Annotated in this window: 53 protein-coding genes and 1 tRNA gene (2 of these 54 cut by a window edge); 18 read left to right on the top strand and 36 right to left on the bottom strand. The window is 69.1% G+C overall.

The window, feature by feature from the left end; translation table 11 throughout:
- Positions 1-1,385: the 3' portion of an amidase gene (locus ABD156_RS35220; protein WP_344284153.1), read on the top strand. It extends 28 nt beyond the left edge of the window; 1,385 of the gene's 1,413 nt are visible here — the last part of the coding sequence; its start codon lies beyond the left edge, outside the window; the stop codon is at positions 1,383-1,385.
- A gap of 48 nt (positions 1,386-1,433) precedes the next feature.
- On the opposite strand, the gene ABD156_RS35215 is transcribed toward ABD156_RS35220, so the two are convergent.
- Positions 1,434-4,562 carry an AfsR/SARP family transcriptional regulator gene (locus tag ABD156_RS35215; RefSeq protein WP_344284151.1) on the bottom strand — a complete coding sequence of 1,043 codons (3,129 nt, stop codon included), beginning with the start codon at positions 4,560-4,562 and terminating at the stop codon, positions 1,434-1,436.
- A gap of 95 nt (positions 4,563-4,657) precedes the next feature.
- Here ABD156_RS35215 and ABD156_RS35210 point away from each other — a divergent pair, with 95 nt between their 5' ends.
- The 3 genes from ABD156_RS35210 (at position 4,658) to ABD156_RS35200 (ending at position 7,535) form a co-directional block, all read left to right on the top strand.
- Positions 4,658-5,524 carry an NAD(P)-dependent oxidoreductase gene (locus ABD156_RS35210; RefSeq protein WP_344284148.1) on the top strand — a complete coding sequence of 289 codons (867 nt, stop codon included), beginning with the start codon at positions 4,658-4,660 and terminating at the stop codon, positions 5,522-5,524.
- 40 nt (positions 5,525-5,564) lie between these two features.
- Positions 5,565-6,395 carry an NAD(P)-dependent oxidoreductase gene (locus ABD156_RS35205; protein ID WP_425546123.1) on the top strand — a complete coding sequence of 277 codons (831 nt, stop codon included), beginning with the start codon at positions 5,565-5,567 and terminating at the stop codon, positions 6,393-6,395.
- Positions 6,396-6,563: 168 nt separating this feature from the next.
- Complete coding sequence (locus tag ABD156_RS35200; protein WP_344284142.1) at positions 6,564-7,535, top strand: ArsR/SmtB family transcription factor; 972 nt, start codon at positions 6,564-6,566, stop codon at positions 7,533-7,535.
- Positions 7,536-7,647: 112 nt separating this feature from the next.
- Here ABD156_RS35200 and ABD156_RS35195 read toward each other — a convergent pair whose 3' ends face one another.
- The 11 genes from ABD156_RS35195 to ABD156_RS35145 form a co-directional block, all read right to left on the bottom strand.
- Complete coding sequence (locus ABD156_RS35195) at positions 7,648-7,941, bottom strand: gas vesicle protein K (protein WP_344284139.1); 294 nt, start codon at positions 7,939-7,941, stop codon at positions 7,648-7,650.
- 11 nt (positions 7,942-7,952) lie between these two features.
- Positions 7,953-8,165 (bottom strand): gas vesicle protein, encoded by a 213-nt coding sequence (locus ABD156_RS35190; protein ID WP_344284136.1) that lies wholly within the window; start codon positions 8,163-8,165, stop codon positions 7,953-7,955.
- Positions 8,132-8,872 (bottom strand): GvpL/GvpF family gas vesicle protein, encoded by a 741-nt coding sequence (locus ABD156_RS35185; RefSeq protein ID WP_344284133.1) that lies wholly within the window; start codon positions 8,870-8,872, stop codon positions 8,132-8,134. The genes ABD156_RS35190 and ABD156_RS35185 overlap by 34 nt, the downstream gene beginning before the upstream one ends.
- Positions 8,869-9,204 carry a gas vesicle protein gene (locus ABD156_RS35180; protein ID WP_344284130.1) on the bottom strand — a complete coding sequence of 112 codons (336 nt, stop codon included), beginning with the start codon at positions 9,202-9,204 and terminating at the stop codon, positions 8,869-8,871. Before ABD156_RS35180 ends, ABD156_RS35185 begins: the two co-directional genes overlap by 4 nt.
- Before the next feature lie 15 nt (positions 9,205-9,219).
- Positions 9,220-10,239: an SRPBCC family protein gene (locus tag ABD156_RS35175; RefSeq protein ID WP_344284127.1), complete on the bottom strand. Its 1,020-nt coding sequence runs from the start codon at positions 10,237-10,239 to the stop codon at positions 9,220-9,222.
- Positions 10,232-10,762 (bottom strand): hypothetical protein, encoded by a 531-nt coding sequence (locus tag ABD156_RS35170; RefSeq protein WP_344284124.1) that lies wholly within the window; start codon positions 10,760-10,762, stop codon positions 10,232-10,234. The genes ABD156_RS35175 and ABD156_RS35170 overlap by 8 nt, the downstream gene beginning before the upstream one ends.
- A 13-nt stretch (positions 10,763-10,775) precedes the next feature.
- Complete coding sequence (locus ABD156_RS35165; protein WP_344284121.1) at positions 10,776-11,012, bottom strand: gas vesicle protein GvpG; 237 nt, start codon at positions 11,010-11,012, stop codon at positions 10,776-10,778.
- A complete protein-coding gene (locus tag ABD156_RS35160; protein ID WP_344284118.1) occupies positions 11,012-11,740 on the bottom strand; it encodes a GvpL/GvpF family gas vesicle protein in 729 nt (242 codons plus the stop codon). Before ABD156_RS35160 ends, ABD156_RS35165 begins: the two co-directional genes overlap by 1 nt.
- Positions 11,737-12,174 carry a gas vesicle structural protein GvpA gene (locus tag ABD156_RS35155; RefSeq protein ID WP_344284115.1) on the bottom strand — a complete coding sequence of 146 codons (438 nt, stop codon included), beginning with the start codon at positions 12,172-12,174 and terminating at the stop codon, positions 11,737-11,739. The genes ABD156_RS35160 and ABD156_RS35155 overlap by 4 nt, the downstream gene beginning before the upstream one ends.
- A 19-nt stretch (positions 12,175-12,193) precedes the next feature.
- Complete coding sequence (locus tag ABD156_RS35150; RefSeq protein WP_344284112.1) at positions 12,194-12,460, bottom strand: gas vesicle protein GvpO; 267 nt, start codon at positions 12,458-12,460, stop codon at positions 12,194-12,196.
- A gap of 263 nt (positions 12,461-12,723) precedes the next feature.
- On the bottom strand, positions 12,724-13,638 hold the full coding sequence (locus ABD156_RS35145; protein WP_344284110.1) for a hypothetical protein: 915 nt from the start codon (positions 13,636-13,638) through the stop codon (positions 12,724-12,726).
- 184 nt (positions 13,639-13,822) lie between these two features.
- On the opposite strand from ABD156_RS35145, the gene ABD156_RS35140 reads away from it, so the two are divergent.
- Positions 13,823-14,566 (top strand): S1 family peptidase, encoded by a 744-nt coding sequence (locus ABD156_RS35140; RefSeq protein ID WP_344284108.1) that lies wholly within the window; start codon positions 13,823-13,825, stop codon positions 14,564-14,566.
- Between the two features lie 62 nt (positions 14,567-14,628).
- On the opposite strand, the gene ABD156_RS35135 is transcribed toward ABD156_RS35140, so the two are convergent.
- Positions 14,629-15,225, bottom strand: coding sequence for a bifunctional DNA primase/polymerase (locus ABD156_RS35135; RefSeq protein WP_344284105.1), 597 nt, complete (start codon positions 15,223-15,225; stop codon positions 14,629-14,631).
- Between the two features lie 465 nt (positions 15,226-15,690).
- Between ABD156_RS35135 and ABD156_RS35130 the strand changes: the two genes are divergently transcribed.
- On the top strand, positions 15,691-16,785 hold the full coding sequence (locus ABD156_RS35130; RefSeq protein WP_344284102.1) for a serine hydrolase domain-containing protein: 1,095 nt from the start codon (positions 15,691-15,693) through the stop codon (positions 16,783-16,785).
- Between the two features lie 44 nt (positions 16,786-16,829).
- Positions 16,830-17,615 carry a MerR family transcriptional regulator gene (locus ABD156_RS35125; RefSeq protein ID WP_344284100.1) on the top strand — a complete coding sequence of 262 codons (786 nt, stop codon included), beginning with the start codon at positions 16,830-16,832 and terminating at the stop codon, positions 17,613-17,615.
- 491 nt (positions 17,616-18,106) lie between these two features.
- On the opposite strand, the gene ABD156_RS35120 is transcribed toward ABD156_RS35125, so the two are convergent.
- Positions 18,107-18,664, bottom strand: coding sequence for a BP74-related protein (locus ABD156_RS35120; RefSeq protein ID WP_425546122.1), 558 nt, complete (start codon positions 18,662-18,664; stop codon positions 18,107-18,109).
- 204 nt (positions 18,665-18,868) lie between these two features.
- Between ABD156_RS35120 and ABD156_RS35115 the strand changes: the two genes are divergently transcribed.
- The 4 genes from ABD156_RS35115 to ABD156_RS35100 all read left to right on the top strand — a co-directional run bounded on the left by ABD156_RS35115 (position 18,869) and on the right by ABD156_RS35100 (position 24,608).
- The gene (locus ABD156_RS35115; protein WP_344284094.1) at positions 18,869-19,855 is read left to right on the top strand and encodes an aldo/keto reductase; all 987 of its coding nucleotides are present in this window, start codon (positions 18,869-18,871) and stop codon (positions 19,853-19,855) included.
- Positions 19,856-20,546: 691 nt separating this feature from the next.
- Entirely contained in the window at positions 20,547-23,099 is a 2,553-nt protein-coding gene (locus tag ABD156_RS35110) for a Pls/PosA family non-ribosomal peptide synthetase (RefSeq protein WP_344284091.1), read from the top strand.
- A gap of 299 nt (positions 23,100-23,398) precedes the next feature.
- Positions 23,399-23,968, top strand: coding sequence for a D-alanyl-D-alanine carboxypeptidase family protein (locus tag ABD156_RS35105; RefSeq protein WP_344285323.1), 570 nt, complete (start codon positions 23,399-23,401; stop codon positions 23,966-23,968).
- A gap of 4 nt (positions 23,969-23,972) precedes the next feature.
- Positions 23,973-24,608, top strand: a complete 636-nt coding sequence (locus ABD156_RS35100) for a TetR/AcrR family transcriptional regulator (RefSeq protein WP_344284088.1) — start codon at positions 23,973-23,975, stop codon at positions 24,606-24,608.
- Between the two features lie 42 nt (positions 24,609-24,650).
- Here ABD156_RS35100 and ABD156_RS35095 read toward each other — a convergent pair whose 3' ends face one another.
- Together ABD156_RS35095 and ABD156_RS35090 are read right to left on the bottom strand one after the other, a co-directional pair.
- On the bottom strand, positions 24,651-25,964 hold the full coding sequence (locus tag ABD156_RS35095) for an amidase family protein (RefSeq protein WP_344284085.1): 1,314 nt from the start codon (positions 25,962-25,964) through the stop codon (positions 24,651-24,653).
- Between the two features lie 68 nt (positions 25,965-26,032).
- Positions 26,033-26,725, bottom strand: coding sequence for a helix-turn-helix transcriptional regulator (locus tag ABD156_RS35090; protein ID WP_344284082.1), 693 nt, complete (start codon positions 26,723-26,725; stop codon positions 26,033-26,035).
- 285 nt (positions 26,726-27,010) lie between these two features.
- Here ABD156_RS35090 and ABD156_RS35085 point away from each other — a divergent pair, with 285 nt between their 5' ends.
- Positions 27,011-27,691, top strand: a complete 681-nt coding sequence (locus ABD156_RS35085; protein WP_344284079.1) for a response regulator transcription factor — start codon at positions 27,011-27,013, stop codon at positions 27,689-27,691.
- Between the two features lie 5 nt (positions 27,692-27,696).
- A complete protein-coding gene (locus ABD156_RS35080; protein WP_344285320.1) occupies positions 27,697-29,001 on the top strand; it encodes a sensor histidine kinase in 1,305 nt (434 codons plus the stop codon).
- Here ABD156_RS35080 and ABD156_RS35075 read toward each other — a convergent pair.
- From ABD156_RS35075 to ABD156_RS35065, 3 genes are all read right to left on the bottom strand, one after another.
- A complete protein-coding gene (locus tag ABD156_RS35075; protein ID WP_344284076.1) occupies positions 28,990-30,213 on the bottom strand; it encodes a DUF1501 domain-containing protein in 1,224 nt (407 codons plus the stop codon). The genes ABD156_RS35080 and ABD156_RS35075 overlap by 12 nt on opposite strands.
- Positions 30,214-30,219: 6 nt before the next feature.
- The gene (locus ABD156_RS35070) at positions 30,220-31,518 is read right to left on the bottom strand and encodes a DUF1800 domain-containing protein (protein ID WP_344284073.1); all 1,299 of its coding nucleotides are present in this window, start codon (positions 31,516-31,518) and stop codon (positions 30,220-30,222) included.
- Positions 31,519-31,960: 442 nt separating this feature from the next.
- Complete coding sequence (locus tag ABD156_RS35065) at positions 31,961-32,863, bottom strand: LysR family transcriptional regulator (protein ID WP_344284071.1); 903 nt, start codon at positions 32,861-32,863, stop codon at positions 31,961-31,963.
- Between the two features lie 372 nt (positions 32,864-33,235).
- On the opposite strand from ABD156_RS35065, the gene ABD156_RS35060 reads away from it, so the two are divergent.
- The gene (locus ABD156_RS35060) at positions 33,236-34,774 is read left to right on the top strand and encodes a flavin-containing monooxygenase (protein ID WP_344284069.1); all 1,539 of its coding nucleotides are present in this window, start codon (positions 33,236-33,238) and stop codon (positions 34,772-34,774) included.
- Between the two features lie 249 nt (positions 34,775-35,023).
- On the opposite strand, the gene ABD156_RS35055 is transcribed toward ABD156_RS35060, so the two are convergent.
- Together ABD156_RS35055 and ABD156_RS35050 are read right to left on the bottom strand one after the other, a co-directional pair.
- Entirely contained in the window at positions 35,024-36,622 is a 1,599-nt protein-coding gene (locus ABD156_RS35055; protein ID WP_344284066.1) for an FAD-dependent oxidoreductase, read from the bottom strand.
- 35 nt (positions 36,623-36,657) lie between these two features.
- Positions 36,658-37,131 carry a MarR family winged helix-turn-helix transcriptional regulator gene (locus ABD156_RS35050; RefSeq protein ID WP_344284063.1) on the bottom strand — a complete coding sequence of 158 codons (474 nt, stop codon included), beginning with the start codon at positions 37,129-37,131 and terminating at the stop codon, positions 36,658-36,660.
- Between the two features lie 927 nt (positions 37,132-38,058).
- Here ABD156_RS35050 and ABD156_RS35045 point away from each other — a divergent pair.
- A complete protein-coding gene (locus ABD156_RS35045) occupies positions 38,059-38,562 on the top strand; it encodes an acyl-CoA thioesterase (RefSeq protein ID WP_344284061.1) in 504 nt (167 codons plus the stop codon).
- A gap of 491 nt (positions 38,563-39,053) precedes the next feature.
- Entirely contained in the window at positions 39,054-40,673 is a 1,620-nt protein-coding gene (locus tag ABD156_RS35040) for an alpha/beta hydrolase (protein WP_344284058.1), read from the top strand.
- A gap of 987 nt (positions 40,674-41,660) precedes the next feature.
- Here ABD156_RS35040 and ABD156_RS35035 read toward each other — a convergent pair.
- The 3 genes from ABD156_RS35035 to ABD156_RS35025 all read right to left on the bottom strand — a co-directional run bounded on the left by ABD156_RS35035 (position 41,661) and on the right by ABD156_RS35025 (position 42,923).
- On the bottom strand, positions 41,661-41,921 hold the full coding sequence (locus tag ABD156_RS35035; RefSeq protein ID WP_344284055.1) for a hypothetical protein: 261 nt from the start codon (positions 41,919-41,921) through the stop codon (positions 41,661-41,663).
- Positions 41,922-41,923: 2 nt separating this feature from the next.
- Positions 41,924-42,610 (bottom strand): hypothetical protein, encoded by a 687-nt coding sequence (locus tag ABD156_RS35030; RefSeq protein ID WP_344284052.1) that lies wholly within the window; start codon positions 42,608-42,610, stop codon positions 41,924-41,926.
- A gap of 240 nt (positions 42,611-42,850) precedes the next feature.
- Positions 42,851-42,923, bottom strand: a tRNA-Asn gene (locus ABD156_RS35025).
- Positions 42,924-43,098: 175 nt separating this feature from the next.
- Here ABD156_RS35025 and ABD156_RS35020 point away from each other — a divergent pair.
- Positions 43,099-43,278, top strand: coding sequence for a hypothetical protein (locus ABD156_RS35020; protein WP_067586600.1), 180 nt, complete (start codon positions 43,099-43,101; stop codon positions 43,276-43,278).
- Positions 43,279-43,302: 24 nt separating this feature from the next.
- Here the strand turns inward: ABD156_RS35020 and ABD156_RS35015 are convergent, their stop codons facing one another.
- Genes ABD156_RS35015 through dnaG form a run of 4 tightly spaced genes read right to left on the bottom strand, consistent with a single transcriptional unit; the run spans position 43,303 to position 47,191 of the window.
- Positions 43,303-43,878 (bottom strand): class I SAM-dependent methyltransferase, encoded by a 576-nt coding sequence (locus ABD156_RS35015; protein ID WP_344284045.1) that lies wholly within the window; start codon positions 43,876-43,878, stop codon positions 43,303-43,305.
- Positions 43,878-44,645, bottom strand: a complete 768-nt coding sequence (locus tag ABD156_RS35010; RefSeq protein ID WP_344284042.1) for a trans-aconitate 2-methyltransferase — start codon at positions 44,643-44,645, stop codon at positions 43,878-43,880. The genes ABD156_RS35015 and ABD156_RS35010 overlap by 1 nt, the downstream gene beginning before the upstream one ends.
- A 52-nt stretch (positions 44,646-44,697) precedes the next feature.
- Positions 44,698-45,222 (bottom strand): hypothetical protein, encoded by a 525-nt coding sequence (locus tag ABD156_RS35005; RefSeq protein WP_344284039.1) that lies wholly within the window; start codon positions 45,220-45,222, stop codon positions 44,698-44,700.
- 1 nt (position 45,223) lies between these two features.
- Positions 45,224-47,191 (bottom strand): DNA primase, encoded by a 1,968-nt coding sequence (gene dnaG / locus ABD156_RS35000; protein ID WP_425546121.1) that lies wholly within the window; start codon positions 47,189-47,191, stop codon positions 45,224-45,226.
- On the opposite strand from dnaG, the gene ABD156_RS34995 reads away from it, so the two are divergent.
- Positions 47,190-48,131 (top strand): sigma-70 family RNA polymerase sigma factor, encoded by a 942-nt coding sequence (locus tag ABD156_RS34995; RefSeq protein ID WP_344284033.1) that lies wholly within the window; start codon positions 47,190-47,192, stop codon positions 48,129-48,131. The genes dnaG and ABD156_RS34995 overlap by 2 nt on opposite strands.
- 63 nt (positions 48,132-48,194) lie before the next feature.
- Here ABD156_RS34995 and ABD156_RS34990 read toward each other — a convergent pair whose 3' ends face one another.
- The 8 genes from ABD156_RS34990 to ABD156_RS34955 form a co-directional block, all read right to left on the bottom strand.
- Positions 48,195-48,761 carry a carboxymuconolactone decarboxylase family protein gene (locus tag ABD156_RS34990; RefSeq protein WP_344284030.1) on the bottom strand — a complete coding sequence of 189 codons (567 nt, stop codon included), beginning with the start codon at positions 48,759-48,761 and terminating at the stop codon, positions 48,195-48,197.
- Positions 48,762-48,824: 63 nt separating this feature from the next.
- On the bottom strand, positions 48,825-50,558 hold the full coding sequence (locus tag ABD156_RS34985) for a glycosyl transferase (protein WP_344285317.1): 1,734 nt from the start codon (positions 50,556-50,558) through the stop codon (positions 48,825-48,827).
- Between the two features lie 92 nt (positions 50,559-50,650).
- Entirely contained in the window at positions 50,651-51,724 is a 1,074-nt protein-coding gene (locus tag ABD156_RS34980) for a serpin family protein (protein ID WP_344284028.1), read from the bottom strand.
- 34 nt (positions 51,725-51,758) lie between these two features.
- Positions 51,759-53,057: a deoxyguanosinetriphosphate triphosphohydrolase gene (locus ABD156_RS34975; protein WP_344284025.1), complete on the bottom strand. Its 1,299-nt coding sequence runs from the start codon at positions 53,055-53,057 to the stop codon at positions 51,759-51,761.
- A gap of 30 nt (positions 53,058-53,087) precedes the next feature.
- Positions 53,088-53,735: a YdcF family protein gene (locus ABD156_RS34970; RefSeq protein ID WP_377927146.1), complete on the bottom strand. Its 648-nt coding sequence runs from the start codon at positions 53,733-53,735 to the stop codon at positions 53,088-53,090.
- A gap of 269 nt (positions 53,736-54,004) precedes the next feature.
- Positions 54,005-54,610, bottom strand: a complete 606-nt coding sequence (locus tag ABD156_RS34965; protein WP_344284019.1) for a response regulator — start codon at positions 54,608-54,610, stop codon at positions 54,005-54,007.
- A complete protein-coding gene (locus ABD156_RS34960; protein ID WP_344284016.1) occupies positions 54,607-55,836 on the bottom strand; it encodes a sensor histidine kinase in 1,230 nt (409 codons plus the stop codon). Before ABD156_RS34960 ends, ABD156_RS34965 begins: the two co-directional genes overlap by 4 nt.
- A gap of 23 nt (positions 55,837-55,859) precedes the next feature.
- Positions 55,860-55,943, bottom strand: the 3' end of a protein-coding gene (locus ABD156_RS34955) for an ABC transporter permease (RefSeq protein ID WP_344284013.1). It continues 657 nt past the right edge of the window; the window shows 84 of its 741 coding nt (coding positions 658-741); its start codon lies beyond the right edge, outside the window; it ends in the stop codon at positions 55,860-55,862.

The following is a 55,943-nucleotide window of genomic DNA, read 5'->3' as shown; positions in this document are numbered from 1 at the left end:
CCGCCCGCGAACTGGCCCGGCGGCTGCGCACCCGCGACCTGTCCGCCCGCGAGGTGCTGCAAGCCCATCTGGACCGGATCGAGCAGGTCAACCCCCAGATCAACGCGATCGTCACGCTCACCGCCGAGCGCGCGCTGTCCGAAGCCGCGGCCGCCGACGAACGTCTCGCGCGTGGAGAAGAGGTCGGTCCGCTGCACGGGATCCCGGTGGCGCACAAGGAAACGCACGACGTCGCCGGTGTCCGCACCACCTACGGCTCCCCCATTTTCGCCGACCACGTGCCCGACGGCGACACGCTCGTCGTCGAGCGGATCCGCAACGCGGGCGCGATCACGCTCGGCAAGACGAACGCGCCGGAGTTCGGGGCCGGTTCGCACACGATGAACCCGGTCTTCGGAGCCACGCGCAACCCGTATCGGCGGGATCTGTCCGCCGGCGGCAGCAGCGGTGGCGCGGCGGCGGCGCTGGCCGCGGGCCTGCAGCCGCTCGCCGAGGGCAGCGACATGGGCGGTTCGCTGCGGAATCCGGCGTCGTTCTGCAACGTCGTCGGCCTGCGTCCGTCGCCGGGACGCGTCCCGACCTGGCCGGCGACGCTGCCGTGGGAGGTGCTGGGCGTGCAGGGGCCGATGGGCCGGACGGTCGCGGACGTCGCGCTGCTGCTGTCGGTGATCGCCGGGCACGACGAGCGCAACCCGATCTCGCTCGACCAGCCCGCCGCGCCGTTCGCCGGATCGCTCGACGCCGACCTCGCGGGGCTGCGCGTGGCGTGGTCGCCGGATCTGGGCGGGCTGCCGGTCGACCCCGCGGTCAGCGCCGTGCTCGAACCGGCGGTGAAGGCGTTCGCCGATCTCGGCTGTCGCGTCGAACCGGCCTGCCCGGATCTGGCCGCAGCCGACGAGGTGTTCCGCACCCTGCGCGGCTGGCTTTTCCACGCCGGTTTCAGCGGCCTGCTCGAAGAACATCCCGACAAAATGAAGCAGACCCTCAAGGACAACATCGCTTTCGGCGCCACCCTTTCCGGTGCCGACATCGCGAGCGCGCAGACGCGGCAACTGCAGCTCATCACCGGGATGCGGGAGTTCTTCAGCCAGTACGACCTGCTGCTCGCGCCGGTGAGTCAGGTGCCGCCGTTCCCGGTGGAGTGGGAGTACCCGGAAACCGTTGCCGGGCAACCGATGCACGATTACCTGGAGTGGATGCGCTCGGCGTATTCGATCTCGGCGACCGGCTGCCCGGCGCTGTCGGTGCCTGCGGGGTTCACCGAGGACGGACGGCCGGTCGGGCTGCAGATCATCGCGCCGATGCGGGGCGAGCTAGGGCTGTTGCGCGCCGCGCACGCTTTCGAGCAGGCCACCGGGTACGGGAGCCAGCGGCCGGTCTTCTGAGACGCCTTGCCGCACGGAACAAGGTCCGTGAAGGGCTCCTTGAGGGAATCAGATTCCCTCAAGGAGCCCTTCACGGACCGTCAGCGACGCTCCCAGTTCGCCGCCTGCGCGGAACTCAGCCGCGAACTCCTCCGCGCCGAGAACGCTGCTAGCGCGGGCGGTGATCCGGTCCACGTCGCCCCGCTCCGCGGCGGGCAGCGGTGCGCCAACCCCAGCCCGGGAAGCCGCGGCTGCGCCCAGCAACCGCGCGGCTTCGCGAGCCGCGCCGGCCAATGCGTGCGCGCCCGCCAACCCCTCCAACGCCAACGCGATCGCTCGCGGATCCCCGGCCCGGCGGGCGATCTCGTGACCTTCCTGCTGCCGTCGCAACGCAGTGTCCGGATCTCCGCGCAATTCGGCGACGAAACCGAGTTCCGCGAGGATCAACGTGTTCCCCGGTTCGAAATCGACCTGTTTGTTCCACTCGAGCAGCGTCCGCAAATGCCGCTCGGCGAGATCGAGGTCGCCCTCGCGCCGGGCACCGAGGGCCAGCCCGGTCAGCGCATACATTTCCCCCGGCGTGAAGCCGTGCTCCGCGGCGACCTCGCGAGCCCGGTCATGCAGTTCTCGAGCGGCGATATAGTCTTTGCGCAGCAACGCTACCCGGCCTAGCCAGGACAGCTGGTACGACGCTTCCGGCCACAAGCCCAGTTCCTCGGCGATCTGCAATCCTTCGACGTGGACCGCCTCGGCGCGCGCGTAGTCCCCGGCAAGGGAACTGAGTGCGCCCCGCGCGAAAATCGCCTGCAGCTGACCCCATTTGTCGCCGATTTCAGCGAACAATTCCGCGCAGCGATCGGCGTAACGCCATGCTGCCGCGATATCGCCTCTCGACAACACCTGGCTCGCGCGGTCGCCGCTCGCGGCAGCGATTCCCCACCGGTCGTCGGAGGCTTCGAAAGCACCGAGTGCGTCCAGGGTCAGTGGCTCGGCCCCGGGCAGATCGGCCACTGTGGACAGTGCGTAGCCGATGAACCACTTGGCCCGGGCGCTCATCGGCTGTTCGGCCACGGGACGCCAGTCGGGCCGATCGCCAGCCAGGATACCGAGCGCGGTGAGCGTCGCCTGTGCTTCCGCGCGCAGCTCGGGATCGCCGCCGGGCAGGCCGGACGCGGCGCGCAAGGAGCGCATCGCCTCGGCCATCCGGCCGCGCAGGAACCGGTACCAGGACAGCCGGTTCGCCAGCCGCAACGCGTTGTCGGCGCTCCCCCAACCGGCCAGATTTTCCGCTGCGGCACGAAGATTCGCCAGGTCCGCGTCGAGCCGCCGCAGCCAACGTCGTTGGTCTCGGCCGCGGAGACCGGAGTCCGCGACACCGGCGAGCTGGATGTAATACTCCGCGTGCCGACGCCGTGTCTTTTCGACCTCACCGGCTTCGCGCAGCCGCTCCAGACCGTAAACCGCCACCGATTCGAGTAGCCGGTACCGCGCGTTGTTCGCGGGCACGACCAGCGAGCGGTCGACGAGCTTCGCCAGCAGACCCAGCACCTCGCCTTCTTCGACGCCGTCGCCAGCACAGACCGCCTCGGCCGCGTCAAGCGCGCAATCCTCGGTGTGCACCGACAACCGTTGCAGCACAAGGCGTTCCTGCTCGCTCAGGAGTTCCCAGCTCCAGTCGATCATCGCGCGCAGTGTCTGCTGCCGGGCGGGAACGCCGCGACGGGTGGTGTCGAGCAGGCGGAACCGATCGTCCAGCCGCCGCAGCAACTCCGGTACGCCCAACGCGCGCACGCGAGTCGCAGCGAGTTCGAGTGCGAGCGGCAGTCCGTCCAGCTTCCGGCAAATCTCCGCGACCGCGGCCGCGTCTGCACTGTCCACAGTGAACCCGGTGTCCGCGACCCGCGCGGTGAAAAGCTGCGCGGCGCTGTCGTGGTCCAGCGGCGGCACCGGAAACTGCGTTTCCCCGGCAATCCCGAGCGGCTCCCGGCTGGTGGCGAGGATCCGCAGCCCGGGCGCGGCCGCCAGCAGTCGTGCGGTCAGCGCGGCGACCGGCTCGATCAGCTGCTCGCAGTTGTCCAGGACGACGAGGGTTTCCTTGCCCCGCAACGACTCGGCCAGCCGTTCCACGGGATCCGCCGGAGACGGGACTGCCGCGTCCCGGATCCCCAGCGTCGCCGCGATCGCCTCCACCACCCACTCGATCGGCGGACACTGGCTCAGCGCGCATTCGTGGCGGTCCATGCCGGTCAGTTCCACGAGCCACGCTCCCGCGGCGAAGTCACCGCCGCGCCGGTGCGCGGTCTCCAGCGCGAGCCGGGTCTTGCCGACGCCACCGGGCCCAGTGAGCGTCACCAGCCGAGACTCGCTGACGAGCGTGCTGACGGCACGCACCGCGGCGGTCCGGCCGACCAGTTCAGTGAGCGGCACCGGAAGCTGTGGAACGACGGCGGTCAGCGCCGGATCCTGCGCCAGAATCGACCGGTGCAGCGCGGTGAGTTCGGGACCGGGATCCAGGCCTAGCTCGTCGGCGAGACGACGGCGCAACTCGTCGTAGGAGGCCAGCGCCTCGCTCTGCCGCCCCGCCGCGTACAGCGCGCGCAGCTGCAGGGCGCGTAGCCGTTCCCGCAACGGATGCCGCCCGACGAGGTCGGCGAGCTCCGCCGTGAGCGCGGCATGTTCGCCCAGAGCGAGCCGTGCGTCGGCGAGATTTTCTTGCGCGACAAGGCGGTCCTCTTCCAGCCGCTGGATCACCGGCTGCGCGAAGGGTTCATCGGCGAACTCGGCGAGCGCCGGACCCCGCCATAGCGCCAGCGCCTCAGTGAACAGCGTGACCTTCGACTGCGGGTCCTCCGCCGTGCTTGCCGCGGCGATCAACGCACGGAACCGTCCGACGTCGAGCGCCTCCGGCTCGATCCGCAGCACGTAACCGGGTGCCTGATGCACCAGGGCACGGCCCTGCCCAGGTTCGGCGCCTTCGAGCGCGCGGCGCAGCTGCGAGACCTTCGTCTGCAGCGTGTTGACCGGATTGCCGGGCAGCTGGTCGCCCCAGAGGTCGTCCGCCAGCCGGTCCGCCGACACCGGACGGCCCTCGTGCACGAGAAGGACCGCGAGCAGGGTCCGGACCTTGGCCTCAGGCACCCGGACCGGCTCGCCGTCGTCGCTGCTCACGGCCAAGGGCCCCAGGATGCCGAATCGCACGAATCCACCGTAACCGCACCCGTGCGCGGACCCCCAGCGAACCGTGCGTAGGCGTCGGCACCGTGGTCGGCAGATCGACGAACGGGAGGGACGACATGTCCGGGAATGCGACCTCAGCGACTGTGCTGGGGCTCGGAGCGATGGGCAGCGCACTGGTCGGCGCGCTGCTGGACACAGGGCGGCCGGTGACGGTCTGGAACCGCTCGGCGGACAAGGCGAAACCGCTGGTCACACGGGGTGCGGTGGCGGCGGGGTCGGCCGCCGCAGCGGTCGCGGCGAGCGAGCTGGTGATCGCCTGTCTGCTGGACGACGCGTCGGTGCGCGAGGTGCTCGGCACGGCTTCGCTGGCGGGCAAGACGGTGGTGAACCTGACTAACGGCACCCCTCGACAGGCCCGTGAGCTGGCCGAATGGGTCTCGGAGCAGGGCGGGAAGTTCCTCGACGGCGGGATCATGGCGGTGCCGCCGATGATCGGGCAGCCGGGCGCGTTCGTGTTCTACAGCGGGCCGAAGGACGTCTTCGACACGCATCGCGCGGCGTTCGACACGTTCGGCGGCAGCAACTACGTCGGCGAGGATCCGGGCCTCGCGGCACTGCACGACCTCTCGCTGCTGTCGGGGATGTATGGCCAGTTCATCGGCATCTTGCAGGCCTACGCGCTGATCCGCAGCGAAGGCCTCTCGGCGGTCGAGTTCCAGCCGCTGCTGAGCGGATGGCTGACCGCGATGGGCACCTTCGCCGAGCACGCCGCCAAGGAGATCGACAGCGGCGACTACAGCCAGGGCGTCGTGTCGAACCTCGGGATGCAGGCCGCCGCGTTCGACAACCTGCCCGCCGCCGCCGCTGACCAGGGCGTCAGCTCCGAGCTGCTCGCGCCGCTGCACCAGCTGCTCCTGCGCCGCACCGCCGACGGCCACGGCGCGGAAAACCTCACGAGCGTCATCGAACTGCTGAAGAAATAAGGAGAAAACCGTGAATGTGACGTTGATCGGTCTCGGCCCGATGGGCCAGGCCATGGTGCGGTCCTACCTGGCCGCCGGCCACGAGGTGACGGTGTGGAACCGCACCGCGAGCCGGGCCGACGAACTGGTGGCCGCGGGCGCGAAGCGCGCGGAAACGGTCGTGGACGCGCTGGCCGCGAACGAACTGGTGCTTCTCAGCCTCACCGATTATCAGGCGATGTACGACATTCTCGCGCCGACCGAGGACGCGCTGCGGGGCAAGATCGTGGTGAACCTCAGCTCGGACACGCCGGAGCGGACGCGAGTGGCCGCGGAATGGCTGGCCGCGCGCGGCGCGGAGATGATCGCCGGCGGGATCATGGTGCCCGCGCCGGTCGTCGGCACCGAGGGTTCGTTCGTGTTCTACAGCGGCGCGCAGCCGGTGTTCGACCGGATCGAGCCTGCCCTGCGCGTCATCGGACGGCCGGACTACCGGGGCGCGGACCCGGGCCTGGCGCAGCTGTACTACCAGTCGCTGCTGGACCTGTTCCTCACCACGCTCTCGGCGTTCCTGCACTCCGCCGCGCTCGTCGGCACGGCCGGGGTGCCCGCCGCGACGCTGGTCCCGTACGCGGCGGAACTGCTGACCCTCGTGCAGACGACGCTGGACGAGACCGCGAAGAACGTCGACAGCGGCACCCACCCCGGCGACCAGGCGAACGCCCAGATGATGGGCGCGACGGCCGACCACGTCCTCGCCGCCAGCCGGGACGCGGGCATCGACACGGCCCTGCCCGCCGCGGTGAAGGAGCACTACGACCGCGCCATCGCCGCCGGGCACGGCCGGGACAGCTGGTCCAGCCTGATCGACGTGATCCGCAGCAAGGCGTGATCCGCCCGCGGTCTGGGAAGCCGCCGCCGTTAAGCCCGGCCGAATCCGCGGCCCCGCCCGCCGACAGATCCGCGCCGGTCGCCGGACGACGCTTCCCAGACCGCGGTCCCGGGCCGCATCCTGGACGCAGAGCCGCGCTGGGGAGGCGCGGACCAGGGGTTGATTTCGATGCTGCGCATGATTTTCACCGCCGAAGACCTGTGCCGGGTGCGAGTGGCGAGGGGCGCGCACCCGACGTGGGAGCTGATTCTGAGCATCAACAGTCTCCAGGACCCTCACCTGCCCCTGGAGTACCGCGGCTGGCGCGCGACAGTCCTGACCGGCGCCCGGCGGGCGCCCGCGCGCTGGCGCTGCCTGAAAACCGCCGCGGAGGTGGTTCCGGCCGGGAACTTCCCGGACTTCCTGACGCCGGCGCTGGACGAAACGGACGTCGGAGCCCATTTCGAAACCATCCTGGCCCAGCCGAAAGCCGTCCTGCGCGAGGACATCGCCCGCACCTTCGCCCAGCACCGCCGCCCACCGCGCTGGGCCCGCACGGTCTACGCCGACGGCAGCACCCGCGGTGTCGTGCACGCGCTGCGCGAGTACAGCGACCTCGTCCTCGGACCCGCGCGGCCGGTCCTGGACCGGCGAGTCGAAACCGAGCGCACCCGATACGCGGAGCAGCTGCTGAGCGGCGGGGTCGAGGCACTGCTGGGGAATCTGCACCCGTCGATCCGGTGGCGCAATCCGGTTCTGGAGGCGGACTATCCGCGCGACCGCACGGTGGCTTTGAACGGGCGGGGTTTGGTATTGGTGCCAGCCCATTTTTGCTGGGGCGAACCGGTGACATTCATCGACGCCGCCCAGCAGCCGACGCTGGTCTGCCCGGCGGCGGGGCTGGTGCCGCGCGAACCGGTGGGCACCCGAGAGGATCAACTGGCAGGGCTCGTGGGCCGCACCCGGGCGCGGTTGTTGTGCGAATTGGCAGCGGAGGCGTCCACGACGGTCTTGGCGGCGCGGTTGGGCGTTTCACCGGCGGCGGTCAGCCAGCATACGAAAACGTTGCGGACAGCCGGGTTGATTACGACGACCCGGGAGGGGGCGGGGGTGCATCATTCGCTTACGCCGCTGGGGAAGGCATTTCTCGAGGCGCGGTAGTCGCGGGGTCTTCCGCGGTCATTCGCCAAGAACGCGATCGTCCTCATGGGATCCGTGGAACTCGACTTGCCGGGCCGTGATTTCGCGCATCGAGCCGCCTCTCGACGCGCCGTTACAGCAGCGTTCCCAACGGCCCCAGGTCGAGGTTCAGGTCCGCCGCCGCGAGCCCGTACCGGTCGCGGAGTTCGGTCAGCCGTTGTTCGAGCAGCATCAGGGTCAGGCCGAGGCGTTCCTCCTGGTCCTCGGTCAGTCCGCCTTCCTCGACGCGGCGCAGGGCCTGGCGTTCCATCAGCTGCCGGAGCAGTTCGACGACGGTCAGGACCAATTTCATCAGGTCGCGTTCCACCGAATCGGCATCCGTCTCGAGCCTGGTGGCTGCTCCGAGGAGTTCCTCGGCCTCGTTCATCGTCGCTCCTTTCACCACGGCGCCGGACGACCTTCGCGGACCGAGGTGATCAACGCGCGCAAGGAAATGTGCACCAGGTCGACCTCGGCGACTGACAGCACCACGTCGCCGGTGAGCACCACGCCGCCGGCGAGCAGGCGGTCCAGCAGGTCGACCAGTGCGAGCCGGTCGGGTTGCTCCACCGCGGCGCTCACGAGATCCCCGCGAACGAGTACGGGGCCCACGGGCCGGTCACCTCGACGACGATTCCGGCTTCCGCCGGTTGCCGCAATTGCTCGATCCGAGCGAGAAAGCGGTCCCGGGAGGTGTCGGGGACCAGACAGGCGAGGTTGAGAATGTTGCGGTCCGCGCGGCCGGTCAGGGCGGGGTCTTGGTTGCGGTGTCGGTGGATCTCCGCGGACAGCTGCCTAAGTTCTCGTTCGATGCGCTCGGCGACCCCGATTGCTTCGTCAGTACCGGCGTCCCGTGCCTTGCGTTGGCGAATTCGTTGCCGCAAATAGGAACGGCCGTCGGCGGGTTCCTCCTCTTCGGGAGCGTTGCGGAGCGCGGCGAAGACTTTGACGCCCCATTCGGCATGATTCCGGACCCGGCGCAACGCTTCGATAAATTTCGCGGAATGCTCGGCTAGCATTTCTCGCACCCGGTGCTCGTCCCGATAGATCGTCGCCATCCGCAGCGGCAGCACGCCGGTCCGACGGCTCGCCTCGTCCACGACGGCGTGATGCGCGCGGGCGATTTCTTCCAGCCACGGAAGGTGTTCCAGGTTGGCCTGCAGGACGGTGTCGTCGAACTCCTCGTCCGGGACTGGGCTGACCAGCGCGGTCAGCCCAGCCGCGGAAAGGGCGGAAACCGGGCAGGCCCGGAGCCCGGTCACGCCCTTGGCCGGGTTTTCCGGCGCGAATTCGGCGACCGCGTAGCAATACCAGCTCACTGTTCGGCTCGCTCTCCCCGCGCGAGTTCGAGTTGCGCGCGCAGTCGTTCGTTCTCCTCGACCAGATCGTTCCGCCGCAAGCCCGACGACAGCGACGGATCGTGCTCCCACCAGTCGATGCCCATTTCCTTGGCCCGGTCGACCGACGCGACCAGCAGCCGGATCTTGATCGTCAGCAGCTCGATGTCGAGCAGGTTGACGGAGATGTCCCCGGCGATCACGATTCCCTTGTCCAGCACCCGTTCCAGGATGTCGGCGAGGTTCGCGCCGCCGCCGGAACCCGCGCGGGACACGCCGAGCGGCCTCCCGGCGGACAGGCTGGACTCGCTCATCTTGCTGCCTCCTCGTCACCGTGCCGAGACTGTCCGGCGGCCGCGGGGCCGGTCTTCCTCGGGGTCGTCTTCGTCGACGTCCTCGTCTTCCTCTTCGACGTCGTCGGGTTCGGGTTCTTCCGGCTCGTCCTCGTCGAACTCCTCGTCCTCGGGCTCGCCGCCGGTGTCCTCCTCCTCGCGCGGTTCGTCCTCGTCCTCGCGCACCTGCTCCGGAGAGCGCACGACCTCGCCGTCGCGGATCTCGCCGCGCCAGCCGTCTCCCGACGCCTGCCCGGCCATCGTGATGAACCGGCGGAAGTGCTTGAGGTCCAGCCGCGCCCGGCGGCCCTGCGCGCGCCAGATGTTGCCGGTCTTTTCGAACAGACCGGACGGGTAGTACTCGATGACCAGCAGGACCTTCGTCAGGCTCGGGGCGAGTTCGTGAAAGGTCACCACGCCCTTGATCGACCCCTTGGCCCCTTCGGTGGTCCACGCGATCCGTTCGTCGGGAATCTGTTCGGTGACGGTGGCCTTCATCGACCGATTCGACCAGAAAATCTCGAACCGCCACTGCGAAGTGGTGTCGCCGGTCTGCTCGGCGCCGGTGACGCCCTTGGTGAAGCTGCTGAACTTCTGGTACTCCGTCCACTGGTCGTACGCCTCGCGGACCGGCACGCCGACGTCGATGTCCTCGATGATGTTGATGACCTTCTTGCCGCCGGACCCGCCCCCGCGTTTGCCGAAGAGACCCGACACGGAATTCTTCACTGCCCTGCCGCCGGCCTCGACCAGCGACCTGACCGGCGATTTCCCTTCGGCGATTTTCTCGCCGACGCTGAACAATCCCTTCAGCGAGCCGTTTCCTCCGGCATCGGCAAGCCGACGGGACGCCTCGCCCAGTTTGCTGCCCGCCGAGGACATCACCTGCTCGGCCTTCGCCTGTGCGTACTCCTCTCCGGCGTGCAGCAGTTGTTCTGTCGCGGGATTGCGCGAAGCCAGTTCCCGAAGCTTCGCCAGGGGTCCGATTTCGTCGTTGCCAGAACGGGATTCAGCCACGGTTCACCCCCGAACTCTTCTGCGCCCGGCTGTTCGACGACGTCCGTTTCCGCGGTGCCGATCCGCCGGACGTCTTGCGCGCGGGTTTGCGCGCCCCCTGGGCCGAACTGCGCGGTTTCGCGGTGCGTTTGCGGGGCCGCGTATCGCTGTCCTCGTCATCGTCCGGCTCCCCATCAGGCGAATCCTGGCTGCCGCCAAGAGGAAGACCGGCGGCCTTGTCCCGGAGGTTCTCGGTGTGCCCCTGCAACGAACCGGCCAGCCGCCCGGCCTGATGCGCCAGGATGTCCGCGGCCAGGGTCTTGCCCGCACCCACCACCTCGTCCCGCACCTGATCCCGCACCCCGGCCAGTTCCGGCGACGAAGCCAATTCGTGCGTGAGGTCCGAGAGCAGCTTCTTCGGGTCGAGATTCAGTTTCCTCCCGACGAGCCACGCGCCCATGGTGATGGCCAGCTTGGCTTTTTTCCTTCTCCCGAGCACGTAACCGCCGACCACGGCGGCCGCGACCTTCATTCCCGGTTTCATCTGTTCGCTCCGTTCATCCGGCAACCCCCCGGTCGAATTCTTCGAGCAGATCGAGTATTTCGTCTTCCCCGCGGTCGAACTCCTCCTCGCTGATGCGGCCCGCCACCAGATCTCCCTCCAGGGAAACCAGTTCCCGCCGCAACTGTGCGATTTTCTCGTGCTCAGCGGCATCGACGACCTGCTCCGTCACCCAGGCGGCTGCCCGCACCGGCGCCAGCGGAAGCAGGAGAAGCTCGCCGAGCAATCCCATTACTGGTCCTCGGTGAAGCTGTAGGGCGGCAACGGTCCCTGCACGCGGACCTCCGCGACTTCCTCGACAAGAGCCCGCAGCCGCTGTACCGCGTCCTGGAATTCGGCCGTTTTCTCCTTGGGCACCAGGAAGGAGCAGTTGAAAAAGCACCCGTCGACCCGAGGTCCCGGAGAATGCTCGGACGCCAGCGGGAGCAGATAGCCGAGCACCGCGTCGGCGTCCTCGGCCTCGCGTTCCTCGAGCCGCCCGGCGACCAGCTCGCCGAACCGGACCTGTTCCGCCTCACCGCGTCCGGCGTCCTCCCGCAGGCCCGCGGCCAGATTCCGGATTTCCTCGTCGCCGGCGAGAATCTGCCCGAGGACGGCCTCTTCCCGGTGCGAGACTTTGACGTTCATCTCCACGTGCCCGCTGACGCGTCGCAGGACAGCCGTATACACCTCGGCTTTGGCCGCGATCTCGTGCGCCACAGCGGTATCGTCGTCGGCGACGATACCGAAGCGCATCGGCAACGTCGGCCCGCTGTCGCACAACGCCCGCAGGATCTCTTGATGGGCAAGCAGGTCCCGGCGTTTCGCCCGCAGCTCGCCCTCGACGTCGCCTACTACCGCGCTGAGTTCGTCTCCAGCGGGCAGCACCCGCGCGGGCGCCGGCGACGGCCCGATGCCGCGCAGATCGCCCACCTCGGCAGGATGATCGGCGAACGTGATGCCGTACAGGTAAGTGCTCATTCGCTCGACCTCGCACTGCTGCGCCGGCTGCGGCCGCGCGGGCGCTCCTCAGCCTCTTCGCCGTCCTTGTCACTGGACTTCTGGAACTGTTCGGCAAAGGTCTCGACAGCACCGGTCAGCGCGCCTTTGGACTTTCCTTTGGCGCCTTTCTCGGTGACCTCGCCCAGCAAGTCGGGCAGCGTCGTGGCGCTCGAAGCCCGGGTGAGGTCCAACCGGTTGCACGCCTGCGCGAACCGCAGGTAAGTGTCCACACTGGCCACCACGATCCGCGCGTCCACAGTGAGCAACTCGATGCCCACCAGCGAAACCCTGACGAAAGCGTCGATCACCAGACCCTTGTCCAGTATCAGTTCGAGAATGTCGTACAGGTTTCCGGTTCCCGGCCCCCGCTGCAGCTGGCTGCCCGAGCTCGACCGTCCGGTCGCCATGGTCATGAAATCCCCTTTCCCTCTCTCACGCGTCGACCTGGCCGCGCGCGTACTTCCGCACCTGCTCGTAGCCGAGGAAGCCGCCCTGTGCGTCCACCCGGACGCAATAGGTGGCCATCAGGCTGGTGGTGTCCGGAACCCGTTCCAGCTCAAGCACTTCCACCAGCAGCTTCCAGCCGTCGCCGTCCTTGGTGAACGCCGACACGGACTCGATGTCCTTTTCGGTCAGCTCCTCGAACACCGCGCGCGCATCACGCATGAGCCCGGCAGGCGATCGGCGCTCCTCAGCCATCCCGCCTCCGGCCGTCGTCGCGTCCTCTCACACCTGGCCGTGGGAACATGTGGGGTCGGCTACCCGGACCGTCCCGGCCAAAACTGGCTACTCGCGAGGAAAAACAGAAATTCGGCCGAACAGCGCAGCGATGCCCCGCCAGTCAGCGGAAATCGGACTCTCAGTAGCCGCCCGCACGCGAAGCGCTCCACTCCGCACGGAAGACGTCCGTCCACGAAGGACGCAACATCGGTGTCCTCAGTGGAATCCGGACGCCCGGCGGCTCACCACCGCCACCGCATCCCGTGAATCCCGGACCCCTGCCCGGTCCGGATGACGTGCACCGGCACGCCGGACCGCACCCGCGCCTCCGCGGTCTCCAGCTCCGGCCCGGCAGGCGAATCCTGCCGGTACGAAACGCATTCCACCGGCAACGCCGCCGGATCGAAATGCACTTCCAGCAGGTGTTCCGCGATCGGCAGCCGGAACCGCCGGTCGTAGCGCGAGTCGGGTTCCTCGTCCCGGAACGCGAACCGGTACTCCACGATCGCCGTCTCGCCCGGCGCCAGCGGATGGTCCAGCACCAGCTCTGTCACCGAGAACGCCTGCTCCGGCGTCGTCTGCACGATCCCCGGACGGCAGTACCGCGCAGACACCAGCTCCGGCGACTGTCCGGGTGTGAATCCCCGCAGCGCCACAATGCGCACGAAAGCCGGTTCGTCCAGCGCCCGCAGCACTTCTCGCACGTGCAGACTGCGCATCCGGCCCTTGGCGTCGACGTGCAGCGTTTCGTGCACGCTAACCGATTCCGGCGAAGAATCCTCGAACGAATTCAGCACCATCGGAAGCAGGCTGCGGTTCTCCCACAGCCGATCCCACCGCGCCGCGCGCGGGGCCGGGCCACCGGTGCGCGGCCGGTCGAGCAGCGCGCGCAGCGTGCCCGGCGGCACGTCCAGCACCGGTTCCAGCAAGGCCAGCGCCCGCAACGATTCCGGCCGCTCCGGACGGCTGCGGCCGGTGCGCCACGAGCTGAGCGTGGTCGTGCTGACCGGAACGCCGGACGCCGCGAGCCGCTCGCGCAGCCGCGCGAGGCCGAGGCCGCTGCGCTCGATCGCCAGCGAGAGGGCGCGTTCGAACGGGCCCTCGGCCAGTGCCTGGGCCAGCCGCTCCCGCACCGGAGCCGAGGCGAACAACCGCATTTCGCCCCTCCTGGAAAAAACGGACTGAGACGGATTGTCGGCACTGTTTCACCGGTTGGCAACCCGTCGAAAGTCGCGTTGCCGCCGCTTGCCCGCGACGGGCGTTTCGGCGGATTCCGCCGCGGCGCCGCGCTGCTTACGTTCGGAAGCGTCCCCATCGGAAACGCCTTCCCCAAGGAGCGAAATGCGCGCACTCACCCGGGCCCTCGCCGTGCTGACCGGTTCCTGCGCGGTGCTCGGCGCGTTCGCCGTGACCCCCGCGTCCGCGAGCCCCGCCACGCCCGAGGCCCAGCCGTCGATCATCGGCGGCAGCACCGCGCAGAACCCCGGCTACATCACGCGGTTCAACGGCCACGCCAACGGGTACACGTTCTTCTGCACCAGCACGCTGATCGGCAGCCGCTGGGTGCTCACCGCGAAGCACTGCATGTACGACAACAACGGCCAGCGCCTCACGGACATCGACCTCTACGTCGGTTCCAACAGCGCCAGCGGCGGCGTGCACGCCAAAGCCTCGTCCACGTACGTCTACTCCGGCGGCGACCTGGCGCTGATCAAACTGGACACCGACGGCGGCAGCACCTTCGCCCGTCTGGCCAGCAGCTCCAACGACGCGCAGGAGGGCGACAGCGCCACCGTGTACGGCTGGGGCGCGACGCAGAGCAGCGACGAGGGCCACCACCAGTCGAGCGTGCTGAAGCAGGCCGTCGTCACGATCTCGAACACCCAGGACAGCGACAACGCCGGCGGACCCGCGATCACGGCGAGCACCCCGAACGGCGCAGTGGCCGGCGGAGACTCGGGCGGACCGATGGTGGACGACGGTGTTCAGGTCGGCGTGTGCTCGACGAGCGACCGCTCCAGCGTGACGACCTACGGCAGCGTGGCCGCGGGCCGGGACTGGATTCAGCAGGTCTCCGGGGTCTGATCGGCACGGCCCGGGCCGGAGGGATTGGTGCGTATCCCCTCCGGCTCGGGCCGTCGCGTTTCTCACCCGGATTCGCCGGAAAGGTCGCCAAGCTTGCCCAGAATCCCGGCACCGTCGCCTAACGCGTCGCGATCCGCCGGGGAAATGCGCCACCACACGATCCCCGAGACAACCCTGCTCGGCGGAAGGACAACCAGGTCCCCCGGCGCGAGGACCTCAACCCCGGGGGCCAGTTCGCAGTCCACGCGCAGGCCGGGCTCGACGAAGAAGTACGCCCCGTGCGGCGACAACGCCACCGGACCGAGCGGCAAGCCGCCTTCGAAGGCGGCCAGCGTCCGCCAGCCGAGGTGGGCGGTAGTGCGCAGGACGTCGAAATGCCGCCCGACCGGCGCGAGAATCGCCTGCCGATGCACCGACCACCACTCCGAAATCACGCGGCGGTCGACGGTCGCACCGGACGGCGACACCGCCGTCTCCCGGCCGCCGAGCAGCTCGAGAGTGACCGGATCCCAGCTGGTCAGCCCGTCGCACACCGGCCCAGGCAGCACCGGCCAGCCCCGCGCGGCGTACTGCTCGGCCGCCGTGCGCAACGAACGCAAAGCGGCCCCGTGGTCCCCAGCCAAACAGCGCGAACGGCTGCCGCGCGCAACGAGGGTCATCGTGAGAATCCCTTCCGAGAGAGCACGCCCCGGCCGCGCAGTTCACGGTGGACTGCGCGGGACGAGCAGGAATCGGCTGCCGGAGTGCCACCGACCACCATGGAACCGCGACGCGTCCCAGACCAGCCGGAAAACCGGCAGTAAACCGGGAGCTGCCGGGGTCGCCAAACTGGACTCGGCCAGGTCAGCCCGCAGCCGCACCGAGGGCGGCTTCTGTCGGCACGAAGACATCCCCCGGACGCCGCGCAGCGGGATCTTGTTGCCCCGCCGAGATCGAAGACCTGGGCGGGCACCTCTGTCCGGGGTGTCCGGTTGAGATAACGCTCCGCTTCCACCCCGGCCGCACGCAAGCCTGACCAAGGCATGAGCCAGGTCACAGTTGAGGTTGACCTCGGGTCAGGGTGGAGACTCGTCGCAGCGGCACGAAGCCGACCGGGCAGTACCGACCCGCAGGAGCGAATCACCATGACGATCCCCACCCCCCTCGACCGTCCGAAGTTGCGGCAGACGATCGAGGAAATCGTCGATTCCGGCTTCGTCGGGGTGTCGCTGCTGGTACAGGACGACCGAGGCGAATGGACCGCAAGCGCCGGGGCGGCAGAGCTGGGCGGGAGCGCGAAACCGGCGACGGACGGGCACGTCCGGATCGGGAGCAACACCAAGACCTTCACCGCGACCCTGGTGCTGCAACTGGTGGCGGAGGGCTGGGTCGCATTGGACGCCCCGGCGACCAGCTACCTTCCCGAATTCGGCCTGGACGAACGGATCACCGTCCGGATGTTGTTGCAGCACACCAGCGGGCTGTTCAACTTCACCGGCGAGGTGAACGAGGACGGGACATTCGCGCTGGGGATTCCCATGCCCTACGGCCCCCAGGGCGAGGCGTGGCTGGACCGCCGGTTCACGACGTACCGGCCGGAGGACCTGGTCGAACTGGCGCTGACCAACCCGGCGCGGTTCGAGCCGGGGACGGGCTGGAGCTACTCCAACACCAACTACGTACTGGCCAGGTTGCTGGTCGAGAAGGTCACCGGCCGTTCGGCGGCCGAGGAGACGAGGCTGCGGATCGCGGAGCCGCTCGGGTTGTCCGGCACCCTGGTGCCCGGCGACGCGGAGATCCCCGAGCCGCACGCGCACGCCTACTACCGCCTCGAGAACGCCGGTGCGCGGAAGACGGTCGACATCACCCGGCAGGACCCTTCCTGGGCGTCCGCCGGCGGCGACATGATCTCGACGGTCCAGGACCTGGCCACGTTCCTTTCCGCCCTGCTGGGCGGCAAACTCCTGCCGGCCGATCTCGTGGCCGAGATGTGCGCCCCGCATCCGACAGGCATCCCGAACATGGATTACGGCCTGGGAGTGTTCGTGCTGACCACCGAAGACGGCGGCACTGTCATCTCCCACAACGGGGCGCAAGGCGGCCACGCGGCGTTGATGTACAGCACGCCGGACGGAAGCAAGACCCTGACCGCCGCCCTGAACTGCGTGGACGACGCCAGCATGTCCGTCGCGGCAGCGTTCCAGAGCGCCCAGCAAAGGCTTCTGCGCGAAGTGTTCTGAGGGGAGCCGAGCCATGCCGCGCGAGCACAAGGCAGGCTGAACAGATGAAGAACGGGGTCACCATCGGGCAGGCGGCGGCATTCGTCGGCGTCACGGTGAAAACGGTGCGGCACTACCACAAACTCGGCCTGGTCGCGGAGCCCGAACGCGACAGCTCCGGGTACCGGCGGTACGGATCAGCCGAGCTGTTGCGGCTGGTCCAGGCCCGGACCCTGGCGTCGGCCGGAGTGCCGCTGGCCGAGATCGGAACCCTGCTCGACGCCGACGCTGCCACGCTCGCCACCGCCCTAGCCGACGTCGAACGGCAACTCACCGAACGGATCGCGGAGCTGACCGAGCGACGCACCTTGCTGAGCCGCCTCGCCGACGGCGACCGAGCACTGCTGTCCGACCGCGCCGCGGCGCTGCTGGAGCGGATGCGCGGCCTAGGCTTCCCCGCCCCCGAGATAGCGGCGACGAGGGAGGGCTGGGTGCTGGCCAAAGCCCTTGCGCCCGAAGGCTTCGACGACTATCTCGCCGATCTCGAACACGCCCTGGACGACCCGCACTACGTCGCCTTGATCAAGCGTGGCGCCGAAGCCGCGACCTGGGAACCGGACGACCCTCGGGTCGAGGAACTCGCCACCGCGATGGCCGAGCACTTTCTCGCCAACCCGGCCCACCTGAAGATCGTGACCGGTCTGCAGGCCCGCACCGAAGCCGCGACCCGGTACCACCTGATCGCCCACCACGGCGAAGAACAGGGCTCGGCCGCGGCGAAGGCTCTGGCGCTTGTCGAGGGCAAGCTCCGAATCGCCGGTGTCCGCATTCCGCGGCCGGGTTTCCGCTGACTGCCTCGCGGCTGACTCCGCGCGCATAGTTGGAGAGTTTTGGGAGAGTATGGGCTGTCGCGCGCGAGCGCGAAAAGAGCCCATGCCTTGGACCAGCGCTTTTGTGTCCTGGCTTGGACTCGTACCAAGAAACCTCCGGGTAACCGGAACCTATCCGGCCGGTCGCCGCCTGATGTCTCGTCGTGTCACGCCATAGCGGGACAGAAGTCGCTCGACGTGGGCGACACCGGCTGACCTCGGGTCCATAGTTGGACAGTTATTGGACACCTGAGCTTGTCGTTGGCGCGCACGAAAAAATCCCAGGCGCTTGGCCTGGGCTTTTGCTCCCCCGCCTGGACTCGAACCAAGAAACCTCCGGGTAACTGCTTTCTACGTTTCGAGTCGATGTCCGTCGTTCGAGCCCGTCCGGTGCTTCGGAAAGGTGCGTCGCCACTGCGAGGCCAGCGTTCGAACTGGGGACAGTCTCGCGACCGCCCCCAGTTCGAATCTGGTCAGTTTTCCGGGGTGACCGCTACGACTTTGATAGTCCACGGACAGTACTGCTTCACTTTCCATTCGCCCGCATTGCTGACTTCATGCGGTTGACCGTCGCACGCTTCGGCGGTGCTGTCGGCCCACTGGAAGGTGGCGGGGTCGATGTGCCAGTCATATCCGGTATTGACGCCGGAGGAACCCCGGACGATGTCGCCGATCGGAATTCCCGGATGCGTGGCCTGGCCGTTCATAAGTCTGACCGCCTGGTCCACGTCGGCCTGCTTGAGCAGTTCTACCCGGTAAATGTCGCCGCTGGAGAAAACCTGGATCGTGGCGATGTGGGCGCCGGTTTGCTGGACGTGCCCGGCCGCGAGCGCGGGCCCGGTTCCCAGCAGCAGTGCGCTCGTGGCCGCGGTACCGGCCAAAATCGCAGTGAGCGTACGCATGTGCGGATCCTCCCTGTCGTCCGTCTGGGCGTGGTTGCCGCCCGTTTCCGACGGTAGCGGCGGCCTGCCGGGGAGGAATCGGGTTTTCGTGCACTTTCGTTGCATACTCGTCCCGAAAAATGACTCCATCACTTTCACGGCTATTCGAAAGCTCAATCAAGAAACAATTCCACCCGGACAGATTGTCTGCCCGCCGGGCAAAGGGGGCACCGGCAGTACCTGTATCGGCCGGGCCTCCCCGTCGCCCGCACGGCGACCTAATCTGCGGTAACCGGCCCCGGCTGAACAGCGGGAGCACCAGGCCGGATGACCCTACCGAAGGAGCACTCTCCAGTGCAGAAACGCAAACTTGGACAGCATCTCGAAGTTTCCGCCCTGGGACTCGGGTGCATGGGCATGAGCTTCTTCTACGGTTCGACCCCGGACCCAGCCGAGATGACCCGGCTGCTGCGGGCCGCCGCCGACCTCGGTGTCACTTTCTTCGACACCGCCGAAGTCTATGGCCCTTTCACCAATGAAGAACTGGTCGGCGAGGCGCTGGCGCCGGTCCGCGACCAGGTGGTGATCGCGACCAAATTCGGGCTCAAGCACGGCGAGCACGGCCCGACCCCGGCCTCGGGGCTCGACAGCAGGCCCGAGCAGATCCGCCGGGTGGCCGAGGCCTCGCTCCGGCGGCTGCGAACGGATCGCATCGACCTGTTTTACCAGCACCGCGTCGATCCCGACGTGCCCATCGAAGAGGTAGCGGGCACGGTCAAGGAGCTGATCGCCGAAGGCAAGGTCAAACACTTCGGTTTGTCGGAGGCCGGCGCGACGACGATCAGCCGCGCCCACGCCGTGCAGCCGGTGACGGCACTGCAAAGCGAATATTCGCTCTGGACGCGAGAGCACGAAGCCGAGATCATCCCGACCTTGGAGAAGCTGGGCATCGGCCTGGTGCCCTACAGCCCGCTCGGAAAGGGATACCTGACCGGCACCATCGCCCCCACCACCTCGCTGGCCGACAACGACCTCCGCCGCATGCTGCCTCGCTTCGCCCCCGAAGCACGGCAGGCCAATCAAACCCTGATCGACTTGCTGCGGCAGATCGCCGGCGACAAGGGAGCCACCCCGGCCCAGATCGCTCTCGCCTGGGTGCTGGCGCAGAAGCCGTGGTTCGTGCCGATTCCCGGCACTACCAAACCGCATCGCCTGGAGGAGAATCTGGGAGCGCTCGATGTCGAATTGACGCCCAGTGACCTGCAACGAATCGAGGCGGCCGCGGCCAATATCCAGGGTGAGCGCGTCCCGGAGGGATTTAAGTCCCTGTTCGGCCGCTAAGCCCGGCTGTTTTCGGCACCGGTCCGGACGGCGGTCGTTGCCTGCCGGACGGACCGGGCCTCGTGGGCGGAACCGGCCAGCATCGCCTGTTGCCGCATTCCGGGGCACCTACCGCAGCGGTATCGCGGACGGGCCGCAGGATTCCCAGGGCTTTTTCGTCGCTCCAGTGGTGGAGAACCTAGCCCTGCAGGTCGGTCCGCGGCAAGGCGATCCGGACGATTCCGCTGCTGGACTTCGCCGAACCCGCCGTCACCGACCGGTGCCGCGAGGTGCTGCTCCGGCTCGCCCGCGAGGACGACGACTGGGACGTCCGCAACGCCGCGATCAGCTTGCTCCTCCGGCGACTCTGACCGGTCGGCGCCGCCGGATTCCCCGAAAGGGAATATTCGCATTACCATTCGCCCCAGTTTCACAAGCCATCGAGAATTCTTATCCGACAGAACCCCGGCGAACGCGACAGAACAATACCGACCAGTATCCATCTTGCGATAACCGCATTGATTCCACCACCGGACAACGTTTCCAGCACCAATTACCCGCAGGCACGAAAAACATAATCCAAAGCGGTCTGGACCTCCATTAACCGCATTGAGCATTTTGTCATACACCTTGCACATCAAACAGGTTGCGAAAGAGTCAAACTCCGCCATTGAGCGGTTCCGCCGAAATCGCGTCGTGCGATCGTCGCGGCATGGATCTCACCGAATCCCCGGTCGTCCGCCCCTGCCCTCCGGACGAAACGGGGCGGGCGTTCGCCGACGTGATGGCAGAGTTGACCGGACGGCAGCAGGTTCCGGTCGACAGCAACTTTTTCTCCGATCTCGGAGCCAATTCGCTCATGATGGCGCAGTTCTGCGCCCGGGTGCGCAAGCGGCCGGAACTGCCGTCGGTGTCGATGAAGGACGTGTACCGCACCCCCACCGCCGCCGGGCTGGCCGCGACCGCAACTGTCGCCAAGTCCGCTGAATCCGCGACCCCCGGTCTCGCCGCGGAACAACACCCGGCGAAACCGGCCGGACCGCGGCGAAGAGCGAGCCCGCTGGAATACCTAGGCTGCGGAGTGCTGCAAGTGCTGCTCTTCGCAGCCTATTCGTTGCTGGCCGCGGAAATCCTCGGCATCGGCGCGGACTGGCTCATCGCCGGTTCCGGAGTGCTGAGCTATTACCTGCGTTCGGTCGCCTTCGGCGCCGCCGTGCTGTTCGTCGGGAGCACGGTCCCGATCGCGCTCAAATGGGTCCTCGTCGGCCGGTGGACGCCGAGGGAGATCCGCGTGTGGAGCCTGGGCTATGTCCGCTTCTGGCTGGTCAAGACCCTCGTCCAGCGGAATCCGCTGCTCCCGTTCTTCTCCGGCTCGCCGCTCTACTCGCTGTACCTGCGGGCGCTCGGGGCCAAGGTCGGCCGCGGCGTGACGGCCTTGTCGGCTTTCGTGCCGGTGTGCACCGACCTGCTGTCCATCGGCGAAGGCACGGTGATCTGCAAGGACACCTACTTCACCACCTACCGCGCCGAAGGCGGGGTGCTCCGGACCGGCCGGGTCGACATCGGCGCGCACGCCTACCTCGGCGAGATGTCCGTGCTCGACATCGACACCCGGGTCGGCGACGGCGCGGAGCTCGGGCATGCCTCGGCATTGCACCCCGGGCAGACGGTCCCGGACGGGGAGAGCTGGCACGGTTCGCCCGCGGTCCCGGCGGACGTGCGGTACCGGCGGGTCGAGCCGAGGTCCTGCGGCAGCGTCCGCCGGGCCTGGTTCGCCGTGCGCCAGCTGTTGTTCGCGGTCCTGGTGGCGACCCCGCTGGCGCTCGGCGTGCTCTACCTGCTGCTGGTAGCCGCTCCGCAGCTCAACCCGCTCCTCGGACTGGGCTCGGCCGAACTCGACTTCACCGACGCGAAGTTCTACGGCAAGGCTCTGATCGTCTCCGCGATCCTGTTCGCCGGTGTGCGGCTGCTCAGCTTCGCACTCAGCGTCACCGTGCCCCGGCTGCTCAACCCGCTCCTCAAACCGGGCGAGACCTACCGCTTCTACGGCCCGCGCCACGCCGCGCACCGGGTGATCCGGCGGCTCTCCAACGCACGGTTCTTCAAGGACGTCTTCGGCGACAGCGCGGCCATCGTGCACTATCTCCGCAGCGTCGGCTGCAGGGTCTCCAAGGCCGAGCAGACCGGTTCCAATTTCGGACAGCAGGAGAAGTTCGAAAACCCGTTCCTCTTCGCGACCGGCGCGGGCACGATGGTCGCCGATGGACTGTCGGTCCTCAACGCCGAATACACCAGTACTTCCTTCCGGCTGTCGCAGGTGCGCGTCGGAGCGAAGAGCTTCCTCGGCAACCACATCGCCTACCCGGCCGGAGCCAGGACCGGGGACAACTGCCTGCTGGCCACCAAAGTTCTGGTGCCCCTCGACGGCCCGCTCCGCTCGAACGTCGGGCTGCTCGGCTCGCCGAGCTTCGAAATCCCGCGCTCGGTCGACCGAGACAGCCAGCTAGGCCATCCGGGAACCCCGGCCGAATTCCGGCGGGGGCTGGCCGCGAAAACCAGGCACAACACGGTGTCCATGCTGATGTTCGTCCTGTACCAGTGGCTGTTCACCTTCGGGCTGATACTGCTGGCCTGGGCGTCGAAGATCTACTACGCCAAGCTCGGCGCACCGCTGTTCGCGCTCGACGCGGTCGGCATAACCCTCTACAGCGTCGCGTACTTCGTCGCCGTGGAGCGGATCGCCGTCCTCGTCCGGCCGCTGCGCCCGATGTCGTGCTCGATCTACGACCGGCGTTTCTGGCGGCACGAACGGTTCTGGAAAGCGGCGTCCGCGACCGAGCACATCCAACTGCTCAACGGCACCCCGTTCAAGGCGCTGACGTGGCGGCTGCTGGGTGCCAAAGTCGGCCGCAGGCTGTTCGACGACGGCTGCTTCATCGCGGAAAAAACGCTGGTACGCATAGGAAACGACGTTACGCTCAACGCCGGCTCCGTCGTCCAGTGCCATTCGCAGGAGGACGGCGGTTTCAAGATGGACCGCATCGCCATCGGCAGCGATTGCTCCGTCGGAGTCAACGCCCTGGTGCACTACGGCGTGAGAATGGGCCAGGGCTCGTCACTCGCCGCGAATTCCTTCCTCATGAAGGGAGAGGAAGTCCCGGAGAACGCCCGCTGGGGCGGGAACCCGGCGCACGAGGTCGCGTCCGGGCCTGCTCGCAGCATTCGCTCGCCGGGGACGGACGCGGGAAGAAAGGCGGCGACGTGAATCCAGGGCTTTTCCCGGGGAACTGATCAGTAACCAGAGCACGAAAGAAGCCCCAGACCGCCGCGGTCTGGGGCTTTGCTCCCGCTTGAACGCCTGGCACACCGGCGATCCCGCGCGGCTCGTCGAGGTCTGCACCGGTCAACGCCGCCGCACGGCTACACCTCGGCTTCGGCCGTCGACGCACTCAAGTCGACGGCAAGACCCCTTGAGCAGTTGCTCAAATCTCGTCTATGCTCCGATTTGAGCAATTGCTCAAAAGCGGGGTGGCGGTCGTGCGCACGACCGGAGTGGGGGTAGCGATGACCAGCGTCTGTCCCGATCGCGGCTGTGCACACCGCCGTGATCGTTGGTACAAGGCGATTACCCGAATGCTGGCAGTAGCGCTGTTGCCGGTGGCGTTCGTGGTCACGCCGCGCCGAGCGCGGCATACGGCCTGCCAATGGACCCTGGCTGTGCGTTTTCCCGCCGAGGACCTCACTGGCCTGACGCCGGCGACCCGTGCGGCGTTCATCGCAGCGCGCACGCAGGCGTTATGGCGCGACGGTGAACTCATCGGACTCACCTCGGGACACCGGGATGCCGGGGAACAGGAACGCCTGTTCGCCGCGGAAGTCCGCCGGAGCGGGTCGTCGACGGCGGCCCGGCTGCGGGCACTGCCGCCGGATGAGTCCCAGCACGTCGCAGGGACGGCCCTGGACGTGCGACCTGTCGAAGGTGCGCGTTGGCTGGAGCGGTACGGCGCACGCCATCACCTTTATCGGGTCTACGACAACGAGTGGTGGCATTTCGAGTACCGGCCCGCCGGCCCGCCGGAGCGGCTGCCGCACCCGGGTGCCGTCGGTCGCCGGCTGTCGGGGCCTCTACGGTGAAGCCGTGGCCGACACCCGACAACGCCTGATCGATGGCACGATCGAGACGATCCGCACGCACGGGCTCAACGGGACCACGGCGCGGAGCATCGCGGCCACCGCCGGGGTCAACCAGGCGCTGGTCTTCTACCACTTCGGCACCGTCCACGACCTGCTCCAGGCCGCGTGCCTCGCCGCGACGCGGGCCAGGGTCGCACCGTTCGCCGAACGCCTCGGCCAGGTCACCGACCTGCGGCAGCTTCTCGCGCTCGGCCGCGCCCTGCATGCCGACGAACGCGCCCAGGGCAACGTCACGGTGCTCGCCCAGATGCTCGCCGGCGCGCAGGCCGACCCCAAACTCGCCGAAGCCTCCGCAGCGGCCCTGCAACTGTGGATCGCCCCGATCGAGGATGCCCTGACCAGGTTGCTGGCCGACTCCCCGGTATCCGAGGTGATCGACACCGCGGGCCTCGCACGCGCAGTGAGCGCCGGGTTCGTCGGACTGGAGCTCTACGAAGGCGTCGACCCGGACGGGACCCAGGCAGCCCTGGACGCACTCGACCGGCTGGCCGTGCTCATCGAGGTGGTCGACGACCTCGGGCCGATCGCCCTCCGCGCGCTGCGCGGCAAACTCCGCAGAACGACCAAGAAAGTGCGGTAGCGCGCGATCACCTGTTTCCGCGGGATTCGCGCTCCAGCCCAATCAACCAGCCCGGTTGGCGGTGTTCGACAAAGTCTCCTCAATTCGTTCGGCGAGGAGCAGCACACGACGGTCGTCGAACCGCCCTCCTTGAATGGTCAGCCCGACCGGAAGACCTGCCGCGGGGGTGGCCAGCGGGAAGGTGACCATGGGAGCCCCCAGCATCGCGCCTGGCGTCGTGTTTCGGGTGTATAGCTCGAAAGCGTCGACGTGGCTTCCCAGATGCTCCACCGTCCCGGCACAGTCGACGGGCGGTGCCGGTGCGGGCGTGGCCGGAAATGCGAGCGCGTCGAGTGCGTGCTTGCGCAGCAGGTCCGCGTAGCACGCTCGCGCTTGCTCGGTTTGCCGCTGGGCGATCGCGTACGCGTCGGGCGATACCGGGGATTCCAGCTCCGCTTCCAGGATCTGCCGGACATCGGGACTGCGCACCTCCGCGGCCAGCCGGGCGAACGCCTGCTCCGCGTTCAGGCCCAGGGCGCGCCCGGCGACGTCGCCGAGCAGCCGGCGGGCTTCCCAGCAGACGATCGGCATCGCCGCCGCAGTGGTCAGCTCCCCCACCTCCGCGAGCTCCACCGGCACCAGCTCGACGATGTCCGCGAGCGCGTCCAAAGCCGAATCGACCGCCGCTTGCGTACTGGGGTGCAACTCGCGGAACAGTTCGGCGGGCATCCCGATCCGCGGGCGGTCCCGCCGCGGGTCCTGGCCGGTTGCTCCGCCGAGCACCGTCAGGTCGATCTCGGCGAGGTGCCGCACCGATCGCGCGAAGACCCCAGGAGCGTCCCGCGTCCACGACAGGCCGACGATGCCCGCGGTCGGCCAGCGTCCGGTGCTGGGGCGGAATCCGGCGACCCCGCACAGACTGGCCGGGATCGAGATCGAGCCCCCGGTGTCCGTGCCCAGTGCGACCTCGGCATGGCCGCGCGCGACGACCGCGGCGCTGCCGCCCGAGGATCCCCCTGCCAGAAAGCCCGGACGGCAGGGCAAGCGCACCGCGCCGTAGCTCGCGTTGTGAGACGTGATCCCGAAGGCGAGTTCGTGCATGTTCGCCATGCCCACGACCACCGCGCCGGAGCGGCGCAGCAGCGCGACCACCGGGGCGTCGGCCTCCTCCGGTCCGATGTCCAGGAGCGCGCATCCCGCGGACCGGCGCAGTCCGCGCACCGCGATGTTCGCTTTCACCGCGAGCGGATACGGCTTCCCGCCCGCCTCGGGCAATTGCGCGGCGATCTCGTCGGCAGTGCAGGTTTGCGTCCACTCTCCCGGTTCCGATTGGTGCAGCGCTTCCAGGACAGGGGTACGGGCGACGCTCGGCGGCATCCGGAGCTCCTTTGCGGCGAATGAGGCTTATCCGGGAGTCTCGGCAGGTCGCGTCGCCTCCGCCATCGTCATTTCTGACGATGGCGGAGGTGGTACGCCGCCAGGGCCGCGCGGTTGGGCGCGCCGGTCTTGGCGAACGCGTTGCTCAGGTGGGTCCGCAACGTAGGCGGCGCGATGCCGAGGGCCGCGACAATCTGCTTGTCGCTGTACCCGTCCGCGACCAGCTCGGCCACCTGGGCTTCGCGCCGGGACAGCGGCTTCTGCCCGGACGGGGCCTCCCGCGGCCAGGTCCGGGCGACCAGGTCCCCGAAAGACCGGAAGACCCGCGCGTCGGCCTCGGTGAACGCGCGGCCGCCGCGTCCCCGCCACAGCCGCAGGTCCACCGAGCCGGGACCGGCGCCGGCCGGGAAGTAGTTCATGCCGTGGTGCATGCCGCTGCGATGCAGGAAGTCCCGGACGAACTCGGCGGAGACACCGGCCGCCGGAGTGACCCGGGAAGCGCTCCCCCGCGCGAAAAGTTTCGGGGTCAGGTCGTCGACGTGCCGGAAATGCCGGTGGTAGGCGCGAAGCGCGTCGTCGCCGAGGTCCAGCTGGACCGGATCGGCGTAGGGCCCGGACGCATCGCAGACAAAGGAGGCGAAGACGTCCGCCTTCAGCATGCGGCGAAGGACATCGCCCAGCAGAAGGCGCTTCGTCCCCTGTGGAGAGTCCGAGAGGACGATGTCGATCGCTTCGCACGTCAGTGCGTACTCCTGGCCCATACCGCCTCGCTTCGGTGCGAAGTAGCGAGCGCGACGCCGGCTCAGCTCCGTCGGCTCCTTGCTGGCACGAGAGTGTACGGGGCCATCTCGCTGCAACGGTGCGGATACGAGGGGTGAGACCAGGGGCTGCCGATCATGGCGCGCAGTGTGCGGACTTCCTCACGAAGAATTGCTAGGTATCATTCTTCTCGAGACGCTCTCCAATTACTTCCACTGAGATGCCCGTTTCGCTACGGCCGTCAGCGGTCCGCGTCGCGGTGCCGCCGGGACGCCTAGACTTCGGCCATGGTCCAGGGCGAACCGCGCATCCTCGTCGTCGAGGACGCCGACGCGATCCGGCTTTCGCTGGAGGTCGCGTTGCGGGCGGCGGGATTCGCGGTGCGGGCGCTGCCCGACGGCGAACAGCTCGAAGCGGAACTGGCCCGTTTCCGGCCCGATCTGGTCGTGCTCGACGTGCTGTTGCCCGGGCGCGACGGGTTCGCGCTGCTGCGGGTTGTCCGGCGGCACTGCGCGGCGGGGGTCGTGATGCTCACCGCGCGGGACGGCGTCGAGGACCGGCTGCGCGGGCTCGGCGAAGGCGCGGACGACTATCTGGTGAAGCCGTTCGTGCTGGCCGAACTGGTCGCGCGGGTTAACGCGGTGCTGCGGCGGACGGGTCGTGCGCGGCCGGCGGTCGAGGTCGGCGATCTCGTCGTGGACTTGGACGCCGGGCTCGCGCTGTGCGGCGGCGAGCAGGTTGAACTGACGGCCACCGAGTGGAAGCTGCTGGCGTATCTGGCGGTGCATCGCGACCGCGTGGTCGGGAAGGCGCAGATCCTGAGCGCGGTGTGGGGTTACGACGAGTACAGCGCGAATCTCGTCGAGGTGAATGTCAGCACGCTGCGCCGGAAACTCGAAGCGCACGGGCCGCGGCTGCTGCACACGGTGCGCGGGCAAGGCTACGTGCTGCGCGGTGACCGTCCGTGAGCCGGATGAAGACGGGCTCGCTGTACCGCCGGGTCACGGTTTCCTCGCTGCTCGTGCTGATCGCGGTCCTGGCGCTCGTCGGGTTCGTCGTGTTCGCGGTGTTCCGCGCTCAGGCCGAGCAGGACGTGAACCGGGTGCTGGCCGGGCGGGCTCAGCTCGCGCAGCAGCTCGCCCGGCAGAACGTGAGCCCGCGCAGCCTGTTGCGCCGGGTCGAAACGACCGGCGTGCAGGGGCGGCTGGCGTTGCCGGACGGCACGGTCGTCGGGGAACTGGCGCCGCCGGCCGGATCGCGGCTGAAGCAGGTCAAGGCGACGTTGACCGGTCCGGCGCGGATCGACGGCGCGAAGCTGACGTTGATCGCGGACGATTCGATCGTCGCCGGAGCCGAGCAACGGCTCGGAAAGCTGCTGCTGATCACCGGGCTCGCCGCGATCGTCGCGACCGCGCTCCTGCTGCTCGTCGGCGTCCGGCTGGCGCTGACGCCGCTGGACGCGATGACCCGGCTCGCCCGCTCGATCGTGTCCGGCGGGCGGGGCGGCCGGTTGACGCCGACCCGGACGAACACCGAGCTCGGCCGCGCGGCGGAGGCCTTCGACGCGGCACTCGACGCGCTGGAGGGCGCGGAGCAGGCCGCCCGGGCGTCCGAAGAACGGACCCGCCAGTTCGTCGCCGACGCCGCGCACGAGCTGCGGACGCCGATCGCCGGAGTCCAGGCCGCGGCGGAGGCGCTGGTGCAGGCGTCCGGCGACCCGGGGCACGCCGCGCAGCTCCAGCTGCTGCTGGCCCGCGAGGCGCGGCGCGCCGGAAAACTGGTGAGCGACCTGCTGGATCTGGCCCGGCTGGACGCCGGTGCCGAGATCGCCCGCGAGCCGGTCTCGCTGCTCGCGCTGGCCCGTGCGCAAGCTGACCGGATCGCGTTGCTGGCCCCGGAAACCGTTGTCGAAGCGACCGGAATGGACACCGTCGTGCGCGGCGACGCCGACCGGCTCACTCAAATCCTGGCCAACGTCGCCGACAACGCGGTGCGCGCGATGCACGGGCAAGGCAGCCTCACGCTGACCGTCACCGCGGACGGGTGCACGGTGACCGACACCGGGCCCGGCGTCCCCGAATCGGATCGGGAGCGGATCTTCGACCGGCTCGTCCGGCTCGACGACGCCCGCGACCGCGACTCCGGCGGATCCGGCCTCGGTCTGGCCATCGCGCGGGGCTTCGCGCGAGCGCACGGCGGCGACCTCCGGTGCGTCGAAGCTCCGGGCGGTGGCGCGCGGTTCGTCCTGTCCGGATTGGAGCCGGTGCTAGGCGAGTAGGCCCTCCAGCCGGCCGGAATGGCCGGGCAGCACCCGGCCCGGGTCGGTGCCGAGCACCTGCTCCAGCATGGTCGCGTAGACGTCGCGGAAATCGGTGGTTTCCTTCAGATCACCGTCGGCGAGATCGGTCAGGCTCGGCTCGTCGCCGTGGAAGCCGCCGCGAACTCCGTTGCCGAGAACGAAAACCGGACCGGCGGTGCCGTGGTCGGTGCCTTCGCTGGCGTTGGCGACGACCCGGCGGCCGAACTCCGAGTACACGAGCACGACGGCCTGCTTGCCGCGGTCGGTGCGGCCGAGCCGCTGCACGAACGGCGTCAGCGCGCCGTCCAGTTCGGTGAGCAGCCGCTGCTGGGTGCCGCGCTCGTCGGCGTGCGTGTCGAAACCGCCCAGCGACACCGAATACGCGCGCGTCGGCACCCCAGCTTCGATCAGCCCGGCGACGACGTCGAGCTGCGCGGCCAGCGCGCCGTCTTTGTGGCCGCCGGCGGGCTTGTGCGCGCCCTTGGCCGGGTGTCCCGCCGAGCCCAGCACCTGCTCGGCGCGATAGAGGTCCGCGATCGAACGCGCCGCCTTCGCCTGCCAGTAGCCCTCGCCGTTCTGCGCACTCCCGAGTGCTTGAAAAGCCTTGCCCAGCGCGCCTTTCGGCACTGTCAAGCCACCGACCGGCATGGACGCGGCCGCGGTCTGCGCCCCGGCCAGCATCGGCGGCAGAACCGGCTCTACCGACAGCGCGCGCAGCGGGTCGTCGCCGGACGCGTCGAGCCACCGGCCGAGCCAGCCGGTCGGCACCGGCGTGTCCGGCGAAGCGGTCTGCCAGATCGCCATCGAACGGAAGTGGCTGTGGTCCGGCTTCGGGTAGCCGACGCCGCGCACGATCGCCAGCTCCTTGGTGTCCCACAAGCCTTTCAGGCCCTTCAAGCCCGGGTTCAGACCCAGCCCGTCGCCGAGGTCGAGGACGTCCTCGGGCTGGTACGCCAGCTCCGGCCGGGCGTTCTGGTAAGCGCGGTCGCCGGCGGGCACGACGGTGTTGAGGCCGTCGTTGCCGCCGTACAACGTCACGACGACCAGGACGCCGTCCTTCGGGTCGAGCGGAGTCTGCTGGGCCGCGGACATCAGGTGCGTCCAGTCGACCTGGGTGGCACCGGCCGCGAGCGCTCCGGCGGCCGTCACGCCGCTGGCGAACAGGAACCGCCGACGAGTCAGTTTGTTCATGGTCTCCTACCCGCTCACCACGTACTCGGGCGCACACGCGGCGATCGCCGCCAGCTGCCGGGGATCGTTCGCGACTCCGCTGAGACAGTCGCGGGTCCGGTCGGACCACCCGTCGACCCCCAGCAGTTCCCCGATCGCCGCCGGTTTGTCCTGCGCTTTCGCCACCGCGCCAAGATCGGCGTGCTGCGCGACGAGCTGCGCCAGATGCAGCCGGGCGAGCCCGGCCGACGTCGTCAGCCACGCACCACCTGCCGCCCAGCCGCCCACACTTGGCGGCTCGAACGGCACCTGCCCCATCCCCCGCAGCCCGGTCAGCAGCTGGGCGCCGGATTTGGCGTCGAGCGCGGACGGTCGTACCCGGAGCGCGCGCAGCAGGCCGCCGAGCCATTCCACCGGCTGTTTGACCAGAGACGTCGCCGAGTCGTGAAATGCGTCCTCTTTGACCAGCGCGGTCAGCAGAGACCGGATGTCTCGGCCCGGTCCGTATGCCGCCACCAGCCGGGCCAGCGTGTCCGCCGTCGGCGGCGTCGCGGAGACGAGCCGGAACCAGAGCCGCCCGACCACGAACGGCGCCGAGGACGGCCGGGACAGCACGAGGTCGACGAACGAGCCGGCGTCGAAGTTCGCGGTCTGGCCGAGAACGGTCTTCGGCGTCGAGTCGTGACGGCGCGCGGCCAGATGAGCGACCGGGTTCTCGCGGGTCGCGGTCCAGCCGGTGAGGGCACGCGCGGCTTCCCGGACATCGGTCTCGGTGTAGTTGCCGACGCCGAGGGCGAACAGCTCCATGAACTCGCGCGCGAGATTCTCGTTCGGCTTGCCGGCTTTGTTGCTGTTGCCGTCGAGCCACAGCAGCATCGCCGGGTCGACGATCATCGCGTGCGCGAGCTGGGTGAAGCTGCCCATGCCGAGCGTCCGCAGGGTCTGATTCTGCGCGAGCATCAGGCGCGGGCTGCGCACCTTCTGCTCGCTGGTCGCGAAATGCCCGTGCCAGAACCAGGTCAGCCGCTCGACCACCGGACGGTCGGCCGCCGCGATCCGGTCCAGCCACCACAGCGCCGCCTGCGTGACTTGCCCCTGAAGTTGTTGCGCGGCTTGCTGTTTCGCCGTCTTGTCCGCTTTCGCGGGCCGCGGGGGCGGCGACCCGACGTCCGGAAGCGGGGTCGCCTCCGCACCCGCGTCCGGCCCAGCGGCCAGCAGCCGCGCCATGGTCGCGGACAACCCGGCGTCGAGATCTCCCGGCCGGGGCCCGAACCCCAGCCGATCGTGCAGCCGCCGCACCGCCGCGCGCTCGGAAATGACCGCCATGCCCCGATCTTCGGGACACCCGAGGCGAATGGCCAGCAGCCGGGGACTTCCTTAAGGGAACCCACAGCTCCAGCCGCTTCGACGCGAGACCGCCTGTCATGCGGCCGGGGCTCCCGTCCTGTCGACACGACGCGGGTGTCTTCCTTCGCCGCCAGCGGTGAGCCCGCGCGAGGGAACTTCCGACGCTCCACCCGTACTTCCTCGTCAAGTGGCGCGAAAATCTCGTCGTCGGAGTGGGCGCGGGTCAGCAGCAGCCGCAGTGGTGCCTGCCAAAGCCGAGGTTACGGCTGCGGAACCGCCGCCAGCGTCCGCAACCGCATCTCCGCGCGGTGACCACAGGTGACTACGCCACGGCGACAACGCTGCTAAGTGGTCAGGCTGGCAGCTTGGCCAGCCCGGCGGGAAGCTGGTGGACACCTCCACCGGGCACGCCGGCACCGCCTCAATAACTCGCCTCGGTCAACAGGGCCTGGGCGGACCGGCGAAACGCGGCCACCAGGTGTGCGCTTTCCCCGGCGCGGGTGGCGAGCACCACCTGACACGGCTCGACCCCGTGCAGCGGGATCGCGGTCAGGTCCGGCCGGGTGCCCTCGGCGCGCAACCCGGCGGGCAGGATGGCGACCACCTGCCCGGACGCGATCAGTTCCAATGCGTCCTCGAGGTGACCGACCAGCGGCCCGTCGGGTGCCGGCGTGCCGTCGGGACGGGGGTCGACACGCCAGAACGCGTCCCACTCGGCAGCGGGCAACCTCGGTACAGGCTCCGTCGCGATGTCGTCGAGAGTGACTGATTCCCGGCCGGCCAGCCGGTGGAACCGGGCGACGAGCAGCACCCGGGGCTCGTCGTGCAGGACGGTAACCCGCAGTCCGTCGGTGGCGAACGGCAGCCGAGTCACGACCGCGTCCACGCGGTGGCCGAACAGGGCCGTCCGCACCTCCGCCAGCTCCAGGTGCAGTGTGTGTACCTCGGCCTCGGTGTGATGGCGGCGCAGGTGCCGTACCGCCGGAGTAATGATCAGCCCGCGCGTATGGCCGACGGTGAGCCGGCTTGGCACTGCGGCCGCACGGGCGTCCGCCACAGCCCTTGCGGCGACCGACAGCAGTTGCCTGGCGTGGGGCAGGAACGCGGCCCCGGCGGGCGTCAGGCGGGTGCCCTGCCGGTCGCGGTCGAGCAGCCGGGCTCCGACACGCTGCTCAAGGGTCCGGATCTGGCGGCTCAGGGTCGGCTGGGTGATGTGCAGCAGTGCCGCGGCACGGGCGAAGTGCTGCTGCTCGGCGACCACCGTGAAGTAACGGACCAGTCGGAGTTCGAACTCGACCGGCGGAACCGCGTTGGCTGTGCCCACAACACCGCAAGATAGCCCACTCGCGGCCCGTGATGCCTGGAACGCATCACGGGATGCGAAACAAGCCTTGGACGCGCCCCCTGGGCAGCGTGGAATGTGGGTACCGGCGAGGAGGACGCCATGCGACCGCGATAACCGCCGAGATGTTCCGAATCGAGTGACGGGGAAACATTGGTATCCATTGCCAGCGTGCCTTCCCCCGCTCTTTTCGGGGCTTCCGGAGCTTTATCGCCACGTCGGCTGATCGCGTCGTCGTTCTCTGTGAAAGCCGTTGCCAGGACGGCTTTGGTGAAGCGGGATGACGGGATCGGGGCGAATTGATTCCCGCCATGCACGACAACCGCTTTGTCAGAACCGAGGTGGAGTGAAATCATGATCGAGTACCACGAGACCGTCGTCGTCGGCGGGGGTTTCGGCGGAATCTGCGCGGCGCACGGACTTCTGGAGGAAGGCCGGGGCGACTTCGTCATCCTCGAGCGCGCCGGAGAATTGGGCGGCGTCTGGCGGGACAACCGCTACCCCAATGCGGCCTGCGACGTCCCGGCACATTTCTACAGCCTCTCGTTCGCGCCGAACCCGACGTGGACGCGCAGCTACGCGCCGTGGGACGAGATCCTCGCCTATATCAACAAAGTGGCCGACGATCTGGGAGTCCGGGACCGCGTCCGGTTCAACACCACGCTGGTGTCGGCGAGCTGGGATGAACTCACCGGGGTGTGGAACCTGCGCACCGCCGAAGGAGCATCGCTGTCGTGCCGGTTCCTGATCATGGCAAGCGGTTCGCTCAGCACCCCTCGCATTCCTGATCTTCCGGGGCGCGAGACGTTTCGCGGCGAGGTGATCCACACGGCGGAATGGGACGAGCGAGTCTCCCTGGAAGGTCGGCGCGTGGTGGTCGTCGGTGCGAGCGCCAGTGCCGCGCAGGTTCTCCCTTACGCCGTCGACGTGGCCGAGAGCGTGCTGGCGGTGATCCGCACTCCGCCTTATGTGATGCCGAAGGACGAACAGTTCTACGACCCCGAGGCGCAGGCACGATTCCGCGACGAACCGGAGCGGATGGAAGCTATCCGCCTCGACGCCGAACACAGGTTCAACGTCGAGGCGGAAACACAGGCGGTCATGGACGAGACCCAGCTCGCCAAGGTCGAAGGACAATGGCGTGCCTACCTGGAGTCGGTGATCGCCGATGCCGGCCTGCGCGAGCTCCTGACACCGTCGTACCGGTTCGGCTGTCGCCGGCCGGTCCTCTCCAGCACGTTCTACCCCGCCCTCGCCGACCGCAGAACCACCGTCTGGTCGGCCGGGATCTCGGCGATGACCGCGACCGGCGTCGTGACCGCCGACGGGCGCGAATGGGACGCCGACGTGGTCGTTCTCGCGACCGGCTTCACCGCGACCGACATGTACGCCGGGATCGAGTTCCGCGGTGAATCCGCGCGGTCGCTAAAGGCGGATGCGTGGCGCGAAGCGCCGAATGCGTACAAGGGCACCGTCGTCGCGGGGTTCCCCAACCTCTTCCTCGTGACCGGTCCGCACACCCAGGCGAGCGGGTCCATCATCGCGGTCATCGAGGCGCAAATGAAGATGATCATGCAATACATTCAGCTGGTCGACGAGAGCGGCGCCGTCTCCGTCCAGCCGTCGCGAAGGGCTCAGCAGAGCTTCAACAACTGGGTCGACAGCGCGATGGCAGAGTCCGTCTGGGAGGCCGGTGCGTGCCACAGCTGGTATCGCCTGGGCATGGCGGGCAAGGTCGTGACCAAATGGCCCGGAAACCTCGCGAGCTTCCAGAAAATGACCAGCACGGTCGACCTGGGAGATCTCGTGCTGAAGCCGGGCAGGCCCGGGGAAGCGGGACACTTGTCGACCTGGCATGACGTGCGGTGCGGGAACGACACGGGCACCCTGTAGGACGACGTCCCGCCCGACGCTCAGTCCGGCGACGCAGGACCACGCGTCGACGCAGCCGCACGGGCTCAACAACGAAGTGGCTAATTTCGTGAACACAGGCAGCCTGCCGAAGACGGCGAAGCGGGCCTCGGCTATGTGACTTGAGGCCCACTTCGTGCATATGCCTGCTGAATGCCGGGACCGAACACGACGTCGGTGACCGTGGCCAATTCGCATCCGTTGGCCGCAGATGCAGCAGGGGTACGGCGGTTAGCGCCGAGCCGGAGCATCCGGAATCTGGCTCGCAGGTGCCAGTGGGGCGCCGAGCCAGGTCTGCAGTGCCTTGTCCAGCGAGTCCCGGTCGGGTTCGCCTGCCCAGGCGACGTACCCGTCGGGTCGTACGAACATGGCCGCCGGAGCGTCGTCGGTCAGCGGGGCCGTGGCGATCGTCCGCATGCGGTCGCGGTACGGGGCGACGAGGTCGTGCCGCGCGCCGGTGGGGTCCAGCAGGAGCGCCCTGCCGTCGTGCATGTGGTCGGCGAGCCGGGACCCGTCAGCCAGCTCGTAGTCGGGCGCGCTGACACCAATCAAAGGATTGTCGCCGGAGAGGTCGTATCGCTGACCGATGCCCGAGATCTTCTTCGCGAAGTACGTGGCACCGTCCACGGTTCGCGCCAGGTCGGCCACCACCTCGCGCAGCGCACGGGCATGGGGCTCCGGGCGCATCACCGCGATCTGGGCACGTGTCCAGTCCAGCACCCAGGCGCCGAGGGGATGCCGCTCGGCGGTGTAGGTGTCCAGCAGTCCGGCCGGTGCCGTCCCGCGCACGGTGGCGGCGAGCTTCCAACCGAGGTTCATCGCGTCGCCCACGCTCAGGTTGAGCCCCTGTCCGCCGAACGGAGGGTGCACGTGGGCCGCGTCGCCGGCGAGCAGCACTCGCCCCTGCCGGTAGGTCGTGGCTTGACGGGTGTTGTCGGTGAACCGGGTCAGGCTCGTGATCCCGGTGACCGTGGCGTCGGCGCCGGTCACGTGGCGGATGGCTGCCTGCAGGTCCTCGGCGGTCGCCGGGGTGTCGCGGTCGGCCGGTGCGCCGTCGAACGCGACCGTGGTGATTCGCCCGCGCGGCGGGTCGTTGAGGTAGACGCCGGTGTCGGTCGCGTGCCAGCCGACACCGAGGTCCTCCACGCCGATGATGTCGGCGACCCCGTGGTAGCCGGTGATTTCCGGGTCGGTGCCGGGAAAGTCGAACCCGGCGAGCTTGCGCACGGTGCTGCGGCCGCCGTCGCAGCCGACGAGCCATCCGCACCGGATCGACCCGTTGTCAGTCGCGACCGTCACCCCGTCGGCGTCCTGCTCGAAACCAGTCACCTCCACCCCGCGGCGAACTTCCACGCCGAGCCCGGCGGCGCGGTCGGCGAGGATCGCCTCGACCTGTTTCTGGTGGACCAGGTCGACCATGTCCGGGGGATAGAGCCCAGCCAGGTCCGGGTCGGACTCGTCCAGCATCTCGTCGCCGAGCATGATCGCCGCGAAATGTCCGGAGAACCTGGGCAGCGCGTTCGTGCCGTCCGAGCGGCGGCTGGAAAGGTAGGAGACGGTCCAGTCCGTCTCCTGCTGGGCTTGCCGCAGCACGGGAAGCAGGCCGCGCCGGTAGAACGCCTCGATATTGGGCCGGTTGAGGGTTCCTGCCTTGAGAATCGGATTGACCTCGGTCAACCGTTCCAGCACGATCACCGAGGCGCCGCCGGCTCGCAACTCACCGGCGAGCATCAACCCCGCGGGACCGGCCCCGGCGACCACCACGTCGCAGTCGACCGGACGCTCAGCCGCACGGGATCGCGGGGAGCCGGCACTGGATGGCGTGGTCATGGTTGTACCTCCCAATGGATCGAGTGGCCAAGTCGTCAGGACCCGGCCTGGTTGTCTGACCGGCGGGCGGTTTCGATCAACCGCTGGATGATCGGTCGGGCCACATTCATCGCCAGCCGAAGCGAGGCGTCGTCCTCGGGGGAAAGCGTCGCCAGCAACTCCGCCAGGCGGTCACGGCGATCGCGGAGACGGGTGGCCACCAGGGTGCGGCCGGCGTCGCTGAGCGCGATGAGCGACGCCCTCCCGTCCTGCGGGTCCCTGACTCGCGCTACCAGCCCCTGCCGCTCCAGGCGCTGCACCAACTGGCTCGTCGAGGGCTGACTGGAACCTTCCACCGCCGCCAGTTCCGTCAGCCGCGTCGGGCCGTCCCGGTAGAGCCTGCCGAGGCACATGATCGCGGTGAACGACAAGCTTCCGTGGTCGGCCAGATGCCGGATCATCAGGCGGACAACCTCGTCGAAAGCCTCCGTGACGCCATCCCGCCCCTGATCGCGCTCCAGCTCACCCATGACCCATTTATATCATGAGATGATGTAACTCGCCTCCAAACTCGACGACCACTGCCCGTTTCGACACTATTTTACCTTTTATAGCTTGATTTTCCTGAGTGGCGCTCGTCCGCGAGCCCACAGTCCTTCAGATATTTATATAATTTCATTATGTGAACATGAACCAGTCCGGGTCGGCGAGACACGCGGAGGCACGCCCGACTACACGGCAACCACCGGGACCTGACCGGACAGCGCGGGCACGGTCGAGGCCGTCCGGGTGACGGGGATGCAGGTTCGGGACGGGATAGCCGACTCCTTCTCGCAGTCGGGTGCCGTCCGAGGAAGCGCCGACCGAGAAAATCAGGCGCGTGGAACGTAGCCGGCAACCGAAAACCCCGGAAATCGCCACGCCGCCCACCTGATCCTTGCCCACCTTATTCCGCGACCGAGCTTTTATGCGCCCGCGTTTCCCCCTGCCGCGATACTGCTGCAGCGAGCGAGGCAGTCCTCAACCCGCTCGACGACGCACCCCGAAATGGACAACCGACGCCCGCCCCTCGCTCGGAGCGATTCCAGAATCACGATCGCGCGTCACCCAAAATCGCACAATGCGTTTGGTTTTCATGTTTCGGTCATCGTTCGCGTGAAGCGGGAGCAATCGCGCGGAGCGACCTTCCTGCCATGCTAGGATCGATTCAGAGAACATCCACTGACCGTCGAGGCGCTCCATCAGCGCAGTCCCCCAGCCCGAACGGGAATCGTGCCCCGATCGGGCTAATTCGGCATAGTTCCGGGAGACCCCCGGACATGCGGACGTGTCTCGCCGGGACGAGCGGAATTCCACGAACAGGTTCCGCTGCACCCCTGAATTCCCCTGCTTTCCCACCGCGCTGACGCGCGGAATTTTTTCGCGCGAACCACCCGACGACCGAAAGGAATACCGAGATGAGCACCAGTTCGTCCGCTCCTTGTGCGCGGACACTCGTTCAGCGCACCTTGACCCACCTGGCCCAGCCCGCCGACCTCAACCACCAGGGAGACGTCGCCGGCGCGGTTATTTTCCGGCTGATCGACCACGCGGCCTGGCTCGCGACCCTCGAATACAGCAACGGGCCGACGGCGACCCGCGCGGTGAAGCGGCTGGAATTCCTGAACCCCGTGCGCGAGGGCGGTTTGCTGCACGCCTGCGCGCAGATCGAGCGGGTCAACAACACCTCCATCGAAGTCCGCACCACTGTGACCGCTACCTATTGGTCAGGCTGGGCCGACGACCCCGAGGACCTCGCGGCTCCGCCGACCCCGGTGGCTTCCGCGGAGCTGGTGTTCGTGGCGATCGACGTCACCGGAACCCCGCGAGCCGCGACCCCGGTGCCGGGGACCAGGCCGTCGTCGGAGAACCTGTACCTGCACCAGGCCGCGGCTTCCGGCTATCGCCGCGCCAGCCCGTAACTTCTTCGGCATTCCGCGAGAAACCCGGTACTGAGAGCAGCGTCAGCAACCGTGGTCGTCGCGGACCGAGCGGGCTAGCGGCGAGCCGAGTGCATGCCGCTAGCCCGCTTCGCGCTGCCTGCGGCGAAACGGAACCGGCGACCTGAATCGGCGGCGTCGGGGGAAACTTCGCCGCACGCCGGTCCCCGGCGACTGGCCCGCAGACCGATTCGGCGGAGACAGCGCGACCGGCCGCCTCCGCGGACTGCGGCCGGTTCGCAGTGCACACGCGGCCAGAACGTCTTGGCATGTCGCGCGACCACGGGTGCCGCGGCATGTCAAGACGGAGAAACTGCGGTACCGCTGTTCTCCGGACCGCGGTAGCGCCAGGACTGTCCGGTACCGATTCGATCGCGGCACTCCGCGCCACCGACCAACGGCGGTTGTCCCGCTCTGACCAGCGCTATAGGAATAGCCCGTTCACTGGCGAAATACCCAAAAGGGGCAACCATATGAGACGACTCCGCTACGCGGTGGTGATCCCGGCGATCGCCGGCACCTTGCTGGCCGGGTTCACGCCCGCCTTCGCGGGCCAGGAGGCCGCTGGGGGCAAGCAGCCGCCGAACCCGACCGGCATCCCCGCGCAGTACGCGAGCCAAAAGCTGGACTGGCACACGTGCGCGGTCCCCTCCGAGCTGCCGACTCCCCCGCCCGAGGGCGCTAAGGACATGGAGTGCGCGACCTACAGGACGCCGCGCAACTGGTACCAGCCGAACGCCCAGATCGACCTGACCATCGCGGTCAGCCGGCTGAAGGCGACCAAGAACGCGACAGCCACCGTCGTCACCAACCCGGGCGGCCCGGGTGCTCCCGGGCGCAACTTCCCGGCGCGGCTGCGCAACCAGGCCAAGCTGCGAGAGCACCAGGAGATCGTCGGATTCGACCCGCGCGGCACGGGCAAGAGCACCAACATCACCTGCGGCGGCGCCATCGGCACCGGCTCGGACCTCGACCCGCGCGACCGCAGCAAGCAGAACCTGAACCTGATCCTCCAGGCGACGAAATACGCGGCGCTGTCCTGCCAGCAGAATTCCGGCGAACTGGGCCCGCTGATCAACACCGACCAGACGGTCAAGGACATCGACCTGCTGCGCGTGCTGCTCGGCCGCGACAAGATCAACTGGGTCGGCTATTCGGCGGGCACCTGGATGGGCGCGCACTACGCCCAGGCCTTCCCCGCGCACACCGGCCGGTTCGTCCTCGACTCCGCGACTGAGTTCACCACGACCTGGCAGAAGTCGTTCGACGCGCAGCCGCTCGGTTTCGAGCGCCGCTGGCGGCAGGACTTCCTGCCGTGGATGGCGAACTACGACAAGCTCTACCACTTCGGCGCCACCGGCGAGGCGGCCCGCCAGACCTACGAGCAGGTCCGGTACGCCCTGACCCAGAACGCGGTCACCCTGCCGGACGGCTCGCACGTGTCGGCCAACGGTCTCGACTCGTTCATCGCGGCGCAGATCTACTCGAAGCGCGCTTTCCCGGGGCTGGCCGACTACCTGGTCAACGTCCGCGCGCTGACCCAAGGCACGACTTCGGCCCAGGACAAGGCATCGGCCGCGCAGCGGGTCAAGGCCGCCGACAAGAGCACCACGACCTCCGGCCCGCAGCCGCTGATGGTGCCTGCCGACGGTGACTCCTACGACGCGTCGTTCTGGACGATCCCGTGCAACGAAGGCCCGTGGACCGGCTCGACCCAGAGCGCCGTCAAACAGTCGCAGAAACTGATCGACCGGCAACTGCCGCTGCTCGGCGCCGGCTGGTTCATCCAGCCGTGCCTGTTCTGGAAGAACACCCCGGCCCCGCTGCCGGTGCTCAACGGCAAGGGCGTTCCGCCGGTGCTGATCGTCGAGTCGGAGCACGACCCGGCGACGCCGATCGAGGGCGCGCGCCGCGCGCACAACGCGTTCGACAACTCGCGGATGCTGACCATCACCGGAGAAGGCGACCACGGCATCTACGCCGGCGGCAACGCGGGCGTGGACAAGGTCGTGGAGGCCTACCTGGTCGACGGCGTCGTGCCGAATGACCAGAACCTCCCCGGCATGCCGCTCCCGGTGCCCCCGGGAGCCTGACGCCTTTGCCTTCGCGGCCTTGCGGAATCGGCGTTGTCGGCCGGGCAGCGGACCCCGCTGCCCGACCGACGCGCTGTGCGGCCAAGCTGGAGGTATCGGTCGCTGCGGCGGCAATGATCAAGTTCGCCGCGAATGCGGTACCTGATCGTGTTTTCGCTTGACGCGTTGCCAGCGGCCGAACGTCGCCAGCGACTCGTGGACAGCGTGGCCGGTAATGGAGCTGAGTGATGCTCTCGTCGATCCCGGCGACTTCCGGAAATCCCGTGGATGGAGTGTCGTCGTTCCGCCGAGCAGTTGGATGCCAGAAATCGCGGCGTCGGCCCAGAACGGAGTCCGAGCGGCCCGACGCTCCGCCGTGCCGAGGAGGAACACGTCACGCGCAAAGCGGCGCACGCCGCGTAGACAGACAACCGCGGGTCCGGACTCGCCACCGCGACCCAGCACAGGACTCCGCACGCCACGGGGAAGCCCACGGCTGCCGCCATCCACATCAGCGGCCGCCACGGCCCGGCGACCGCATGGCGGATGACCGCATTGCCCGTCACGGTCCCGACCTGCACGACGGTGCGGGCGTTGCCGTGATAGGTGCTGGTCACTCGCGACTGCGGGTTGTGTTGAGCCAACTTGCCCCTCACGACCCGTTCTGCGCGATCTTCTCGTGAGCCGCCCCGGCTCTACCTGCCCGGTACCGCAACCGGCGTGACTCAACGAGCGAAAGGCCCTGCACCGACGGCGCACCTGCGCAGGTTGCGCTGTCGCCAAAGGCACGCAGGGCATGACGATCTGCCCCAACGCGACGGCACCAGCCGATCGTAGCTCGCGCAAGACACGCTCTTTGGCTACCAGCACAGAGGGGCGAGTCCAGCGGTCGTCGTGCATCGTCAGCTGCCGGTGGCCGCTTGCGGCCAGCTTGAGTGGTTGAGGTATTCCAGGCCCGGGGAGAACCGCGGCTCAGCGCGACGACGTGCCGAGCCGCGGCCGCCACGGCTACTTCTTGTTCTCTTTGTTCCGCAGCTGGGCTTTTCTGTTCCAGTAGACCACGCTGCAGATCCACGTTCCCACCAGCGCTACGAGGACAATCGCCCCGAACACGGGCGGGTACACGCCTGTGCTCCACAGGAATCCGGTCGAGAAAATGAGGATTCCCAGCAGGGAGTGGCTCACCGCTTCTCTCCAGCCGACCAGTTCACGTCGCACGTGTCGATCGAACCGCTCGCTTTTGCCTTCCATGGTCACCTCGCTCGTCATGCCTAACATACGAAAACGCTCGCCAATCCGATGCCGAGCCCCATCCCGCCGATGAAGAACTGCGCGCCCGGGATGAGCAGGCCCAGACCGAAGACACCGGCGCCAGAGCCCCAGGCTCCGGCACTGCATACCCTCGATTCCGACCAGTACTTGTCTTCGTCCTTGTGGTCGTGGTGGGAGCTGCTGAGGATTTGCTGCACATAGGTGCATCCCAGGTTGAGGGGTATGTTGCAGTCGGGGTTGGTGATCATGCCGGGCCCGCACAGCATGGTGGTGTACCAGGCCGCGACGGGTCCCTTGCCTTGGAGACAGCCGGCCGGCAGCGGGCCCGCGCCGCCGTAGCCTCCGGCCGCGCCGCCACCGCCGGCGGGCGGGTTTGGCGGGTGGGCGATGGCCTCCCTGAGCGCCTGGCTGGCCTCGTGGGCCGCTTGTGCGGCGTCCTTTCCCGCAGCGATCGCGCTGGAGTAAGCCGCACGGGAAGCTGCATAGGCGCCGCGGGCGGCGGAGCTGGCACGTGCGGCGGAGGCGTTGGCCTTCGTGGCAGAGGTGGCCGCGGCGCGTGCGGCCTGGACCGCAGTGGTTTCTGCCCGGCGTGCGGTCGCGGCGGATTGCGCGGCGTGCTGGGCGGAATCCTGGGCTTGCTGGGCGAATCGCTGTGCGGTCCCAGAACTCGATCGTCGACCTGACACTGCCTCAGGCCCTGGATGCACGCGTCAAGCGACGAATCGACATATCGGGCGGGATCAACCGCGCCAAGATCGACTGCGGCCAAACGCAGCGCCGACCCACGGCTTCGAACTGCCACCCGGCAACCGCGGCGGACCACCGGCGAACCCGACAGCCGACCGCTTGGACGACCGTCAAAATCGACACCAAACCGCCCCTGCTTACGGGCAGCAAAAAAGCCCAGGTCTAAGACCTGGGCTTTGCTCCCCCGCTTGGACTCGAACCAAGAACCCTCCGGTTAACAGCCGAATGCTCTGCCAGTTGAGCTACAGGGGATCGTGCTTCGCCGGTCCGGATCTCTCCGGGCTGACAGGAAGAACTTTAGCCCATGCCGTTCCGCCCTCGCACAGGGGGGTGGGTCTTCGGCCCGGCGCCGGGGGCCCCGCACGGAAGGCGGTTGTGTTGGACAATGGACAGTCGGAAGTCCTGCTGACGAGAGGTGTGTCCGCCGATGAAGAAGTTCCTGCTGGGCGTGGGCCTGGGGTACGTGCTGGGCACCAAGGCCGGCCGGGGACGGTACGAGCAGATCGTGCGCACCTACCGCAAACTGGCCGACCATCCGATGGTCCAGGGCGCGGCGGGGGTGGCGCGGGCGAAGCTCGGCGAGAAGTTCGGGCGCGGGAACGGCTGAGCCAGCACCCGGCGAAACCCCAGCTCAGGACGGCTTTTGCCAGGTGAGCGAGTACCGGCGCAGCACGTGCCGCCGGTATCGCGCTCCTGGCAGCAACCGTTGCGCGGCCGTCCGCACCTCGCGGTAGCTCATCCGCGGCTGCATCGCCGGCATGCCGTCCGGGCCGTGTGCTCGGCGCAGCACCTTCACGATGCGCACGATCGGCGCGGCCGCGATCGTCGCCGCCCGGTCCGTCATGCTCGCGTCGCGGGCCAGGCCGACGACCACCAGCGCGCCGCCTGGGCGCAGCAGGTCTCGCATTCGGGCGAGGGCACTTTCGAAATCCAGGTGGTGGATGGTGGCGACGGAGCAGATGAAGTCGTAGGCGCCGAGGTCAGCGGAGAGAAAGTCGCCCTCGACGAAGGTGTCAGAGGACAGCGAACGGGCCTGAGCGGCCATCTCCGGCGATTTGTCGATCCCGGTGACCGACGGCACCGCCTCAGCCAGCTTCCGTACCAGCAGGCCGTCTCCGCAGCCGACGTCCAGCGCGGTCGCGCATCCGGCGGGCACGGCGCGGAGGATGCCCGGATGGCGGGCGACGTTCGTGTTCCAGTAGGCCATCAGTCCGGGATCTTCGCGACGAAGAAGATCCGCCGGAATTCGAACCAGGTCGTGCCGTCCGGGCGGGGCGGGTAGGCCTCGTCCAGGAGCGGGGCCAGGTCGTCCTGAAACGAGGCCCAGTCTTCGTCGCCCAGCGCCGCGCGGATGGGGCGGAGCGCGGTGCCGGTGATCCACTCCAGGACAGCTCGCGGGCCGGAAAGTTGTTGTACGTACGTGGTTTCCCAGGCGTCGACCAGGCATCCGGCGTCGGCGAGGAGGTCCGCGTAGTCGCGGGGTTCGCCGACGGCGTCCTCGGCTCGCAGCGACACCGACGACAGCCGCGAAGCCCACGTCGGAGAAGCCGCAAGCTGACGGCTGATGGCGTGCGAAGGGGCGGAGAAGTTGCCGGGGACCTGCACCGCGAGCACCGCTCCGGCCGGGAGTTCCGTGGCCCAGCGGCGCAGCAGGTCCTCGTGGCCGGGCACCCATTGCAGGACCGCGTTCGAGACGACCACATCCGTGTCCGGCTTCGGCGTCCACGACCGGACGTCGCCGACCTCGGCGGCCACCCCGCGTTCGCGGGCCGCGGCGACCATCTCCGGCGAGCTGTCCATCGCCTCCAGGACCGCGTCCGGCCAGCGGAGCGCCAGGTCGAGGGTCAGCGTGCCGGGGCCGCAGCCCAGGTCGGCCACTCGACGGGGCGAAGCCGCCGAGATTCGCCCGATCAGGTCGTAGAACGGCCGGCCACGCAGGTCGGAGTAGTCAAGGTACTTCGCCGGATCCCACACGAGCAGCCTCCCGCCGAGTAACAGTACAGCCGTACTGAGTACGAGCGTACTGCTACTCGGCGCGGTTGGCCAGCTTCTCCGCGACCTCTGCCGCGACCGCCTCGACCAGCGCCGGATCGGTGCCCGGGTCGGGGCGGACTTGCAGTTCCACGCCGTCGCGGCCGGGGACCTTGCGCTGGACGAACCACGCGCCGCCCTCGGGGAACTCGTGCCGGTGCCGTCCGCGCACCGAGCCGTCGACCCGCAGACGCACCTGCTGCGGCACCTTTCCCGGCTGCGGCAGCCGGAACCGCACCGGCTCGCGGTCGGCCAGCACCGCGACCGCCCCCGTCCGCCCGGTCTCCTCCGATTCGGTCAGCGTGAACACGCCCTCGCCCCAGGTCGCCTTGCCCACCAAGTGCCAGCCGACCCGCCGCGTCGCGCCCTCGCCGGTCGGGATCCACAGGCCCAGCGACGTCACGACCAGGTGCCCGCCGCCCTCGACCGCCGCCGCGGCGACCGGGTCCTCGCCCTGGTCCAGCTTGCCGGGAAACCCCGCGGGCAGCCCGCCGCCGAAGAACCGGTTCAGCAGTCCCACGTCACTCCCACCCGCTCGCCGCCTGCTCGCGCAGCGACTTCCGGTACTGCTCCAGCGCCACCAGGTCGCCGAACAGCGCGCGGTAGTCGTCCGGGGCCTCGACCGGCGACAGCCGCTGCAGCTTCGACTTGATCTCGCCGATCTGCCTGCCGACGAGGTTCTCCTGCACGCCCGCGAGCACGCCGGAGATGTAGCGCGAGTCCACTTCCCCCAAGGCGCGCAACGGTTCCACCGCCAGTTCGCTGAGCACCCGGCGGACCGTCCCTTCCGGACAGTGCGCCGACGCGGCGTCCAGCAGCGCGGGCCCGGTGAGCCCGGACGCCGCCCCGCCCGCCTTCAGCACGGCCAGGTGCACCGCGATGTACACCGGATGCGTGAACGCCTCTTCCGGCAGCGAGTCGTACTCCGGACCCGCGATCGCGGGTTGCTGCAGCGCGGCCTTGAGCGCCTCGCGCTGTCCGACGAACCTCGGGTCGTTCGGCGCGGGACGCGGCAGGTCCTGCTTCTCCGGTTCGGGCGCCGGGGTTTCCTGCCGCGACGCACCCCGCCGCAGCTGCGGTTCGGCCGGACCGCGCCGGGACGCCGCTCCGGCCGCGCCGCGCACCCGGTTGACCACCTGCGCGACGTCCTGCCAGCCGACCCACCAGGCGAGCTTGGAGGCGTAACCGTCCCGGCTCGCCCGGTCCTTGATCGCGGCGACCATCGGCACGGTCTTCTGCAGCGCGGAAACCTGGCCGTCGACCGAATCCAGGTCGAACTGCTTGAGCATGCTCTTGATCACGAATTCGAACAGCGGCGTGCGACGGGCCACCAGGTCCCGTACCGCGGTGTCGCCCTTCGCGATGCGCAGCTCGCACGGGTCCATCCCGTCCGGCGCGACCGCGATGTAGGTCTGCCCGGCGAACGTCTGGTCGCCCTCGAACGCCTTCAGCGCGGCCTTCTGCCCCGCCTCGTCGCCGTCGAAGGTGAAGATGACCTCGCCGCGGAAGGCGTCGTCGTCCATCATCAGCCGGCGCAGGACCTTCATGTGGTCCTCGCCGAACGCGGTGCCCGAGGACGCGACCGCCGTCGGCACGCCCGCCGCGTGCATCGCCATCACGTCGGTGTAGCCCTCGACCACCACGACCTGGTGCCGTTTCGCGATCTCGCGTTTGGCCTGGTCGAGGCCGAACATGACCTGCGACTTCTTGTAGATCTGCGTTTCGGAGGTGTTGAGGTACTTCGCCGAGATCCGGTCGTCGTCGAAAAGCCGCCGCGCGCCGAAGCCGACCACGTCGTTGCCGACGTCGCGGATCGGCCACACCAGCCGCCGGTGGAACCGGTCCATCGGGCCGCGCTGGCCCTCCTTCGACAGCCCGGACGCGAGCAGCTCCTTCACCTCGAACCCGCGGTTGAGCAGGTGCTTGGTGAGCTTGTCCCAGCCGCCGGGCGCGAAGCCGCAGCCGAACTGCTTGGCCGCCGCGGCGTCGAAACCTCGCTCGGACAGGAAGTCCCGCGCCGCCCGCGCCTCGTCGGTGACCAGCTGCTCGATATAGAACTCGGACGCCGCGCGGTGCGCCTCGATCAGCCGGGACCGGGTGCCCCGGTCGCGCTGCACCGACGCGCCGCCGCCCTCGTAGGTCAGCCGGATGCCGACCCGGTCGGCGAGCCGCTCGACCGCCTCCACGAACGACACGAGGTCGATCTTCTGAATGAACTTGATGACGTCGCCGCCCTCGCCACAGCCGAAGCAGTGGAAGGTCCCGTGAGTGGGGCGCACGTTGAACGACGGGGTCTTCTCGTTGTGGAACGGGCACAGGCCCTTCAGGCTGCCCCCGCCTGCCCGCCGCAGCGCGACGTACTCCCCCACGACCTCGTCGATCCGGTTGCGCTCACGCACCTCCGCGATATCGCTCTCCCGAATCCGTCCTGCCACGGGAACCACAATAGTTCTCCCTCCCCCCGCGCCGTGCGGCACACTCGGGGACATGAGCACACCGACCGCGCTCGAGGAGTTCGCCGCCGAGTTCGACGCCCACCGGCCGCACCTGATCGCCGCGGCCTACCGGCTCACCGGCACCCGCGCGGACGCCGAGGACGCGACGCAGGAGGCCTGGCTGCGGCTGTCCGGGCTCGACGACGCGGGCCGCGCCGGGATCCGCGATCTGCGCGGCTGGCTGACCGCCGTGGTCGGCCGGATCTGCCTCGACCGGCTGCGGTCGGCGGCGGTGCAACGCGAGAAGTACGTGGGCGAATGGCTGCCCGAGCCGATCGTGACGCCGTTCGGCGTGCCCGCGAGCGAGGATCCGCTGGAAGCCGCGGTACGCGACGACGGCCTGCGCATGGCCGCGATGGTGGTGCTCGACCGGCTCAATCCGGAGCAGCGCGTGGCGTTCGTGCTGCACGACGCGTTCGCGGTGCCGTTCGCGGAGATCGCCGACGTCCTGGGCTGCAGCCCGGCCGCCGCGCGCCAGCACGCCTCCCGCGGCCGCCGCGCGGTCGAGGACTCCGACCCGCCCGCCCGGCTCGAGCTGGCGGAGCAGCAGCCGGTGCTGGAGAAATTCGTGGTCGCGCTGCTGGCGGGCGACATCCGCGCGGTCACCGAACTGCTGCACCCGGACGTGGTCATGATCGGCGATTCCAACGGCCGCTCGCGCACCAGCCGCCGCATGATCGTCGGACAGGACAAGGTCGCCCGCTTCGTGCTCGGCGTACTGGCGAAGTACGCGCCGGGCACGATGGAGAACGGGCGGCCGGTGCTCGTCAACGGCGACCTCGGCCTGTGGCTGCCGCAACTGCCCGCGGTCGACGGCTACCTCGCCCTGGACGAGCGCGTGCAGACGTTCAGCGTGCGCGACGGCCGCATCGTCGGCCTTTACGACCAGGTCAACCCGGAGAAGCTCACCCGCATCACCCGGCCGGAGCAGTAGTCCGTGAAGGGCTCCTTGAGGGAATCTGATTCCCTCAAGGAGCCCTTCACGGGCCTCCCGGGGTCACGGGATCGGGACTCGGCAGGCGTCGCCCGAGGTGAAGCCCTGGTCGACGATGCCGAGCGCGCTGTTCATCCGCGCCCGCGAGTTCTCCAGGCCGATCTGATACGTCAGCTCGACCACGCCCTTCTCGCCGAATTCGGCCACCAGCTCGGCGATCTGCTCGTCGGTGACCGTGACGGCCGGGCCGGACATCGCGTCCGCGAGCGCGAGCGCCAGCCGCTCCTGGCGGGTGAACAGCGGCGACGTCGCGTACTCGTCGATGTGCTTGAGCCGGTCGATGTCGAGGCCGTCGTGCCGCTGCAGCATGGTGCCGAAGTCGACGCACCACGAGCAGCCGATCTGCGTCGCGACGCGGTACACGGCCAGTTCCCGCACATTGGCGGGCAGGTGCTTCGACGCTTTCTCCGCCATCAGTTCGTGCGCGATGCTGGTCCGCAGCAGCCCGCGGTGGTGCGCCACGACGGCCATCGGCTCCGGCACCGCGCCGTATCGCTTCCCGGCGATCCGGTAGAAGAGCTTCAGCACCGGGCCGCTGTCCGTGGCTCGTTTGACCGGGATACGAGGCATGTCGGGTCCTCCTTCTGAGTGGTTCGAGGGAGGAACGGGACAGCCGCGCGAGATGTGACAGCGTCAGCGGTGACCGGTGATCGGGCGCACATCCCAGACCCACACGCCGTCCACGTACTGCCCGGGTTTGCGCAGCAGAAGGTCGACGGTGGCGCGGTAGGCGTCGCTGTGCTCGCGCGGGATCAGCACGAGCACGCTGGCGTTCCAGTAGCGCAGGTCCTCGATCGCCTGGTTCCGGTCGGCGTCGGTGACCTCCTGCGCCTGCTTGGAGTCGCGGACCCGGTCGAACAGCGTCGAGGTCGGCCGCTGGTAGGAGCCGTAGCGGCCGCGTTTGTCGTTCGGACCCTGCGGGCCGACGAAGTAGCCCTCGGGCATCGCGTACTGCAGGCCGGCGTCCATCTGCCAGTGCAGCGGCTCCGACTCCCCCGAGCTCGGCAGCGGCACCGGCACCACGGTCCCGCCGGGCGCGACGTACATCTGCCAGGTGCCGTCGGCGAAGAACGCGGGCGTCGGCGGGCGTTTCTGCACGAGCAGCTGGGTCGGCGCGATCGGCAGCAGCACGGCCGCGACCGCGCCGATCCAGATCAGCCGCACCGGCAGCTTCAGCTCGCCCTTTCCGGCCGCGGTGAACACGCGATCAGTCGCGATCGCGAGCAGCGCGCCGATCGCGGGCACGCACGCCATCGCCAGCCGCGATTCCAGCAGCGATTCGAACAACGGCAGGTCCGCCAGCAGCTTCCACGGACCGGGCACGCCGGTGTTCTCGTGCAGCACGGTGATCTCGGAGCCGAGCGAAAGCCAGGCCATCAGGAACATCGAGATCGCCAGCGACCGCGCCACGACCTCGCGCCACAGCCACGCCGTGATCACGACCATCAGCACGATCAGCGGCCAGCCGAAGAACGCGTTCTCCTCGGTGCGGTTCAGCGACACCGCGGCCGCCGCCTCCGGCTGCCCGGACACCGATTGCGTCGCGAACCGGGTCATCGCGGCGGTGTCGTTGCCGACCTGGCCGTGTTCGAGCCCGGTGTAGCTGTCCGGGCCGAAGAACTGCCACCACAACGGGAACGCGACGACCACCAGCGTCAGCACCACCGCGATGCCGCCGCCGAGCAGCACCGGCCGCACCATCGCCTTGATCTCGCGACGCCGCGAAGCGCAGTAGGAAACCGCGAAGATCAGGAAGCCGAGCGCGAAGATCAGCAGCGGCTCTTCGCCGAGGAAAATCTGGTACGCGGTGAGCACGCCGAGCCAGATCCCGTTGCGCACCGGGCGGTTGCCCTGCGCCAGCTGGATCACCTTGAGCGCGATGAACGGCAGCAGGAACCACGCGACGAAGTTCGGATGCGCGTTGGCGTGCGAGATCATCGGCGGCGCGAATCCGGCGAACGCGCCGCCGATCGCCGCGGACACCCGGTGCCGCACGAGGTGCCGCGAGAACACCCAGTACCAGGCCGCCGCGCTGCCGGCGAGGCTGCCGGTGAGCGCGATCGCCCAGGTGGCCGTCGGGCCGAACACGAGCGTGATCGGGGTGAGCGGGATGCCCAGGCCCAGCATGGCCGTGTTGGCCATCATGTTCACGCCGAGCGGGTAGTTCTGCAGGCCGCTGGTGAGCGGGTTTTCCAGGTGCTGCACCGATTTCGCGGTGACCGCGAAGAACCATTCCCACAGGTTCTGGTCCGACGCGCTGTTCCACAGGTAGCCCTGGCCGAGGTCGGCCCACAGGCCGCCGAACAGCAGCACCGAGAACGCCAGGTACGCGCCGATGATCCCGGCGTCGGCCCAGGACCGGCGCATCCGCGGTTCGGCGGCGGTGACCGCGGTGGCGCCGGGTTCGCGAGGCGGTGCTTCGGGTTTCGCTTCGGGGTTTGCTTCGGGCCGGAACACGCTCACGCGGGGCGCACCACCCGGGCGAAGAAGTACACCGCGCCGGTTTCGGCGTGGCGCACCAGCAGCAGGAACGGCCGGTCGACCCGGACTTCGAGCGGGTCGCCGGAGATGAGCGACAGAGTGCGCATCTGGATCGCGGTGGCGGCGGCGCCCTCGAGGCCTTGTTCGTCCAGCCGGAGCACGGCCTGGTGCAGGATGCTGTCCACCCACAGCGGACGGTCCGGCGTGAGACCGGTGAGGTCCGCGTCGTCGGTGAACAGCTCGCGGACGCCGAGGCCCTGCAACGCCCGTTCGAGGTCCGCGCGCGCGTCGAGGGAGATCTTGGGCAGTGAGAGCTGGATCTTCTGCTGCTTCGGGCTTTCCAGCAGCCCGCGCAACGCTTGCGTGTCTAGCGCTGCTTCGGCGCTGTCGAGGTCGCCGTCCGGCAGCAGGATCACCGTCTCGACGCCGCCCTCGGCCGTCAGCCGGACGACCTGCCAGCCGTTTTCGTGCGCGTAGCCGACGGATTCGTCCAAGTGCATCGTCGGCACCTGGCGTACGCCGTCGGGGGTGTGGAAGTCCTTGTCCGCGGTGGCGTGCTCCGGGAAGGGGTGCCGCCAGGCGGTTTTCAGGTAGAGCGCGTTGACCAGGCTGGCACGTGTGTCCGGATGGATCGCGCCTTCGGGCAGCAGCTCCGGGATCAGCCCGTGAGTGGTCTGGTCCACGTCGGCGTTGATCCGCTCGCGCGAGCCCTCGGGGTCGGTCGCGAACGGCGCGGTCTCGGCTTTGCCGCCGGGCCAGCGCACGAGCTCGGCCTGGAAGCTGTCCTCGACGGTGATCAGGTCCGAGGCCCAAAGCGTGTTCGCGACGGCCAGCTGGGCCTTGTCGCCCAGCTCGGCCGCGGCGTGGAGCAGCCCGCTCTGGTCACGGCCGAGCACGGCGGCCAGTTCTTCCGCGGTGCGTCCGCGCGCGGCCTGTTCGGCTAGACCGAGCGCGCTCGCCGCCGAGTAGGGCGAGAGGCACGCGTCGGTTCCCGGGGGCGCGGTCGCACCGTGCAACGCCAGGGTGAAGGTGAGGTGGCTGTCCAGGGCCATGCGGCGACCGTACCGGAACGGGTGGTTCCGCGGCTCACGGTTCGGCAGGCGGCGCCGTTCCGTGCCGTCCGGTGTGCCATCGATGCCATTCGTAGGCCTGCGCGTCCGTGAGCGACGCCACCTGGTCCACCACCACCCGCAACCGCGCCGCGTCGTCCGATGCTGCGTCCCACGCCGGCACCAGCAGCGGGTCCAACGCCTCGGGCGCGCGCCGGCACAGCGCGGCCACCAGCTCGGTGATCAGCTCGCGCTGCCCGTCCTGCATCGCCAGCCGTCGGCGATCGCTCATCACGTACCGCAGCGCCAGCGCCTTGAGCAGCGCCACCTCCGCCCCGACCTGCTCCGGCACCGCGAGCCGCGCCGCGTACCGGGTGAGCGGGCCCTCGCCGTAGCCGGCTCGGGTGCCGGTGACCGCGGCCGAGGCGAACCGGCCGACGAGTTCGCTGGTGAGCCGCTTGAGCGCGACCTGGGCGCGCAGCGAACCGTCCGGCTCCGTGCGCACCAGCTCGGCGACCACCGGCAGGTCGAGCAGTTCCTTCGCCGCACCCTCCAAAGTGGACACCGACAGTGTGGAGAAATGCCGGGAAGCGGCCTCGGCGACCGCCGCGCGTTCCTCCGGATCGGCCAGCAGCCGCAACCGGATCCGGCCGGCCAGCACCCCGTCCTCGACGTCGTGCACCGAGTAGGCCACGTCGTCCGCCCAGTCCATGATCTGCGCTTCCAGGCACCGGCGAAGGCCCGGCGCGCCCTCGCGGATCCAGCCGAACACCGTCGTGTCGTCCGGGTACACGCCGTATTTCGGCTCTCCCGACCGGCGCGGCCACGGGTATTTCGTGGCGGCGTCGAGACACGCCCGGGTGAGGTTGAGCCCGGCCGTCGCGCCGTCCGGGCCGACCGCCTTGGGCTCCAGCCTCGTGAGGATGCGCAGCGTCTGCGCGTTGCCCTCGAACCCGCCGCACGCCTGCGCCGCCTGGTCGAGCGCGCGTTCGCCGTTGTGGCCGAACGGCGGGTGCCCGATGTCGTGCGCCAGCCCCGCGGTGTCGACCAGATCCGGGTCCGCACCCAGTTCCTCGGCGATGCCGCGGCCGATCTGCGCGACCTCCAGCGAATGTGTGAGCCGGGTCCGCGGCGCGCCGCTGACCTCCGCGCCCTCGCCAGGGCCGACCACCTGGGTTTTGCCCGCCAGCCTGCGCAGCGCGGCGGAATGCAGCACCCGCGCGCGGTCGCGGGCGAACGCGCTGCGCCCGTCCGGCCGCGCGCCGGACAGCGCCGCGCCCTTGGGTTCCTCGGCCAGCACGCGGGCGCGGTCGTGCTCGCGGTAGCCGTCACTCACCCCGTCAGCTTAGGCGCGGGGACCGACAATTCAGCCCATCGTCGTGCCGAACAGGTCGTCCGCGGGCGACTTGGTCAGCTCGTAGAACAGCAGTGCGCCGGTTTCGCGGAAGATGTAGCGGACCTGCGTCGACCGCTCCTGCACGATCGGCCCGCTGTGCGTCGGTGCGGTCCACGCCTCCAGGCCGAGGTCCTCGGACATCGTCCGCGACCGGTAGGAGTGCCACGGATCGCTGACCAGCACCACCGAACGCCAGCCGTGCGCCTTCACCTGATCGGCTACCGCGCGGAGGCTGCGCAGGGTGTCATTGCCCTCGCCGACCGGCAGCGTCGCGGCTTGCGGCACGCCGTGTTTGATCAGCCACCGCGCACCCGCCGTCGCCTCGGTGAAGTTGTCGCGGGTCTTCTTGCCGCCAGCGGTGATGACGGTTTTCGAGACGCCCTCGGCGTACAGCTGACGCGCCTTCTCCAGCCGGGCGGTGAAGATTTCGGAGGGCTTGCCGTTGTACTGCGCGGCGCCCAGCACGACGATCGCGTCCGCCGGCGTCCGGTCGTTCTCGCGCGCGACCTGCCACACGCGGAACGCGGTGCCGCCGACGACCGCGACGAGGGCCAGCACCGCACCGAAAACGATGCGGCGCACCCAGTTTCCCGCGGTGGGACCAGTCCACGCATCCATGGCGGACATCCTCGCAGAGCCGCTCCCGGGTGCCGGGAAGGCGCCCCGATGCCACTCTGAGTATGTCCCGAGACCGCGCGGTTCTGGGTGCATCTCCTACGCCCGTCACGCCTTCGACGCGTTCGCGCGCCAATGTGGCCTTTGGCGCGCGAACGCACTCGACGCGGCGCTGGGGCGTTCACGGCACTCAGCGCGGCTTTCGGAGCGGCTTTCGGCGCGTCCACACACCCCATGCCGCACCGAGGTTCTCGCCGGGAAACCGCGCGCCCCTAAAGCCAGCCGCGTTCCTCCGACAACCGCACCGCCTCCGCCCGGGTGCGCGCGCCCGTCTTCCCGATCGCCGACGACAGATGGTTGCGCACCGTTCCGTCGGACAGGAAAAGGGATTTCGCGATATCCGCCACCGTGCTTCCGTCCTTCGCCGCGCTGAGCACGTCGCGTTCCCGGGCAGTCAGCGGACTCGTCCCGGTGGCGAGCGATTCCGCGGCCAGCGCCGGGTCGACCACTCGCAGTCCACTGTGGACTCGACGCACCGCCTCGACGAGCTGTTCCGGCGGCGCGTCCTTCACCACGAACCCGGCCGCGCCCGCCGCCATCGCCCGGGCCAGGTAGCCGGGGCGGCCGAACGTCGTGCAGATGATCACCCGGCACGCCGGCAGCGCGGTTTTCAGCTCGGCCGCCGCGGTGAGGCCGTCCATGCCGGGCATCTGCACGTCGAGCAGCGCGACGTCCGGCGCCGTTTCCTTCGCCGCGGCCACCACCTCGTCGCCGTTGCCGACCTGGCCCACGACCTCGATGTCGGCTTCCAGGCCGAGCACGGTGGCCAGCGCCCCGCGCACCATCGCCTGGTCGTCGGCCAGCAGCACCCGGATCACGCCAGTCCTCCAGCGGGTTCGGCCCGCACCGCGACGGCGGATCCGTCCGGGCTCGGCTCCGGGACTTCGGCCCGGACGACCCATCCTCCCCCCGGCCGCACCCGCGTCGTCACCGTGCCCCCGATCGCGGCCAGCCGTTCGGACAATCCCCGCAATCCATTGCCCGGCGTGACCTCCCCCGTGGCGCAGCCGTTGTCCTCGATCTCCATCCAGTCGCTGCCCAGCCGCACCTTCACCGACTTCGCGCCGGAATGCCGCAGCACGTTGGTGATCGCCTCGCGCAGCACGTAGCCGAACGTGCTGTGCAACTCCGCGCGCACGGTGTCTACCGCGTGCGGCAGCTCGGCGTCGATCTCCGCCGCGCGCAACGCCGCCCGCGCCCCGGCGATCTCCGCGGCCAGCGACACCTCCCGGTACTCCGTCACCGTCGCGCGCACATCCGACAGCGCCGAACGGCTCAGCCCCTCGACCTCGCGGATCTCCTGCACCGCCCGGCCGATGTCGCCGGAGCTTTCCAATACCCGCCGCGCCAGTCCGGACTTGACGGTGATCGTGGTCAGGCTGTGCCCGAGCAGATCGTGCAGATCCCGGGCGACCCGCTCGCGTTCGCTGGCGACCGCGAGCGTCGCGATTTCCTTGTTCGCCAGCTCCAGCCGCCGGATCGCCCGGATCAGGTTGGACATGAAGAACATCGCCGACGTGACCGAGACGACCGTGATCACGTCGGAGACGTGCTCGGACAGATCCCCGCGCAGCCACAGGACCAGCACCAGCAGGCCCATCGCCGTTCCGTTGAAGATCACCGACCACGCGGCCGGGAACAGGAAGGCAAGCGTAGCGGTGGCGTAGAGCAGGACGTACGGGTTGGCATCGGTGGCGAGCGCGCACGCCAGGCCCAGCACCAGCATGACCCCGCCGAACCAGAGCTTCACCCGCCGGGGCTTGCCGAAGACCACTGGAAACACCGCGTAGCAGGCACAGTAGGAGTAGACCAGCACGCCGAGCAGGATCCGGACCCACAGCGGCCCGGAGTCCACGACCAGTCCGCGGGTCGCCGGGATCAGGAACGGCAGCACGAACGCCACGGCGAAGATCGGCCAGCCGATCTTGTGCGGCCCGCGTCCCGGGCGCACCGGCGGATCGTCCCACCAGGACGCCCGGTCGTTGAGCCCGAACCGGTGCGTGGCGGGGTCGCCGGTCGTCGCCTCTCGGCCGAGTGGCCACACGTCGTTCTTCCTTCCCCGCCCGGTCAAACCCGAGCGCTGTCCTTACGGTATCGCCTGACCACGACAATCCCGAGCGCCAGCGTCCACGCGCCCAGCACGCCGATCGC

The sequence above is a fragment of the Amycolatopsis albidoflavus genome (assembly GCF_039525725.1).
GTDB classification, from domain to species: Bacteria; Actinomycetota; Actinomycetes; order Mycobacteriales; family Pseudonocardiaceae; genus Amycolatopsis; species Amycolatopsis albidoflava.
Note: the sequence above shows the minus strand (reverse complement) of the source record. Positions and strands in the feature narration are given on the sequence as shown.

Bases quoted from the DNA above. Each gene is read 5' to 3' on its own strand.
- ABD156_RS35210 (WP_344284148.1), top strand. From the start codon at position 4,658: ATGTCCGGGAATGCGACCTCAGCGACTGTGCTGGGGCTCGGAGCGATG.
- ABD156_RS35205 (WP_425546123.1), top strand. From the start codon at position 5,565: ATGGGCCAGGCCATGGTGCGGTCCTACCTGGCCGCCGGCCACGAGGTG.
- ABD156_RS35200 (WP_344284142.1), top strand. From the start codon at position 6,564: ATGCTGCGCATGATTTTCACCGCCGAAGACCTGTGCCGGGTGCGAGTG.
- ABD156_RS35195 (WP_344284139.1), bottom strand. From the start codon at position 7,941: ATGAACGAGGCCGAGGAACTCCTCGGAGCAGCCACCAGGCTCGAGACG.
- ABD156_RS35180 (WP_344284130.1), bottom strand. From the start codon at position 9,204: ATGAGCGAGTCCAGCCTGTCCGCCGGGAGGCCGCTCGGCGTGTCCCGC.
- ABD156_RS35170 (WP_344284124.1), bottom strand. From the start codon at position 10,762: ATGAAACCGGGAATGAAGGTCGCGGCCGCCGTGGTCGGCGGTTACGTG.
- ABD156_RS35165 (WP_344284121.1), bottom strand. From the start codon at position 11,012: ATGGGATTGCTCGGCGAGCTTCTCCTGCTTCCGCTGGCGCCGGTGCGG.
- ABD156_RS35160 (WP_344284118.1), bottom strand. From the start codon at position 11,740: ATGAGCACTTACCTGTACGGCATCACGTTCGCCGATCATCCTGCCGAG.
- ABD156_RS35155 (WP_344284115.1), bottom strand. From the start codon at position 12,174: ATGACCATGGCGACCGGACGGTCGAGCTCGGGCAGCCAGCTGCAGCGG.
- ABD156_RS35150 (WP_344284112.1), bottom strand. From the start codon at position 12,460: ATGGCTGAGGAGCGCCGATCGCCTGCCGGGCTCATGCGTGATGCGCGC.
- ABD156_RS35145 (WP_344284110.1), bottom strand. From the start codon at position 13,638: ATGCGGTTGTTCGCCTCGGCTCCGGTGCGGGAGCGGCTGGCCCAGGCA.
- ABD156_RS35140 (WP_344284108.1), top strand. From the start codon at position 13,823: ATGCGCGCACTCACCCGGGCCCTCGCCGTGCTGACCGGTTCCTGCGCG.
- ABD156_RS35135 (WP_344284105.1), bottom strand. From the start codon at position 15,225: ATGACCCTCGTTGCGCGCGGCAGCCGTTCGCGCTGTTTGGCTGGGGAC.
- ABD156_RS35130 (WP_344284102.1), top strand. From the start codon at position 15,691: ATGACGATCCCCACCCCCCTCGACCGTCCGAAGTTGCGGCAGACGATC.
- ABD156_RS35125 (WP_344284100.1), top strand. From the start codon at position 16,830: ATGAAGAACGGGGTCACCATCGGGCAGGCGGCGGCATTCGTCGGCGTC.
- ABD156_RS35120 (WP_425546122.1), bottom strand. From the start codon at position 18,664: ATGGAGTCATTTTTCGGGACGAGTATGCAACGAAAGTGCACGAAAACC.
- ABD156_RS35110 (WP_344284091.1), top strand. From the start codon at position 20,547: ATGGATCTCACCGAATCCCCGGTCGTCCGCCCCTGCCCTCCGGACGAA.
- ABD156_RS35105 (WP_344285323.1), top strand. From the start codon at position 23,399: ATGACCAGCGTCTGTCCCGATCGCGGCTGTGCACACCGCCGTGATCGT.
- ABD156_RS35095 (WP_344284085.1), bottom strand. From the start codon at position 25,964: ATGCCGCCGAGCGTCGCCCGTACCCCTGTCCTGGAAGCGCTGCACCAA.
- ABD156_RS35090 (WP_344284082.1), bottom strand. From the start codon at position 26,725: ATGGGCCAGGAGTACGCACTGACGTGCGAAGCGATCGACATCGTCCTC.
- ABD156_RS35085 (WP_344284079.1), top strand. From the start codon at position 27,011: ATGGTCCAGGGCGAACCGCGCATCCTCGTCGTCGAGGACGCCGACGCG.
- ABD156_RS35080 (WP_344285320.1), top strand. From the start codon at position 27,697: ATGAAGACGGGCTCGCTGTACCGCCGGGTCACGGTTTCCTCGCTGCTC.
- ABD156_RS35075 (WP_344284076.1), bottom strand. From the start codon at position 30,213: ATGAACAAACTGACTCGTCGGCGGTTCCTGTTCGCCAGCGGCGTGACG.
- ABD156_RS35070 (WP_344284073.1), bottom strand. From the start codon at position 31,518: ATGGCGGTCATTTCCGAGCGCGCGGCGGTGCGGCGGCTGCACGATCGG.
- ABD156_RS35060 (WP_344284069.1), top strand. From the start codon at position 33,236: ATGATCGAGTACCACGAGACCGTCGTCGTCGGCGGGGGTTTCGGCGGA.
- ABD156_RS35055 (WP_344284066.1), bottom strand. From the start codon at position 36,622: ATGACCACGCCATCCAGTGCCGGCTCCCCGCGATCCCGTGCGGCTGAG.
- ABD156_RS35050 (WP_344284063.1), bottom strand. From the start codon at position 37,131: ATGGGTGAGCTGGAGCGCGATCAGGGGCGGGATGGCGTCACGGAGGCT.
- ABD156_RS35045 (WP_344284061.1), top strand. From the start codon at position 38,059: ATGAGCACCAGTTCGTCCGCTCCTTGTGCGCGGACACTCGTTCAGCGC.
- ABD156_RS35040 (WP_344284058.1), top strand. From the start codon at position 39,054: ATGAGACGACTCCGCTACGCGGTGGTGATCCCGGCGATCGCCGGCACC.
- ABD156_RS35035 (WP_344284055.1), bottom strand. From the start codon at position 41,921: ATGACGAGCGAGGTGACCATGGAAGGCAAAAGCGAGCGGTTCGATCGA.
- ABD156_RS35020 (WP_067586600.1), top strand. From the start codon at position 43,099: ATGAAGAAGTTCCTGCTGGGCGTGGGCCTGGGGTACGTGCTGGGCACC.
- ABD156_RS35015 (WP_344284045.1), bottom strand. From the start codon at position 43,878: ATGGCCTACTGGAACACGAACGTCGCCCGCCATCCGGGCATCCTCCGC.
- ABD156_RS34995 (WP_344284033.1), top strand. From the start codon at position 47,190: ATGAGCACACCGACCGCGCTCGAGGAGTTCGCCGCCGAGTTCGACGCC.
- dnaG (WP_425546121.1), bottom strand. From the start codon at position 47,191: ATGTCCCCGAGTGTGCCGCACGGCGCGGGGGGAGGGAGAACTATTGTG.
- ABD156_RS34990 (WP_344284030.1), bottom strand. From the start codon at position 48,761: ATGCCTCGTATCCCGGTCAAACGAGCCACGGACAGCGGCCCGGTGCTG.
- ABD156_RS34985 (WP_344285317.1), bottom strand. From the start codon at position 50,558: ATGCGCCGGTCCTGGGCCGACGCCGGGATCATCGGCGCGTACCTGGCG.
- ABD156_RS34980 (WP_344284028.1), bottom strand. From the start codon at position 51,724: ATGGCCCTGGACAGCCACCTCACCTTCACCCTGGCGTTGCACGGTGCG.
- ABD156_RS34970 (WP_377927146.1), bottom strand. From the start codon at position 53,735: ATGGATGCGTGGACTGGTCCCACCGCGGGAAACTGGGTGCGCCGCATC.